This window comes from Pseudomonadota bacterium (assembly GCA_027624955.1).
Taxonomy (GTDB): domain Bacteria; phylum Pseudomonadota; class Alphaproteobacteria; order UBA828; family UBA828; genus PTKB01.
Map to the genome: position 1 here is coordinate 115,344 of JAQBTG010000001.1, position 55,215 is coordinate 170,558.

Consider the following 55,215-nt stretch of genomic DNA (forward strand, 5'->3'; position numbering starts at 1 on the left):
CCAATACGGCCGTCTTTCAGGGCCAGATCGATACTGACGAAGATGGCTATATTATCACCCATGCCGACAGTACCGCCACCAACGTCGCCGGTGTGTTTGCCGCCGGCGACGTGCAAGACAAAACCTTCCGCCAGGCGGTAACGGCGGCGGGGACAGGGTGCATGGCGGCGCTGGAGGCTGAAAAATTTATCGCCGAGATGGGCGCCGGAGTTGCCGCCGCTGCGGAATAAGCATCGGCTCGGCTAGCTGCTTGCCACGTTCCCGCTTTGGAGGTCCGCATGGACTGGGACAAACTGAGGGTCTTTCACGCCGTTGCCGAAGCGGGCAGTTTCACCCGTGCCGGCGACCTTCTGCATCTCAGCCAGTCTGCCGTCAGCCGTCAAGTAGCTGCGTTGGAGCGAAGTCTCTCCGTGGTGCTCTTTCATCGCCATTCGCGCGGCCTCCTCCTCACCGAACAGGGCGAGACGCTCTACGCCACGACGCGCGACGTGTACGCTAAGCTGGCCATGACGGAAGCTAATTTGAGCGGTGGGCGTGATCGGCCCGAGGGGCCGCTCACTATTACCACCACCAACGCTTTCGGCACGATTTGGCTGACCCCGCGACTGCGTGCGTTCAACCAGCTGTATCCCGGCATTGATTTGAAACTCAAGACCTCGGACGATGCGCTCGATCTCGCCATGCGCGAAGCCGATGTTGCAATCCGCATGGGCACCCCAACGCAGCCGGATCTCATTCAGCGACATTTAATGACGGTGCATTCGCATATTTACGCGGCGCCGAGCTATCTGGAAGAGTTCGGGCCTATCGAAAGCGCCGATGATCTGTTGAACCAGCGCCTCATTGTCTATGGCAAGGGTCCGCTCAGCGATATCGCCAGTCCAAATTGGTTGCTGCGGCGCAGCGGCGAGGCTGAATCGCGCCACCGGGTGGTACTTGAGGCCAATAATATCTATTGCATTCTTCGGGCCGTGGAAAGTGGTCTCGGGATATCGGCGCTGCCCGATTATGTCGCCCGCGAGCGACCTAATATCCGCCAGATTCTACCCGAATTGCAGGGTCCTTCGTTTGATGCCTATCTCGTCTATGCGGAGGAGCTGCGCCACACCAAACGCATCGGCGTGTTCCGCAATTTTCTTTTGGATCAAATCGCAGCGTGGAAATATTGACAATATCTGCCGAATTGATATGCGTATAGCGCATGGCAGAATTGTGATAACAGACCTACCACGCGGGAAAAGGCAGCATTATATGCTGCATTGCAACATGCTGATGCGCCATTAATACCTCCCGGCGCAAGGCATTTAGTACCGCGCGGTTCGGCCACATATAGCCGGAGCGCGTGGGCTTCTGGACCACGGTTCGGAAGTTGGATCTTCGGATCCAAAACGGACGATCCCATCGTTCGTTTTTACGTCTCCCAGACGTGAAGCCTCCCTGTTTAACTGGCCGGACCCTCTTGGGTCCGGCCTTTTTTTTATATGCCGATTGCCTGAATTAACGTTGCAGTTCCACGGCGATAAGGCGGGGAAGTTGATTCATGTTCACAAAGATCTTCGCACTTGCAATAGAGTGGGTGTGATCACGAATCTCGACCGCCTCCGCATGAGGCGCATATCGAAATACCCGCATCTCCGCCGCCAGCGCGGCATTCACGCCATGCAAGCTGTCTTCGATGACGATGCATTTCGCCGGCAAAAAATTCATTTCGCGCGCGGCGAAGAGAAAAAGATCTGGATGCGGCTTGGGGCGCCCGGCGGCGCTGGCGGTATAGAGCCGTCCTTTAAAAAAAGAAATTAGGCCGACCGCCTCAAGGCTGAGTGCGACCGTCTCCGGCTCGCCGTTGGAGGCGACGCAGAGGCCGCCGACATTCTCATTCAACTGAATTTGTTCGATCGCCTCGCCTACGCCGGCAATTGCCGCCAGGTCGCGGCGCATCTCGATATGAAGTTGGTCGAGAAAGCTCTTTGTGAACCCGGCCTCTACCGGGTGGCCGAGGCGCGCTGTGACAATCTCGATCACCATTTCCATGGAGCAGCCGAGAAAGACCTCGGCGGCTTCGTCGTTTTCCATGGCGAGGCCCAGGCCGCGTATTGCCTCCGCCAGTACCCGGGCGGCGAGCGGCTCACTGTTCACCAGCACGCCGTCGCAATCGAATATGATCAGGGTATCGTCCACACGGCGAACTTATCTCATCACCGCCAGCGGGCTCAATTCGTCTCTTTTTTTTCGGCCGCCGCCTCAAATATAGAGCGGTTCCTTTTCCAGCCCCGTGTAGAGATCGGCGACGAATTCGGCGTAGCCGTTAAAGAGCTGGGTGGGCCGGCGCTCGACGCCCTCCGGACCAAAGAATTTCTCCGTGGCCTGCGACCATCTCGGATGCGATACCTCGGGATTTACGTTGGCCCAGAAGCCATACTCGCTTGCCTGTATCTCCTCCCAGAAGGACACCGGGCGTTCCTCGGAGAATGTCAGGCGGACCAGCCCTTTGACCTGCTTGAAGCCATATTTCCACGGCGTCGCCAGACGCAACGGCGCGCCGTTCTGCTTCGGGATAGGCTTGCCGTAATAGCCGGTGGCGATAAAAGCGAGCTCGTTCACCGCTTCGGCTATCGTAAGGCCATCGATATAAGGCCAGGGATACCAGAATTGTTTTTGCCCGCGCGCCACTTCCGGCATCTCGAAGGTCTGCATGACAACATATTTTGCTGAGCCCAGCGGGCGCGCCATGTCCACCAAAGCCTTCAGCGGGAAGCCCGAATAGGGCACCGCGATTGACCAGGCTTCGACGCAGCGGTGGCGGTAGAGCCTCTCTTCGAGCGGCATTTTTGCCAACAGATCGTCGATGTCGATCGTCATTTCCTTCTCAACCAGGCCGTCCAACTTGATCGTCCATGGCCGGATGGGCAGCTCCTGAGCGAGTTGGAAAATCTCCTTCTGCGAGCCGAACTCATAGTAATTATTGTAATGGGCGGCGAATTTCTCCGGCGTCAGCGGGCGGTCAAGTTTGAAGGCGTCATTCGAAGCCACCGGATAGAGACCAGCGCTCGGATCGTCTTCGCCCGATTCCTCATGCGATGCTAGCGCCGCACCCGGCAGCGCCCCGGCAGTCACCGCGCCAGCGGCAACCGCACCGCCGATCGCGCCCATACCTTTGAGTACCGCACGGCGGTTCCAAAACATCGATTCCGGCGTCGCGGCGCTCTCGGGAATTTCCCAACCGCGTTTTTTCCTAATCAACATCGCCCGCTCCCTGCTTTCTGCCACTCTGTTCTAAATTGAAATAGGATGTGCGGCCAAGCGCGGCAAGTAACGCCTGTGTGATGCGTGTGTGACGGTGCGGCTGCCTAGCGCAATGAAGCGGCGGCGCGTTGGATGCGTTCGCACGCATCGGACAGCACCTCGGTCGCGGTGGCGTAGGAGATGCGAAAGAACGGGTCGAGGCCGAACGCGGCGCCATGCACCACGGCAACGCCTTCGCCGTCCAGCAGATAGGCGGAAAAATCTTCCGAGTTTTCTATAATTTTGCCGTCGGGCGTCTTTTTGCCGATCAGCCCGGCACAGCTCGGATACACATAAAACGCGCCTTCCGGCCGGTGGCAAGTGATGCCGGCTGCCTGGTTCAGCATGCTGACCACCAGATCGCGGCGCTCGCGGAACGTTTTGTTGCGCTCGCCAATCGAGCCTTGCGGCCCGTCGAGCGCTTCGATTGCGGCGATCTGACTGATTGACGACGGATTCGAGGTCGATTGCGATTGCATTTTGGCCATCGCCTTGATCAGCGCCGCATTGCCGCCGGCAAAACCGATCCGCCAGCCGGTCATGGCATAACCCTTGGAGACGCCGTTCATGGTTAGCGTGCGGTCATAAAGCTCCGGTGCAACTTGGGCCATGGTGGTGAATTCGAAGCCGTCATAAACCAGATGCTCGTAAATATCGTCGGTCAAGATGTGCACATGGCTGTGGTGCTGAAGCACTTCCGCCAGGCCGACGATCTCGGCCCGGCTATAGGCGGCGCCGGTGGGGTTGCTCGGCGAGTTGAAGATGAACCATTTGGTTTTCGGTGTAATCGCCGCTTCGAGCTCTTTCGGTTGCAACTTGAAGCCGTTCGCTTCGCTGGCCGGCGCGATCACGGGCGTGCCCTCGGCAAGCAGCACCATGTCTGGATAGGAGACCCAATAAGGCGCCGGGATCACCACTTCGTCACCGGGGTCCAGCGTCGCCATCAGGGCGTTATAGAGCACCTGCTTGCCGCCCGAGCCCACATTGATTTGCTTCAGGTCATAGTCGAGCCCGTTGTCGCGTTTGAATTTGCGTGCGATCGCAGCCTTCAATTCGGGGGTCCCGTCAACGGCGGTATATTTGGTTTTGCCCTCTCGGATGGCGTCAATGCCGGCTTGTTTGACATTCTCAGGCGTGTCGAAATCGGGCTCTCCGGCGCCGAGGCCGATCACATCGCGCCCTTGGGCCTGCAGTTCGGCGGCTTTGGTACTGATCGCTATGGTAGGCGACGGTTTGATGCGGTCCAGGCGCTTGGCGATGAATGACATGGTATGGGGTGTTCCGAAATTCACTATGAGATGATCCGTTAAACTATTCCGCTGCCGATCACCCGGCAAGTGAACAAGCACGAAAATGAGACACCGCGTCGGTGTGCCTTAATCCATTAATCGGACTGCGCCAATATTTCGGCTAAACGCTCGAGCGAGATGCCGCCGACATGTTTTTCACCATTGATGAAAAACGTAGGTGTTGCGTCGACGCCGAGCTTCTCTTTAGCGAATTCGAAGCTCCCGATCACCTGCTTCTCCAGCACGCCTTCTTCCACGCATTGCTTCAATTCCGCCCGCGTGACGCCCGCCGTCTCGACGATCTCGGCAATCGCCAGCAGCGATGGCTCCGCCGCGCTCCATTGGCGAATGTTGGCGAACAGCGCATCCTGCACCGCGAGATATCGCTCCGGCCCGGCGCATTGGGCAAGCACCGCCGCCTCCACCGCTGCCCAGGACAGCGGGAAATCGCGGAGCACAAAGCGCACCTGGCCGCTGTCGATATATTTTGCCTTCAGCGCTGGAAATACCTGCTTGTGGAACGCCGCGCAGTGCGAACAGTTGAGAGAATAATACTCTATCATGGTGACCGGCGCGCTCGCTTGCCCGAAAACCATGTCGCCGGGCCGCGCGTCCAAATTTTTGGCCGCTACAGGCCGCAGAATGGCTGCGGCGAGAAATAAAAGGAGAGGGGCGGCCAGTACGATTTGGCGGATGGAAAGCGGCATGCGGGATCGTTCCTGTTTCTGAAAAGGCCGTTTTCATTCAGCTTGAATGGGAATCTCGAGGCGTGTGATCTTGTCACTCTGGCGCGTGATCTCTTTCAGCATATTGGTGAGCCCGTCCGACAATTTATCGAACGGAATATTTCCCTCCAACTTGTCATTGTTGATGATGAACGTCGGTGTTGCCTTAACGCCGAGCACCTCGCGCGCGAATTTCTGGCTTTCGAACACTTGCTGCTCCAGCACTCGCTCATCCAGGCAGGCCTTGAACGCGGCTTCGGGAACGCCCTGCGCCGCGCCGATTTTGCTCACCGCTTTGAGGGTCTCTTCCGCCTTGCTCCACTGTTCACCGGATCTAAGCAACGCCTCCTGCACATCAAAATAGCGCTCCGGCGGCGCGCAATGGGTCATGATCGCTGCTTTCAGCGCCGCCCAGGACAGCGGAAAATCGCGGAACACAAAGCGCACTTTGCCGGTATCGATAAATTCCGTTTTTAGCTTGGGAAAAACGTCGGCGTGGAATGCCGCGCAGTGCGCGCAATCGAGCGAATAATATTCGATCATCACAATCGGTGCCGTGCTGCGCCCCAGCCCCCGATCGCCAGCCCGCTCTGCCAAATGCTCGCCGGCTCCCGCCGGAACCGCTAGCCCAGCAAGCAGCAAGAGCACCACCATCGCCACCGCCAGAAACCCTGGCCTAATGGGCAAACCAACGAATCTTGATGTGAGCAATGGCATAACGGTGGTGTTCCGTAATTACAAATGGGCGGCGCCGCAAGCCTAGTGCCTTTCGCGCGAAGGATTCAAGCGAACATACCTAGCACCGGCATATGCTATGCTGCGCCCGATGAAATTCAACGCCGAGCAACCCATATATCTAGGGCTGCCGCGGCCTAAGCCACAACCTCAGTTCGGGCCTTCGTAAGGAGTCAAAACCATTCCCGCCAACCCCTCACTGCATCCTTCGGGCGACCCCACCGGCCATCTTGTGGGGCCGAACAAGAATCCGCTGCCGGATGGTGGGTCTGGGCAGTCGTTCGAATTGGTGTCCGATTATAGTCCGGCTGGCGATCAGCCGCAGGCGATCGCAGAATTGCTCGCCGGCTTGGGCGAAGGTGAGCGTGATCAGGTGCTGTTGGGCGTCACCGGCTCGGGCAAGACCTACACCATGGCGCATGTGATTCGCGAATTGGCGCGCCCGACCCTGGTGCTGGCGCCCAACAAGACCCTGGCGGCCCAACTTTACGGCGAGATGCGGAGCTTCTTCCCCAACAATGCGGTCGAGTATTTCGTCTCCTATTACGATTATTATCAGCCCGAGGCCTATGTGGCGCGGACCGATACCTATATTGAGAAAGACGCCTCGATCAATGAGCAGATCGACCGCATGCGCCACTCAGCCACACGCTCGCTTTTGGAGCGCCGAGATGTTGTGATCGTCGCATCCGTCTCGTGCATCTACGGCATCGGCTCGCCCGAGACCTATTCGGCGATGACGCTCTATCTCGATAAGAAAACCTCGATCGATCAGCGCGCGCTGTTAAAAAAGCTCGTCGAGTTGCAATACCGGCGCAACAACCAGTCGCTCGAGCGTGGTGATTTCCGCGTCCGCGGTGACGTCGTCGAGATTTTCCCCGCTCATTCGGAAGACCGCGCTTGGCGCATCTCCATGTTCGGCGAGGATATCGAGGAGATCGTCGAGTTCGATCCTCTCACCGGGCACAAAACCGCTCAGCTCGAACAGATCCGCGTCTATCCGAACAGCCATTACGTAACGCCGCGCCCGACCATCAATCAGGCGATCAAGAGCATCCGCACCGAGCTGGCCGCGCGCCTTGAGGAATTCCACGCCACCGGCCAATTGCTTGCCGCCGAGCGGCTGGAACAACGCACTCTGTTTGACCTTGAGATGATGGAGGCGAGCGGAAGCTGTGCCGGCATCGAGAATTATTCACGTTATCTCACGGGGCGGAATGCCGGCGAGCCGCCGCCAACGCTGTTCGAATATTTGCCCGAAAACGCGCTCTTGGTGGTCGATGAAAGCCATGTCACCGTGCCGCAGTTGAACGGCATGTACCGCGGCGATTTCAAGCGCAAATCGACACTCGCCGATTTCGGCTTCCGCTTGCCATCTTGCCTCGACAATCGCCCGCTCAAATTCGAGGAGTGGGAGGCCATGCGCCCGCAAACTGTTTTCGTTTCGGCGACTCCCGGGCCGTGGGAGATGGAACGCACTGCCGGCGTCTTCGTCGAACAGCTGATCCGCCCGACGGGCCTGATCGATCCGGTCTGCCTGATCCGTCCGGTCGAGACTCAGGTCGACGACCTGATGGCCGAATGTCGCGATTGCGTGACCAAGGGCCTGCGTGTTCTGGTGACGACGCTCACCAAACGCATGGCGGAGGATCTCACCGAATATCTGCATGAGGCAGACATCCGCGTGCGCTATCTCCATTCCGACATCGACACGCTGGAGCGCATCGAAATCATCCGCGATCTCCGCCTCGGCGCTTTCGACGTGCTGGTCGGCATCAATCTGTTGCGCGAGGGCCTGGATATTCCCGAATGCGGCCTGGTGGCGATCCTCGACGCCGACAAGGAAGGCTTCCTGCGCTCGCGCACCGCGCTCATTCAGACCATCGGCCGCGCCGCGCGCAATATCGACGGGCGCGTCATTCTCTATGCCGACAAGATGACCAACTCGCTGACATTGGCAATCGAGGAGACCGATCGCCGGCGGGCGAAACAGCAGGAATTCAATGTCGCCAACGGCATCACACCCGAGAGCGTGCGCACGAATATCGGTGATATTATGGACGGTATTTACGAAAAGGATTATGTCACCGTCGAAACCGGCGACGAGGAAACCCGCCATCTCATCGGCAACAATCTCACAGCCTATCTCAAGGATCTGGAAAAACGCATGAAAGAGGCGGCGGGCGAACTCGAATTCGAGGAAGCGGCGCGCCTTCGGGACGAAATCCACCGCCTACAGGAAACCGATCTCGGCCTCGCCACCAAGCGCGGCGCGGCGGGCGATAGTGGCCAGCGCCGGCCCAGCCGCAGCCATGGCGGCGCCCCCGGCACCCGCGCCACCGGCAAGAAAAACAAATTCACCCGCAAACCCAAGCGCGGCAGCATTCGCTAGGACCAGCCGATCATAAGAATCATCCGCTGAATATTCGTTCAAGCACGGCGGGCTCGCGCTTGGCGGAACGCAACAAGACGGGCTCATCGCATTCCGCTATCAGTGAATCCTGCTTAAAGGTTAGTAGCATGCCGCAATAATTTCTGTGTTTTCGAAGGCTTCCCAGGCAGTAATTTTGCCGCGCTTTATGGTGAAGGCCCAGGCCAGGGTGACGTTCCAGCGTTTGCCTTTGGGCTTCGAGCTGGCGATTTCTTGGCCCGTGACGACAATACGCGCACCTTCGCCGATATACTCCTTGAATTCCTGCTTGCCGAAATCGACCGCCTGGGCGATGCGCTTGAGATAGATTCTCTGGCGTGCGGCACCTTTCCAGCGCCCGGCCCAGGGCAATTTTTTTGAGCCCGGTAAGATCCACACGCAGTCCTTGGATTGCAGTGCCGTGAGTGTCTCGAGATCGCCGACCTGAAGCGCGCTCAGCCATTTGCGCAAAATTCGCTTATTGTCCACCACCGCCATTTCGCTTCCCCCTATGCTCAATTCGGTTGAATACGCTAGGCAGGGAGCCGAATGTGGTCAAGCGGTGCAATCTTTGTGCTGCGGCGGGCCCGCAACTTGAGGCACAATGAACCGAGGACAGCGTTGCAGTTGAAAGAGTTCCCGACCCCTTGAGCGAAACGGCCAACTCCGGCGGCAAGCCGAAACCAGCTCTGTCGCGTGTCGCCAGCGCGCTGCGCCGTCACTCGCTGTTCGCGCCGGCCCTCTCTTTAGTATTTTTAGTGCTCGGCACGTTGCGCGATCTGGTGCCGATCATCGCTGTTATCGCAGTCTTCCAGCTTGCTGTCCTGCAGCAGCCGTTTCCCAATCTCGTCGAAATATTGATCGGCCTGATGTTTGTCATGTTGGGCCTAGCGCTATTCGTCAAGGGCTTGGAAATGGGTTTGTTTCCCCTCGGCGAAGGTCTGGCGCAGGATTTCGCCCGCAAGGGCAGCCTGTTCTGGCTGTTGTTGTTTTCCTTTGCGCTCGGTTTCGGCACCACAGTGGCCGAGCCAGCCCTTGTTGCAGTCGCGGCGGAGGCGGCGCGTACGGCGGCGGAAGGCGGCGTAATCGAGCTCGGCGCGGACGCCATCGACGCCTTCGCCCTTGGCTTGCGCTATACGGTCGCAGTTTCCGTCGGCGTAGGTGTCACCGTTGGCGTGCTGCGCATCCTCAAAGGTTGGCCGGTGCATTGGCTGATCATTGGCGGCTATCTTCTGGCCGTGGCGCTGTCGTTCTTTGCGCCCGAAGAAATTATCGGCATCGCCTTCGATTTGGGCGGTGTGACTACCTCCACCATCACCGTGCCGCTGCTGACAGCACTCGGCGTCGGTCTGTCGACTATGATCCGCGGGCGCAATCCGCTGATCGACGGCTTCGGCTTGATCGCCTTCGCCTGCCTGACGCCAATCCTCTTCGTGCTGGTTTTCGGCATGCTGATGTAGGGGGCGGGGATGGGCATATTCGATAATATCGGCTCGGTTATTCTGTCCACTCTGCGCGATCTTGCGCCTCTGGTCGGGCTGATCCTATTTTTTCAGATTGTCGTGATCCGCAAGCGCCTGGCCAATTGGCGCCGGGTCGGCATCGGCTTCATCTATGTCGTCATTGGTCTGTCGCTATTCTTGATCGGCCTGCAGTCGGCGCTGTTTCCGCTCGGCGAGACAATGGCGCGCCAGCTTACCGATCCCAAGTTTCTTGGCCTTGTCGAAGGCGTGGCCGGCGCCTGGTACGACTATTTCTGGGTTTATATTTTCGCCGTTGCCATCGGCTTCGGCACCACCGTCGCCGAGCCGGCTCTGATCGCGGTCGCCGCAAAGGCGGGCTCGGTTTCCGGCGGCACCATCAATCCCTGGGGCCTGCGCCTCGCTGTGGCGCTCGGCGTTTCCGTCGGCGTCACGCTCGGCACCTTTCGCATTGTCACCGGCATTCCGCTCCATTGGTTCATCATGGCCGGCTACGCCATCGTCATTGTGCAAACTTTCTTCGCCTCCCGCTCGATCATTCCACTGGCCTATGATTCGGGCGGCGTCACAACTTCCACCGTAACCGTGCCCCTGGTGGCGGCGCTGGGCCTCGGCCTTGCCGCCAACGTGCCGGGGCGCAGCCCGCTAATCGACGGTTTTGGCCTGATCGCCTTAGCCAGCGTATTTCCGATCATTGCTGTGCTTGGTTATGCCCAGCTCACCGCCCGTTTTACACGCAAGCGTAAATCCGGCGATTCGACGAAAAGGACGTAGCATGAAATTCAAACTTGTCGTGGCACTTGTCGACGATAGCGAAACCGATGCCGTGCTCGAATGCGGCCGGCGTGCCGGCGCCACCGGCGCCACCATCATCACCAGTTGCCGGGGTGAAGGCCTACAGCCCGAGAAGACATTTCTAGGCTTGAGCCTGACCGGCCAACGCGACATTCTGCTGTTCGTCGTTGAGGAACATCGCAGCCGGGCGATCCTCGAAGAAATCGCCACCGTCGGCGCCTTCGATAAAAGATCCGGCAGTGGCATCGCGATTCAGATCGATATTGAGGATGCGGTGGGCCTGTCGCACCAAATTGCAGAAATTCAACACAAGATCGAGGACGAGATATGAGCGAGAGAAAGCATATTCAGGTGCGGGAGGTCATGACGCCGATGCCGGTGCCAGTTGATGGATTGGCCACCGTGCGCGAGGCGCTCAACCGCATGCGCGAGGCCAATGTGCGCTCGCTCGTGGTTGAACGCCGGCGTCCCGGCGACGAATTCGGCATCGTCGTGGTGTCAGATATCGCCAACAAGGTAATCGCGAACAACCGCTCGCTTGACCGCACCAATGTATACGAGATCATGTCCAAGCCAGTGCTCACTGTGGACGCCGTGATGGAGATCAAATACGCGATTCGCTTGCTCTCGAAATTCGGACTGTCGCGGAGCCTCGTGGTCGATCACAACAAGGCGGTGGGTTTCGTCACCCTCAACGACATGGTGTTTCGCTATACCGATATTATGGACGCGCCGCACAGCGACGCGGTGTCCTGAGCGCCATGGCGCCAGCTTTTCCGGAGCCCCGCGCCGCGCTCGTGACCGGCGCCGGACAGCGCATCGGCCGCGCTATCGCTATTGGCCTCGGCGCGGCCGGATGGTCGGTTGCGGTGCACTACCGCGATTCTGCAGATAATGCCGCGGAGACGGTGGAGCGGATCGAAGCCGGAGGTGGCAAAGCGCTGGCTCTCGCCGCCGACCTCAGCAATGAGCGCGAAACCATGGCCTTGGCGAGCGCCGCCGCCGGTGCGCTCGGGCCGCTCGGCTGCCTCGTGAACAATGCCTCGCTGTTCGAATATGACAATGCCGAAAGCGTCACACGTGAGAGCTGGGACGCGCATATGTCGGTAAATCTGCGGGCGCCGTTCCTCCTCGCCCAGGCCTTTGCTGCCGGCCTGCCGTCGGGCGCGGCCGGCGCGATTATTAACATCCTCGACCAACGGGTATGGAATCTGACCCCCCATTTCGTCTCCTATACGCTCAGCAAGTCGGGCCTCTGGACGTTGACCCAAACCCTGGCCCTGGGGCTCGCGCCGCATATCCGGGTGAACGCTATCGGTCCTGGCCCGGTTCTGCCGAGCGCCCGTCAAACCGCCGAGCAATTTCGCGCCCAGGCCGAGAAAACGCCGCTCGGTCATGGCGCCGAACCAGGAGAAATATCGGACGCCGTACTCTTTATCCTTGCCGCACCGGCGTTGACCGGGCAAATGATGGCGCTCGACGGCGGCCAGCATTTAGGTTGGAGCATGCCGTCCGATCGCAAGGTGGAGGAATAGCGCTGCCGTGAACGAACCGACCCCCCTGAGGCCGCTCTCCCGGACCGGCGCCGAGCCGTCCTATCGGCGCGTTTTCGTACGCGATCTGGTTTTACCCTGTGCGATCGGCGTCTATGCCCACGAACATGACGCGCCCCAGCGCGTACGCATCAATGTCGAGCTGATGGTGCGCGAGGAAGCGCGTAATCTGCAGGACCGTATCGAAAATGTGGTGAGCTACGAGCATATCGTCGAGGGCGTGCGCACGATCACCGGTGAGAGCCACGTCAATTTAGTGGAAACCCTAGCAGAACGCATCGCCGGCCTGTGCTTGGCGGATGAGCGTGTGGCGCGTGTGCGGGTCGGCGTCGAGAAGCTCGATATCTACCAAGAGGCAGTCAGCGTCGGCGTCGAAATCGAGCGCGTGCGGGGAGACCCTTAACCGGATTGACCGGCCTGGCGGATAATTCGCGGCGCTTAAGTATGGGCATTTGTGCACAACGCGAATTCACTGCGCGCTCACCATTTCGTGATCACGCACTTTCCCTGGCCTCGATAGCGGACCGAAAATTCCAAAATTAAGTTATTTGTTATCAATTATATAAGATGAGTTTGGACATCCGGACCCGATCCTCTTCAGCAGCACTTTGCGGCGGGTTCACGGATGATAAGAGATTCCTCGGGCACTTTCCAACAGACTTATCCACAAGCCGCCGTGCAGGATTCGGCACGTCGCCGCGCGGCGCTTGTTTCCACCGCGCCCCGCTGCAAACAGAAATCTTGATGCACATCATGGTGCAGAATCCGGGCGCGCCTAACATCGGCTGGAGAATGATTCGCCGCGCCGAGGGGAGTTCGCGCCATGGCATATAAGACAATTCTTGTTCATCTTGATGGCACAGAGTGTGACGACATGGCGCTTGGCCTCGCTTTGCAACTGGCCGCCCAGGAGCAGGCCCATCTGACGGCGCTTCAGGTCATTCATCCGTTTTCTCCCGGTCTTGGTGTGTTCGGCGACGCCGCCGCGGGCGTGATCGCCGAAATCGAGCGTAACTATCAGGACGCTGCGCGAGCCGCCGCGGACGCTTCGTTGCAAGCGGCCGAACAACGCGCACAAAAAGCCGGCGTTCCTTTCGAATTGCGCCTGGAAGTGGGCTTGGCGGGCGAGATCGTACCGGTTCACGCGCGCTATGCGGATCTGACAATCACAGGCCAGATCGATCCGGGCCGCGAGGATGCGCCGCGCCACCGTGGGCTGGCGATTCAGCTGGTGATGGATTCCGGCCGCCCGACACTGGTCGTTCCCTATGCCGGAAAGTTTGCCACCCTGGGCAAACGCATTCTGGTCGCTTGGAACGGAAGCCGTGAGGCCGCGCGCGCCGTACATGATGCGATGCCATTCCTAAGGCGAGCGGACTTGGTCTCGGTGTTGAGCATCAATCCGAGCCAGTCGGACCACATCGCTGGTTTCGATATTTCCAATCAAATTGCTCGGCACGGCGGCAAAGCAGAGGCGGTACGGATCGTATCCGGCGACGTATCGGTTGGCGATTTGCTGCTCTCTGAAGCGGCCGATTTGGACGCTGACATGATTGTCATGGGCGCTTATGGCCACTCGCGTCTGCGCGAGTTCATTCTGGGCGGCGCGTCGCGGCATATTCTCGAATGCATGACCGTTCCGGTCTTCATGTCGCACTGACAGGAGCTCTCAACGGCGCTCCGACGCATCTCCGGAGGCGACGGCATACATTTTGTGCGGTGTCCCTCCCAATTGACGCTAAATAGGGATTTGGCAGTGAATTCTGTTCACATCGTAATCGTAAAGCCGCCGATGTCTTGATTCCTAACTCGAGAAATCAAAGAATTTCTGAGAAATCGATAAATAGTTGATAAGGTCATTTATTTTCAATCTGTTACAGATATTGCACAAAAAATGTGCAGAGAGTATTAAGACATTGGATTGGCACGGAACCCTGTCATACATGAGCTTTCATACACATGGTTATCCACAGATTTAGGGGATAGCGCCGGATCGACTTGGCGGCGCCGGCCAAGTTTCCATCCCAACCAATTGAATAGATGGCGTTTGCCGGTCGGCAGGGGACTATCTTTGTGTTTGGTTAACGGCAAAACCTTGCCTGGTGCGAGTCTCGCTGGTCGGCTCGCGCGGCGGATTGGAATTTCCGGCGACGAACCGATATAGAGAACTGAGACAAGCACGGGTATTTCGCCGATGACAATTTCGCTCGCGGCAGGCCTTGAGACCTTGCGCAAGGCGGTCGCCATCATGCCGCAGAGCCCCGGCGTCTACCGCATGTTGGATGCGGCAGGCGACCCACTTTACGTGGGCAAGGCAAAGAATCTCAAGAAGCGCGTCACCAGTTACACCAATACGGCGGCGCTGTCCGTGCGGCTGCAACGCATGGTGGCTGGCACCGTCAGCGTCGAGGTCGTGACGACCAAAAGCGAGGTCGAGGCCTTGTTGCTTGAAAGCAATCTCATCAAGCGCCTCAAGCCGCACTACAACATCGTCCTCAGGGACGACAAATCCTTCCCCTATATCCTGATCACCGGCGGCCACCCCTATCCGCGCATCACCAAATATCGTGGCGCAAAAAAAGCGGCAGGAGAATATTTTGGTCCCTTCGCCTCAGCCGGTGCGGTCAATCAAACGGTCAACGCGCTGCATCGCGCCTTTCCGCTGCGCTCCTGTTCCGATTCGATATTCGCCAGCCGTACACGCCCCTGCCTGCAGCACCAGATCAAGCGTTGCGCTGCGCCCTGTGTCGGGCGTATCAGCGAGACCGCCTATGCCACTCTGGTTGATGAAGCGCGCGATTTCCTTTCCGGGCGCAGCCAGCACATTAAGTCGCGGCTGACCGAACGCATGACTGCGGCCAGCGACGCCCTCGAATTCGAGACCGCCGCCGCCTATCGAGACCGTATCCGGGCGCTTGCCCATATCCAGGCGCGACAGGGCATCAACTTGCACGGCCTGCAGGATGCTGACGTGGCGGCGGTGCATCAAAGCGGCGGGCAATCCTGCGTGCAGGTATTCTTCTTCCGGAGCGGTCAGAATTACGGCAATCGGGCCTATTATCCGCGCCACCAGAAAGAGATCGGCGCCGCCGAAGTGCTGGGTGCCTTCATCGGTCAATTCTATAGCAATCGTTCGGCACCGCCGCTGGTGCTGGTCAATCACGAAATCGAGGAACGCGAGCTGATCGAGGAGGCTTTATCGTTGAAGGCCCCGCGGCGCGTCCATATTCATCGCCCCATTCGCGGCGACAAGTCCAACATGGTCGTCGATGCCGAGAGAAATGCGCGCGAGGCATTAGCCCGGCGTTTCTCCGAAAGTGCGGCGCAGAGAAAAATGCTGGAAGGTTTGGCTGACAGGCTGGCGTTGGACGGCGTGCCTGAGCGCATTGAGGTTTATGACAACTCTCATATTTCGGGCACCGACGCGGTCGGTGCGATGATTGCCGCCGGGCCTGAAGGATTCCTAAAAAAGGCATATCGCAAGTTCAATATCCGTAGCGACGCGATCCCCGAGGCCGAAGGCGGCATCACCGCCGGCGATGATTACGGCATGATGCGCGAAGTGCTGTCGCGCCGCTTTTCGCGCCTGCTGAAGGAAGACCCCGAGCGCGCCCATGGCGTCTGGCCGGATCTGGTGCTGATCGACGGCGGCGCCGGGCAGCTCAGTGCCGCTTTGGAAATATTTGCCGAGCTCGACGTCGGCGATGTCGCCCTCGCAGCAGTCGCTAAGGGACCCGACAGAAACGCCGGACTGGAGCGTATCTTCCTGCCCGAGCGCCAGCCCATATCGTTGGAGCGGCGCGATCCGGTGCTCTATTTCATCCAGCGCCTGCGCGATGAAGCGCACCGTTTCGCCATCGGCACGCACCGCGCACGCCGTGCACGCAATGTGTCGCGCTCTCAGCTCGATGGCATTCAGGGCGTCGGCCCCAGCCGCAAGAAGGCACTGCTACACCATTTCGGCTCTTCGCGCGGGGTGTCGCAGGCGGGACTGTCCGATCTCGAGCAAGTGCACGGCATTTCAAGTGCGCTCGCGCGTTCGATCTTCGATCATTTCCACGCCGAGTCCTGAGCGTGATAGAGTTCCGGCGAGCCAAAGTCACACGATCATGACAAATTTGCCAAATCTCCTCACTGTGGGCCGGGTCGCCCTAATACCACCCTTTGTAGGCCTATTTTATGTGCCTGGCGAGGTCGCGGTATGGGCAGTATTTGCGCTCTTTATCGCCGCCGCAGTCAGCGATTTTTTCGATGGCTGGTTGGCGCGACGTTTCGGCCAGACTAGCGAATTCGGCCGTATCTTCGATCCCATCGCCGATAAGTTGATCGTCGCCGCCGCGCTGATCATGCTGGTCGCGTCCGAACGTGCGGCGGCCATTCCGGTGGTAGCGATTCTATGTCGCGAATTGCTGATATCGGGGGTGCGCGAAGGTTTGGCGGGGCGTGCCGCCCTGCCGGTCAGCCGTCTCGGAAAATGGAAAACCGCGGCCCAAATGGCGGCCATCGCGCTGCTGTTGATGGCGCCGGGCTTGGTATCGCTCAGCGCGCCGCTCCAATTGGCCGGCGAAGCGGCTCTCTGGCTCGCCGCGCTGTTGAGTTGGCTGAGCGCCATTTTATATTTTCGCGCCGTTCTGCGCCAAGGAACGACACCGATGCGGCCCAGCGCGTGAGGCGCGATATGCAGGTTTTCGGCATCGCCGGATGGAGCGGTAGCGGCAAGACGACGCTGCTGCGCCGATTGCTGCCCGAGCTCGCGGCGCGCGGCCTAGTGGTGGCGACAATGAAATACACCCACCACCAGTTCGATCTGTTCGCCCCCGGCCATGATGTCTCCGCATGGCGCGATGCCGGCGCGAATGAAGTATTATACGTCTCCGACCGGCGGTGGGCACTGGTGCATGAATTGCAGGGCGAGCCCGAGCCGTCGTTAGAAGAGTTGTATGAACAATTCTCGGATGTTGATCTGCTTCTGATCGAGGGTTTCAAACGCCATGACCACGCCAAGTTGGAGGTCTATCGGGCTGAAACGGGGTTGCCGTTGCTCGCCGCCGAAGATGATTGGGTGGTCGCCGTAGCGAGTGATAGCGGCAGGCCCGAGGGGCTGCTTGAGAAGGGTGATATCCTAGTATTGGATTTGAATGATATTCCGGCGATCGCCGATTTCGTCATGGCGCATTGCCAATTGATAAGGCGCCAACCGGATACTTACAAACTGCGGCATGAACCTGTGGAGCGGCGCTGATGGCGCAGTTAAGCGATGATTGTTTTGCTTTTGGCGGCGAGCTGATGCCGGCTACAGAGGCTTTGGCGCGCCTTGCCGAAACCACCGATACCGTCGCCACGCCGGAGGAAGTAAGCCTGCACCAAGCGCATGGCCGTATTTTGGCGCGCGATGTTCTTTCCGCCCGCGATGTGCCGCCGCATGACAATGCCGCGGTCGATGGCTGGGCGGTGTTCTTTGACGACCTCAACCCGGAGGGGGAAACCAGCCTGTCGTGGAGTGAGCGCATTCCCGCCGGCCGGCCGCTCGGCCATGCGGCGCGGCGCGGCGTTGCCTTGCGGGTCTTTACCGGCGCGCCGATGCCGGGCGGCGAAGATGGCGCGTCCGGCCCGGATACGGTGTTGATGCAGGAGGATTGCCGCGAAGTAGACGGCGTTGTGGTCATCCCGCCCGGCATCAAACTGGGCGCCAACCGACGCTTCGCTGGCGAGGATATCAAAAACGGCGCCGTCATCCTGTCTGCCGGGCGGCGCCTCAAACCACAGGATATAGGCCTCGCCGCTTCGGTCGGCCTTACCACCCTCTGGGTCTACCAGCCGCTCAAGGTCGCGGTTTTTTCGAGCGGCGATGAAGTATTCGAGCCCGGTGCGGCGCTGCCACCGGGCGGCATATATGATTCCAACCGCTTCATGGTCATCGCGCTATTGGAAACGCTGGGCTGCGATGTCGATGATCTCGGTATTCTTCCCGATCGACTCGCTGCGGTGCGCCAAGCGCTCGACAAGGCGTCCGGCTCGCATGATGTGCTGATCACGTCCGGCGGCGTATCGACTGGCGAGGAGGATCACATCAAGGCGGCGGTCGAGGCGCTCGGCAATCTGCATTTTTGGCGTCTCGCAATCCGCCCAGGCCGGCCAATCGCGCTCGGGCAAGTTGGCCGGGTACCGTTTGTCGGGCTGCCGGGCAATCCAGTGGCGGTATTGGTGACCTTTCTACGTTTCGCGCGGCCGCTTCTGCTTCGCCTCTCGGGCGCCGCGGAAGTCGAGCCGCATCACTACCCTGTGCGCGCAGATTTCGATTACAAAAAGAAGAAGGGCCGGCGCGAATGGCTGCGCGCGCGCCTGCGCACGCTTGACGATGGCAGCCTGGCGGCGGAGAAATACGATCGGGGTGGCGCTGGAATCCTGTCTTCTGCGGTGTTCGCCGACGGGCTAATCGAATTGCCCGAAGATGTGACCCAGGTGGAACGCGGCATGACAGTAGATTTTCTGCCGTTCAACGAAATGATGCGCTGAGGACATGCCGTGAAATTGCTCTATTTTGCCTGGCTCAAACAGAAGATCGGCCTCGGTGAGGAGGACGTTTCCCTGCCCGAAGATATCGCCACGATTGCTGGGCTCGTCGAGTGGCTTAAAACCCGCGGCCCCGGCTACAGTGAGGCGCTGGCCGATCTTTCCGCGGTGCGCTTTGCCGTCAATCAGGATTTCGCCAAGCTGGACCATCCACTCGCCGAGGGCGATGAAGTCGCGTTCTTCCCCCCCGTAACGGGCGGTTGAGGGTAAGCGATGATCCGCGTACAGCGCGAAGATTTCGATGTCGGCGCTGAGATGGCGGCGATGAGCGGAAAAAATGTCGGCGCCCTCGCGTCGTTCACCGGCTTGGTGCGGGGATCGGATGGCGGTGCCGCCATCGGCGCCATGACGCTTGAGCATTACCCCGGCATGACCGAGAAAAAGTTGGCCGAAATTGAGGCCGAAGCGCGCCAGCGCTGGCCGCTTGAAGACTGCCTGGTCATTCACCGTTACGGCCGACTTGAGCCCGGCGAGCGCATCGTTCTGGTGATCACCGCATCCTCGCACCGCAAGGCGGCCCTGGAATCCTGCGCTTTTCTCATCGATTGGCTAAAAACCAGCGCGCCGTTCTGGAAGTTGGAGGAGCGCGATGCCGGCGAAGAGTGGGTCGAGGCGTGTGCCTCGGACGATCAGGCCGCGCAAAAATGGACGGCAACCGAGAAATAGTCCACGCCGTCGGCGCGGCTCAGCCGTCTTTGCGCACTTCCGCGTCGTAATCTGCCATCAATTGACGGGTGATTGGCCCAACCTGGTAATTATGCTGGTCGATTTCGCCGACCGCCGTGACCTCGGCGGCGGTGCCGGTGAGGAATACTTCGTCTGTATGGGCGAGTTCTTCCGGCATGATCACGCGTTCCACCACCTCATAGCCGCGCTTGCGCGCGAGGTCCATGACGGTGCGGCGCGTAATGCCGTCGAGAAAACAGTCAGGCGTCGGCGTGTGCAGCACGCCATTTTGGGCGAGGAAGATATTGGCGCCAGTGGCTTCAGCGATTTGCCCGCGCCAATCCAGCATCAAGGCGTCATCATAGCCTTCGGGCTCGACCGCATGGCGGGATAGCGTGCAGATCATGTAGAGCCCCGCCGCTTTTGCTTTGACCGGTGCGGTATCGGGCGAGGGGCGGCGCCATTTCGAAGTCTTCATGCGGATGCCGCGCTCACGCTTCTCGTCGCCGAACAGATTTGGCCAGGGCCAAGTGGCGATCGCCACATGGGTCTTGGCTACTTGCGCTGAGACGCCCATCATCTCGGCGCCGCGCCATGCCACCGGGCGGATATAGCCGTCGACGATGCCCTGTGCAGATATTACCTCGTTGCAGGCGGCATTGATCTGGTCCGCCGTAAAGGGAATTGTCATGTCGAGCAGTGACGCTGATTCGAACAGCCGCTCAGTATGTTCCTGCAATTTAAAGATGCGTCGCGAATAGGCACGCTCGCCCTCGAACACGCAGCTGGCATAGTGCAACGCATGGCTGAGCACGTGGAGATTGGCGTCACGCCATGGCACCATTTTGCCGTCAAGCCATATCACGCCGTCCCGGTCGTCAAAAGGTATCATGTCGGCCATTTGCGCTCGTTCTCCCGCTCCAAACCGCCTTGCCCCGTCGAAAAGCGGTTGCGTTCTCTATCACCACACTGCATATAAGTCAACATGACTGACTTAAAATCGGGGCCCAACCCCCTTTTCCTTCGTCACGACCAGCTCCACCAGGGAATCGAGCTGCTGTTTTACGCCTATCGCGATTTTACGGCGGAATGCGATGCCATCCTGGCGACCTATGGGTTTGGCAGAGCGCATCACCGAGTGATCTATTTTGTCGCCCGCAGCCCAGCGATTTCAGTGGCCGAGTTGCTGGCCATTCTGCGTATCACCAAACAAAGCCTGTCGCGCGTTCTCAGCCAATTGGTCAAAGAAGGTTTCGTTTCGGTGCAGAAGGCGCAGGCCGACAGACGGCGGCGTTTATTGCAGCTCACCGACAAGGGGTTGGAATTGGAACGTCGCCTGTCGGAAGTTCAGCGCGCCCGTATTGGTGCAGCTTACCGTTCCGCCGGCGGCGACGCCGTGGAAGGTTACCGCAAGGTGTTGCTCGGCATCATCGATAAGGCTGATCGCCAGCGCTTCGAGGATTAGCGCTCCTCCTGCCACGAGCGCTTTGCCCAATCGGGGCGTCGTTGGCATATACTAGCATTATGAACCAGGATCAGGCGCGCCAGAGATCGCATTCGGCGCCGGCGCTCGACGCCGATGCGCCGCATATCATGGTGGTCGATGACGACGACCGTTTGCGCAAACTGCTCAGACGCTATCTCAGCGAGAATGGCTATCGCGTCACCACGGCGCAGACCGCGGCAGAGGCTGAATCGAAGCTGCGCGGCCTCGCATTCGACCTTCTGGTAGTCGACGTGATGATGCCGGGCGAGAGCGGTGTGGAGTTGACCCGCCGTCTGCGCGAGCGCCTCTCGGTGCCGATCCTGTTGCTCACCGCAATGGGTGAGGCAGAGGACCGCATCTCTGGGCTGGAGAGCGGCGCCGATGATTATTTGACCAAACCCTTCGAGCCGCGCGAGTTGTTGCTGCGTATTGCGACGATCTTGCGCCGTACCCGGGCGGTGCCGCCGCCCGCTATCGAGACACCCGTGAGCATTGGCGGCTTTGAATTTCATCCGGCGCGCGCCGAGTTGGCGCGCGATGGCGAGAGTGTGCGTCTAACCCATACCGAGTCCCAATTGCTGACGCTGTTCGTGAGCCAGCTCGGCGTCACTTTCAGCCGCGAGCAGCTGTGCCGGCATTGCGGCATCGACGCTGGCGGCCGCGCGATCGATGTGCAAATTGCCCGTCTCCGTCGCAAGATCGAATCGGATCCGAGCGCGCCACGCCATCTCCTGACGGTATGGGGCGAGGGTTACACCTTGCGCCCGCTCTAGAAATTCGCCATGGCGGCCGCTCATGTAAGTTTGCTGAGACGCCTCACGCCCAAGGGCTTGTTCTGGCGCTCCCTGTTAATCCTGTTGATCCCCTTGGTGCTGCTGCAAGGCGTGGTCGCCTACATCTTTTTCGAACGCCATTGGGATACGGTCAGCCGGCGGCTGGCCTTGGGTCTGACCGGCGACATCATCTACGTCATGCGGACCATACAGAAATATCCCGAAGATGAGTTTCGTGAATGGACGCTGCGCGCGGCCTATCGCGAAATGCAAATAAATGCCGTCTTCCAACCGGGCGTCAAATTGCCTGCGGCGGCGCCCAAGCTAAGCAGAAATGCGGATCGCATGCTGCAACATGCGCTGTCCGAGCGGCTCGTTATACCTTTTCACATCGATACACGGCGGGACGACGACAACATCTCGGTCCGCATCGAATTGCAGGAAGGCGTGTTAAACATCCTCACGCCGCGTAAACGCATGTTCTCCACCACAATTTATATTTTCGTGTTGTGGATGGTCGGCACGGCACTGGTGGTCACTGCAATCGCGATTTTTTTCCTGCGCAACCAAATTCAGCCGATCCGGCGCCTGGCGGCGGCGGCGGAGGCGTTTGGCAAGGGCCGCACCGAGGTTGAGTTCAAGCCCGCCGGCGCGACCGAAGTTCGCCAAGCCGCGGCGGCGTTCATCGATATGCGCGGGCGCATCGCGCGCCATATCGATCAGCGAACGGAAATGCTGGCCGGTGTCTCTCACGATCTCAGGACACCGCTCACTCGCATCAAGCTGCAGCTCGCAATGCTGGGCGAGACCCTGCCGGAGGCGCGGGCCGACGTGTTGGAGGTTGAAGCCGACATCGCCGAAATGGAGAAAATGATCGACGAATATTTGGCGTTTACGCGTGGTCAGGGTGCCGAGGCGCCGGTGCCTGTCGATCTTTCGGCGCTGATTGGCGAAGTCGCCGAGGGCGCGCGGCGGAACGGCGCCGCGTTGACGCTTGATGCTGGGCGGGCGCTGACCCTGCCTCTCCGGCCGAACGCCATCAAGCGCTGTCTGACCAATTTGGTGGATAATGCGGTGCGCTATGGCGAGCATACTCACGTCAAGGCGCGCCTCACAGGGGGCAGTGTTGAGGTGACCGTCGAGGATGACGGCCCGGGAATTCCTCCTGAAAGCATCGATGATGTATTCAAGCCATTCTTCCGCCTAGATGATTCGCGCAGTCCCAATTACGCCGGGGCCGGTCTTGGTCTCGCCATCGCGCGCGATGTCGCGCGCGGCCATGGCGGCGATATCACTTTGGAGGCAGCAAGCTCGGGCGGCCTACGCGCAGTGCTGCGCTTACCCGTCTAGTACAGACGCGCGCCGTTAGAAACCGGACGCTCCGCCGCAATCAACACGACCTCGCCGGTTGCTCCGGGAAAGCCAAGCACCAGGACCTCCGACATGAAAGTGCCAATTTGTTTGGGCGGAAAATTGACTACGGCGGCAATTTGCCTGCCAACCAGGTCTTCGCATCGGTAATTTTCAGTTACTTGCGCCGATGTCTTGCGTTCGCCGATATTGGGGCCGAAATCGATCCATAATTTGTAGGCCGGGACGCGCGCCTCGTTATAGGGCTCGGCGCGCAGGATTGTGCCGGCGCGAATATCGACCTTGAGAAAATTCTCGAATGAAAGCGGCGTCTCAGCCAGCGCCGGCCTCTACGGGTCCGGAGGGCTCGTCTGTACCGGTTTCGCTGTCCGGCGATTCGGACGCGCGGCGTCCGCGCCGGCGCAGAAATCCTAACAGCCGATCCGCCCGGTTTAGCTGTCGGTCGAGAGATGCCATGGTGCGCGACATGTCCTCGCTGTCATCGTTGAACCAAGTTCGCAACACAGCGAGATAGATCAGCGCCAAACCCTTGATGCGAAGCTGCCCGCGCACGCCTGAATAAGGAATATTCGCGGCCTCCATCATCCAGCGCATCGAGCGGTATAGGCTCAACGGCCCGCGCGCCAGTGTTTCCACATCCGACGTCGACGCCCGTAAGATCGAGCGCACAGCCGCCTTGTGCGGATTCATTGCATCGAAGCGCTTCATCAACACGTCGAACAGCCGCTCCCGGCTCGATTTATCGGCTAATTCCGGGTCGATATCGTTCAGCACGGCTTCATCCACACGTGTCGTATAGGCTGCGACAATCGCTGTCTTCGAGGGATAGGTGCCGTGTAAGGCGGCCAAAGAGAGACCGGCTGCCGCGGCTATATCGTTCAGGCTCGTCTGCGCCCAGCCCTTGATAGCCGCCAATTCGAGCGCATTGTCGACGATCAGGCGGGGATAATCCGTTTTCCTGGGCATCTCGTCGGTACCGCCATTATTTCTGGGTTGTCGTAGCTGCTCGTCATTATGTAGGCACACCTCTGGCGCGGGTCAATTCGTCGAATGCGATTTATCCCGCGAGCGCCTTCGAGCGGTCGGTTGCGGCCAGGACAGCGCGCTTCATCAGGCGGCCAAGGCCGTCCTCGGCCATCAACACCTCCAGCGCCGCAGCCGTGGTGCCGCCCGGGCTGGTGACGTTGACCCGCAGTTGGTCCGGCGCGTCCTCGGAACGGCTAGCTAATTCGCCGGCGCCGCGCACTGTCGCGCGCGCCAGACGCATGGCGAGATCGGCGCTAAGCCCTGCTTCCATCCCGGCGGCGGCGAGCGTTTCGATCAATAGGAAGACATAAGCGGGGCCGCTGCCCGAGACCGCCGTGACCGGGTCCATCAGACCCTCTTCAGAGACCCAGGCTACCTCGCCGACGGCTTCGAGCAACTTCTGGCAGCGGGCTTTTTGGCCGTCGCTGGTTCGCCCATTGGCGCAGGCGACCGTTATGCCGAGGCCGATCGCCGCGGGCGTATTCGGCATGGCGCGAACCACTGGTACAGCGCCGAGATGAGTTTCGAATAGCGATATCGTGCAGCCCGCAGCGATTGAGAGAAAAACCGTCTCGCCGCCGGCAAGCCGCATATAGTTCGGCACGACATCGTTCATGATTTGCGGTTTGACCGCGAAGATGACCGTCTCTGCCGCGCCCGGCAGTTCGGCCGCCGCCGCAACGATCTTTACGCCGAGCCCCGCTAAACGCTTGGCCGCGCTGGCTTCCGGCTCGACAACACAAATTTCTGCCGCGTTGACGCCGCTTTCAAGCCAGCCTGTGAGCAGCGCACTGCCCATTTTGCCGCCGCCGGCCAACACGATGCCGCGGGACGGTATCGCCGGCATCAGGCTTCGCCGGCGGTCTCGAAGAGGGCGGCATCGAGCGCATCGCGGGGCGATTTGCCGGCCCAAATGACGTGCTGGAAGGCCGGGTAAAAACGATTGCATTCCTGCAAGGCGATGCCCAGCATATCTTCAATCTGCCCTTCCGTCGGATGTGGCGCGCCTCTGAAAATGAAAGTATGGCGCCACGTTGGCCGTTTCTCATCCTGCCGGAGGTCGAAATGGCCGAGCCACATATGCTCATTGATCAGCGCCAGCAGGCCGTGGATATCCACCAGCCGCTCGTCGGGTACCTTCATGTCATAGCCGCAACGGAATTCTAGCGCATCAACGTCGGAGCTATAGGCGAACCACATCTCGTAGGCGCACCAGGGGCCGGCATAGTGCGCTGCAAGCAATTCCTCTTCGTTGAAGCGCTCGAAGGGAATATCCGCAGCGCCCGCCACCCGCTCGACAATGTCGAGCGGATTGTTGTCGAGAAAATCTACCGAACTTAGGATTGTCGACATGTGCGTGTCCGTTTGGCGGTTCTCAATAATTCACGACCGCGCGGTCACACTCACCAGTAATCTATATATTGTGGTACGTGGCCGCACGTGCCCAAATTGTATTGTGTCATACAATAGGCTGTGTAGAGGCCAAATTAAAGCGCAAAATCTAGTAGGTTCGGTCGAACTATCCGCTTTCCTCGGCGAGCCGTGAAGGATGGCTATTTTGCGCCATTTTTCGCTTTCAACGCCTGCTCCAATTGCTCGACACGAAGGTTAAGCGCTTCCTGCTCTGCGCGCGCTTTCGCCGCCATTTCCTTGACCGCGTCAAATTCATCGCGGCTGACCATGTCCATGCCGTCCAATATTTTTTCGAACTGGCGTCTCAGAAGAGTTTCGAATTCGCCTTTGACGCCGCCAGCGGCGCCCATAGCGGTGCCGGCGACCCGCGCTAAATCGTCCAGTATTCGGTTATTCGTCTGCATTTCGTACTCCATGCGGCGGGATTCACTTATAATACAGCCTGTTGGCGGTAGCGCCTGTATAATTCACCTTCAGCGCGCCTTGCCGGTGGCGTGGCAGGAGCAATATAAGGTGCGGTCGACCGCACTGTCCGCAACCTTGGCGAAAAAAAGCGAATGATATTAGTGACAGGCGGCGCCGGATTCATCGGCTCAAATCTAGTCGCAGGACTGGAGGAGAGCGGCGCTGGCCCGATCGCCGTATGCGATAGGACTGACGCCGGCGATGGCGGGCGCAATACCGCCAAGCGTCAACTCGCAGCATATGTCGAGCCCGAGGCGCTGTTCTCTTTTTTGGAAGCGCATCGCAGCGAAATGCGGGCGGTCTTCCATATGGGCGCCACGTCATCGACGATGGAAACCGATGCCGGCCTGTTCGCGCGCAACAATTACCGCCTCAGCCTGGATTTGTGGCACTGGTGCGCGGGCGCAGATGTACGTTTTATCTATGCCTCCTCGGCGGCAACCTATGGCGATGGCGCGATGGGCTTCGACGATGACGGCTCTGTCCGCGCGTTGGCGGTGCTGCGTCCCCTCAATCTCTATGGCCGCAGCAAGCATCTGTTTGACCGGCGCGTGGCCGCGCTGATTGCCAGTGGCGCGGAGCGGCCGCCGCAATGGGCGGGGCTCAAGTTTTTCAACGTGTTCGGGCCCAACGAATATCACAAAGGCAATCAGAAAAGCGTCGTCGCCACCGCTTATCCCGCTGCCGCTCAGGGGCAGCCGGTGCGTCTGTTTAAATCGTATCACTCCAATTACGCCGATGGCGGGCAGCTGCGCGATTTCATCTGGGTTGGAGATTGTGTGGCCGTCATGCTGTGGTTGCTGGCACATGAAGAGGTAAATGGTCTCTTTAATGTTGGGACCGGCCAGGCGCGCAGTTTTGATGATTTGGCGAAAGCCCTGTTCGGCGCGCTGGAACGTGAACCCGAGATTGAATATATCGACATGCCGGAAGCTATTCGCGAGCGCTATCAATATTTTACCGAGGCACGCATGGCGCGATTGCACGCCGCCGGGTATGCGCAGCCCTTCACCTCTCTGGAGGACGGTGTCAGCAGCTATGTGTGCGATTACCTAAACCAAAAGGACCCTTACCGATGAGCTTCGCGCTGGCGTTTCCCAATTTGGACCCGGTCATCGTCAGTTTCGGCCCGGTCGCAATCCGCTGGTACGCTCTGGCTTACGTGCTCGGGCTGGTGATTGGCTGGCGCTACATCCGCTATCTCGTCAAGGGAACCGTGCCGGGGCTCGATCGTCGCGCCGTCGATGATTTCCTGGTGTGGTGTACGATCGGTGTCATCGTTGGCGGGCGTCTTGGCTATGTCATCTTCTATCAACCGAGCTATTTCATCGCCCATCCTGGGCAAATACCGGTCGTCTGGCAGGGCGGCATGTCCTTTCATGGCGGCATGTTGGGCGTGATCGGCGCGCTGTTTCTCTTTGCCCGGATGCGGAAACTAAATGTGCTTTCAGTGGCTGACGCCGCCGCCTGCGCCGTTCCCATCGGGCTTTTCTTTGGGCGCATCGCTAATTTTGTTAACGGCGAGCTTTACGGCCGGCCGAGCGACGTGTCCTGGGCGATGGTGTTCCCCGGCGGCGGCCCGGCGGCGCGCCATCCCAGCCAACTTTATGAGGCCTTTCTCGAAGGGCTGGTCGTGTTCACCGTTCTGGCGCTGTCGGCTTTTGTGTTGCGCGCCGGCCAGCGCCCGGGCCTGCTCACCGGAATATTCCTGATCGGTTATGGCCTGTCGCGCATCGTGGTCGAACTGTTCCGCGAGCCAGATATATTCCTCGGATATATCCTTGGCGGCATCACCATGGGCCAAATCTTGTCGCTGCCGATGTTGGCGATCGGGCACTATTTGGCGCTCCGCACAAGGCCGTGGCGGCCGCTGGCAGCGGGGGGCTGAGCCCTGACTCCACTCGCGAAGCGCCTCAAGCAGATAATCTCCGAGAGCGGGCCGATAACGATGTCGCGGTACATGGAGATATGCCTGAGCGATCCGGAGCATGGCTACTACCGTCGCCGCGAGCCGATTGGCGCCGCCGGAGATTTTATCACTGCGCCTGAAGTGAGCCAGATGTTCGGCGAATTGATCGGCCTTTGGTGTGCCGTTACTTGGCGCCAGATGGGCGCGCCGAGCCGCATCAATCTGGTCGAACTCGGGCCGGGCCGCGGCTCCTTGATGCAGGATGCGCTGCGCGCCGTCCGTGCCGAGCCGGAGTTTTGCCGGGCTTTCTCGCTCCATCTCGTCGAAACCGGCGACCGCCTCCGCGACGCGCAGCGCCAACGCCTGGTCGGCGCCCCGGCAGCATGGCATTTGTCGCTCGACACTGTTCCGCCCGGTCCGCTGTTGCTGATCGCCAATGAATTTTTTGATGCCCTGCCTGTTCATCAATATGAAATGACCGCCGAGGGTTGGCGCGAACGTCTTGTGACGTTCCGCGATGGAGCCTGCCGTTTGCAATTGGCGGCGCTACCTTGCGCGTTGAACAGGCTGGGAAAATCCGGTGACGTGTTCGAACAGGCGCCAGCGCGCAACACTTACATGGCCGATATCGCGGCGCGCCTGGAACGTTATGGCGGCGCCGCGCTGATTATCGACTACGGTCATGGCGAGAGCGCCAATGGCGATACATTGCAGGCGGTACGCGCCCACCGGGCACAATCGATATTCGCCGAGCCGGGTCTCGCCGATTTGACCTCGCATGTGGATTTCGAGGCGCTCGGTCGTGCCGCGTCGGGGGTTTCGTTGCACGGACCGGTACGCCAGTGCGAATTCCTGCAACGGCTTGGCATCGAGGCGCGGGCCGCCACGTTGCAGCGCTCGGCCACCCCAGAACAGGGGCATGAAATCGCCACGGCGCTGCACCGATTGCTCGACACGCGGCAAATGGGAGATTTGTTCAAGGTCCTGGCGGTAACCCAAACGGATGCTCCTGTGCCTGCCGGTCTAGAGCGCTCGGCGGCCGCACTTCGCGTGTCGCCTGGTGGTACCGGCACATGGTGAGTGCACTCGAACATGACGCGCTGGCGGCGTCTGGTGCCGTACGACATGGGTTTTTTACGCGCGCCGGCGGCGTCAGCAGCGGTCTTTATGCGTCGCTTAATTGCGGCTATGGCTCGAACGACGATCCCGAGGCGGTGCGCGAAAACAGGGCGCGGGCGGCGACGGCGTTCGGATTCTCTGCCGGTGATCTCTGTACTCCCTATCAGATACATAGCGATCAGGTGGTGGCGGTTGAAAAGGCGTGGTCACATGCTGATGCGCCGCGCGCAGACGCATTGGTCAGCAATAGGCCTGGCGTCGTGCTCGGCATTTTGACTGCCGATTGCGCCCCGGTCCTGCTGGCAGATAGCGACCACCGCGTAATCGGCGCGCTGCACGCCGGGTGGCGCGGCGCGCTTGGCGGCATTCTCGAGGCCGGTGTCGCCGCGATGTGCCGGCTGGGCGCGCACGCCGCCACGATCCACGCCGTGATCGGCCCCACCATCGGCCCCGAATCCTATGAAGTCGGGCCAGGTTTTCCGGCGCCGTTTTTGGCGCAACACCCCGGCGCGCACGAATTTTTTCGCCCCGCCGCACGCGATGGGCATTATCTGTTCGACTTGCCCGGCTATGTGGCGCGCCGCCTCAGCGCCCTCAGTCTCGGCGAAGTCGCTCAGCTAAAGCGCGATACCTATGCCGAGGATGCGCAATTTTTTAGCTATCGGCGCAACAGCCAGCACGGCGAGAGCGATTATGGCCGCCTTCTTGCGGCGATCGCGCTGGCGGACTGACGCGCATGCCGCACATGATCCTGTTTAGTGCTTTTCTCTTCATCGGGCTCATGGCGGGCTGTGTGTTCATGTAACCGCTGCCATTTATGAAGCGTTCTGCTCAATTATTGACGATCCTGCTGTGCGCTGTTGTGCTCGCCGCCTGCGGCGACTTGCCACGACCGTTTCAGCCGGTTGATAAGGCATCACCGGAAGCCCTGGAAGAGGCTTTCGGCCCGCGCGCTGGGGTGTTCGTCGAGCCGATTCCGGGGATGCCGGAGGCTGATTCGGCGCGCTTGTCCGGAGATTTGGTGCTGGCGTTGCGGGCGCTCGACGTGGCGGCCGGGCGGCACGCCAGTAACCGCGCCAGTTACCGTATTTCGGCCGAGCCCGGTACAGCTGGGGCGATGCGTTGGTCACTTGCTGAGCCAAGCGGCAAAGTAATTTTCCGCTTCGACGACCACGGAGACGCCGACCGTGCTGCGATCGTGGCCCAGAGCTTCGCTGCAATTCTCAATCCGGCCCCGCCAGCGCCGGCCAGCGCTGGACTAAGCCTGGCCGTACAGCCTGTTGACGGAGCGCCCGGCGACGGCCGCCAGGCACTGACCCAAGCTATGCGTCAGGCGTTGGTCCAGTCCGGGTTCATATCCGCCGAATCGCTTGAGAACGCGTCCTTCATCGTGCTCGGCAGCGTCTATGTTGCGGAAGCGCCCGATTCGCACCTTCATCAATCGATCACCGTCGATTGGGCGGTCCTTACCGCGGATGGCGTGCGCATTGGCACGGTCAGTCAGAGCAATGTCTTGCCACTGGGCGCGCTCGATGGAGGGTGGGGCGAAATTGCGCGGGTTGTGGCCGAAAATGGCGCGCAGGGGATTGTTGCCATGTTGGCGCGCGTCGGCGCGCTCGAATAAGTCGGCAAGAGAGCGTAAATTATTGCCGCCAAGGGCGTTTACAGTACCAAACCGTCTTGATACATTCCGCCGCGCCGATTGGGCAACTCCATGCGTAAATTTTTAAAGAACCGTCGGCCACATGAAGATCGACCGGACCGTGGCCGTTAGTGGAGAGTAATATCAATGAAGCTCCTCGCCGGAAATAGTAACCGGCCTCTCGCCGAAGCGATTGCCGCTTCGCTCAATATTCCGTTGACCAAAGCCACTGTCCGGCGCTTTTCGGACAATGAGATTTTCGTCGAGATACACGAGAATGTGCGCGGCGAGGATGTCTTTGTCATTCAATCGACCTCGTCGCCGGCCAACGACAATATGATGGAGTTGCTGGTCTGCCTGGACGCGCTCAAACGCTCTTCGGCACGGCGCATCACCGCAGTATTGCCATATTTCGGATATGCCAGGCAGGACCGTAAATCGGCGCCGCGGACGCCGATCTCGGCCAAGCTTGTAGCAAACCTTATTACTGCCGCGGGCGCCAACCGGGTGCTCACCCTCGATCTGCATGCTGGACAGATTCAAGGCTTTTTCGATATTCCGGTTGATAATCTCTATGCCGCCGGGGAAATAATTAGCGATATCGAGCGTAATTTCCCGAATGGGAATTTGATGGTCGTCTCGCCTGATGTCGGCGGTGTCGTGCGGGCGCGGGCGATCGCAAGTCGGCTCGAAGCGGATCTCGCCATCGTTGACAAGCGGCGAGAAAAAGCCGGCGTGTCGGAAGTGATGAATATCATCGGCGATGTCGAAGGGCGGCAATGCATATTGGTCGATGATATCGTCGATTCGGCGGGGACTTTGTGCAACGCCGCCGCCGCTTTAAAAGAGGCCGGCGCCAGCGAAGTTCATGCCTATGTGAGCCATGCCGTTTTGTCCGGTGGCGCGGTGGCGCGGGTATCCACCTCTGACCTCAAATCCCTTGTGGTGACCGATACGATCGCTATGACCGAGGCCATGCGGGTTTCGGAAAGCATCAAGATTTTATCCATTGCGAAACTCATGGCGGAAGCAATCCGGCGAATTAGTGCGGAAAGCTCCGTCTCAAGCCTGTTCAATTGAGCGTCCCTCCTGTTGGCGGGAGGCGCAGAACAGCGAACGTGTAAGGAAAAGACAATGAGTGATATTAGTTCGATCAGCGCCAAGGCGCGTGAATTGACCGGCAAGGGTCCGGCGCGGAGATTGCGCGTCGATGGCCGCATGCCCGCCATCGTTTATGGCGGCGTGGGAGAACCGGTGCAGCTGTCCCTGAATCTCGCCGAGTTCGGCAAGGAATTTCGCCGCCCCGGGTTTTTTACCCGTCTCTTTGATCTCAATGTCGATGACGATACCTTGCGCGTCCTGCCGCGTGATGTGCAGCTTCATCCGGTGACGGATGCGCCGCTGCATGCGGATTTTCTGCGTTATGTAAAAGGTGCCCAGATCGCCGTGTTCGTCGGCGTCAGGTTCGAGGGACAGGAAGAGTGTGAGGGTCTGAAACGCGGCGGCGTGATCAACATCGTGCGCCATGAGATCGAGCTTCTGTGCCCGGTCGAATCCATTCCGGATACCCTCGTCGCCGATATCTCTGCCCTCCAAATTGGCGATAGCCTGCATATCAGCGCTATCGAACTGCCGGAAGGCGTCACGACGACCATTACCGACCGCGATTTTACCGTCGCCACTATCGCCGCGCCGACAGTCCATGTGGAAGAAGAGGTGGGCGAAGGTGAAGAGGATGAAGAAGGCGTAGAGGGCGCAGAAGGCGCGGCGGCCGAAGAAGGCGGTGGCGGCGAAGCACAAAAGGATGATTCGGAGGGCTCGGACTCCTAGCCGCGGGGCGTCCAGTCCGCGTACGGACGGCGTAAAATATTATGTATGTTTTTGCCGGGCTCGGAAATCCGGGCGCCCGATATGCCAAAAACAGACACAATATCGGTTATCTGGTGGCCGACGAGATTGCTCGCCGCTATGGCTTCGTTGGCTTTCGCAGCCGCAGCCGTCTGTCCGCGGATATCTCCGAAGGCCGCGTCGGTGATGCCCGTGTCGTGCTCGTCAAAGCAACCACATTCATGAATGAATCCGGGCAGGCGCTTGGCGCCATTTTGCGCTATTACAAAATCGAACCGTCCGAACTATTCGTTTTCTATGACGAGCTGGATCTCGCTCCCGGCAAGCTGCGCGTGAAATTCGGCGGCGGCAGCGCCGGTCACAACGGCATCAAAAGTCTGGGCGCCCATATTGGCGCGGATTATTGGCGGGTGCGAATGGGCATCGGCCATCCTGGTGACAAGGACCAGGTGTCGGACTACGTGCTGAGCGATTTTTCCAAGGCTGACAGAGAATGGGTGACGAAGCTGGTCGATGCGACCGCGCAATCGGCGCCGCTTTTGCTGCTTGATGACAAGAATGATTTCATGACCCGCGTCGCATTATTGGCGCCGCCACCACGCCCGGTGCAACACGAAACTAGCAAAGAAGAAGAGCGTCAAGATGGGATTTAGATGCGGCATCGTCGGCCTGCCCAATGTCGGCAAATCGACCTTGTTTAACGCCCTCACCAGCGCGGCGTTGGCGGATACTGGAAATTATCCTTTTTGTACGGTGGAGCCCAATGTCGGACGCGTGCCGGTGCCGGATCGAGAGCTTGAAACCATTGCCGGCATCGCCAAATCGGCGCGTATCGTTGCCACCATGCTTGAGGTGGTAGATATCGCAGGTCTGGTGCGTGGCGCCAGTGGGGGCGAGGGGCTGGGCAATAAATTTCTTGCGCAAATCCGCGAAGTTGACGCCATCCTCCATATGGTGCGCTGCTTCGAGGACGATCAAATCAGTCATGTAGAAGGTCTGATCGATCCACTTCGCGACATAGAATTGATCGAAACCGAGTTGATGCTGGCCGATCTAGAGAGTCTTGAGCGCCAACTAGACGGCGTGATCAAGCGCGCCCGCGGGGCCGACAAAGAAGCCAAGGCGCTGCAACCGCTCATCGAAAGGGCGTTGGAAGTTCTGCGCAACGGGAAGCCCGTACGCACCGTCGATCTGACCGAAGATGAGCACCAGTTGCTGAAGATGCTGCATTTGTTGACCGCCAAACCTGTGCTCTATGTCTGCAATGTGGACGAGCCGCACGCGCGTGACGGCAATGCTCTGAGCGACGCGGTGGCTCAGCGGGCGGCGGGTGAGGGCGCGGAGGCTGTTGTGGTTTCGGCCGCCATCGAATCAGAAATTGCGGCACTCGGCGACGCCGAAGAAAAACGTGCTTTTCTCGAGGATCTCGGTCTCGAAACCGCGGGTCTGGAGCGCGTCATCCATGCTGGCCACCACCTGCTTGGACTGATCCGGTTCCTGACCGCTGGGCCGAAGGAAGCACGTGCCTGGACTCTGCGCAAGGGTGCGACCGCTCGCGAGGCGGCAGGCAATATTCACAGTGACATGGCCCGCGGGTTCATCTGCGCTGAAACGATCTCCTTTGAAGATTTCGTTGCCAGCGGCGGTGAGATCGGGGCGAAATCGACCGGCAAGATGCGCCAAGAGGGGGCCGACTATACGGTCAAGGATGGCGACGTGATCCTGTTTCGCTTCAACGTATGAAATCTGCTATTGAGCTGTGAAGCGCCAGTAAAGGGAGATGCCAGGATGGGACAACATATTGTTTTGACTGCGGACGACGGTCACAGCTTGGACGCCTATCGCGCTGCGCCGGATGGCGCGGCCAAAGCCGGGCTGCTGGTGATTCAGGAAATTTTCGGCGTCAACATACATATTCGGGAGCTGTGCGATGCTTTCGCGGCGGACGGTTATCTCGCCATCGCACCGGCTATGTTCGACCGTACGCAGCGTCGGGTCGATTTGGGTTATACCGCCGAGACCGTCGCCGCGGGCCGCGCGCTAAAGGATGGCGCCGGCTGGGACCATCCCATAGCCGATATGCGGGCGGGGCTGGTCGCATTGCGCGAGGCCGTTGGGGCGGCTGGAAAAGTCGGTGTGGTCGGCTATTGCTGGGGCGGCTCGCTCGCTTGGCTCGCCGCTTGCCGCCTTGAGAGCGATTGCGCGGTCGGCTATTACGGCGGCCAGATTGGACAGTTCCTGGAGGAGCAGCCGCGCTCACCGACGATTCTGCATTTCGGAAGCGAGGATGCCGGCATTCCGATGCCGACGGTCGAGGGCATCCGAAGCGCCCATCCGGAAGTGGATATTCACATCTATGAGGGCGCCGGTCATGGTTTCAACTGCGACCAGCGCGCCGATTATAATCCGGCGGCATTCGCCTTGGCGCGCGAGCGCACAATGGCACATTTTGCCGCGCATCTGGGCTAAGCGGCGATGACCGATGAAGTTCGCCCGGTGCGCCTGGGCGTTATCGGCGGCAGTGGTCTCTATCAGATCGATGGGCTCAAGGATGCCGAATGGGTCAGCGTCGCCTCGCCGTTCGGCGAGCCATCCGATCAAGTTCTGCTCGGCAACCTCGAGGGCCTGGACGTCGCCTTTCTACCGCGCCATGGGCGCGGCCACCGCATCCCGCCCGGCGAGATCAACTTCCGCGCCAATATCGATGTGCTCAAGCGCTGCGGCGTCACGGATATCGTCTCGCTGAGCGCGGTCGGCTCGTTGCGCGAAGATTTGGCGCCGGGTGATTTCGTCGTTGTCGACCAGTTCATCGACCGCACCTTCGCCCGCGTCAAAAGCTTTTTTGGCGCTGGGCTCGTCGCCCATGTATCCATGGCGCACCCGGTTTGCGGCCGTATCGGCGCGAATCTCATGCAGGCGTCGGCGAAAATATCCGGCATCCGTGCCGTGCGGGGCGGGACTTATATCGTCATGGAGGGGCCGCAGTTCTCCTCCCTGGCCGAATCCGAGCTTTACCGCAGCTGGGGTTGCGACGTGATCGGCATGACCAACATGCCCGAGGCCAAACTCGCGCGCGAGGCCGAGATTTGTTACGCCACCGTGGCCATGGTCACGGATTATGATTGCTGGCACGAAGATCATGACAATGTGTCGGTGGAGGCGGTGATCCAAGTGGTCGGCGAAAATGCCGCCCATGCGCGCGCCCTGGTCACCGCTCTGGCGGCCGGTATCGATCCGCAGCGGGCGGCCTGTGGCGACGGCTGCGACCGGGCGTTGGACAATGCGGTCATGACCGCGCCGGATGCGCGCGATGCGGCGCTGGTCACCAAGCTCGATGCCGTGGCCGGGCGGGTGTTGACGTCCTAGCCGGAACGATCGAATTGGCGTCGTGCGTAACGGCGCGGCGCAATGCTCGGCGGCCCCGCCATAAAGTTCTTGAAAATCAGGGCAACAGATTCTATATTTCGAAACATGTCGAATTATCAAACTAATGACGCTGAAGAGCTGGCCGAACTGTTCAAGGCTCTGTCCAACCCGCACCGCTTGAAGATTTTTGTCAATTTGGCGCGCTGTTGCCGGCCCGGACAGGCGTGCGCGCCGAACATGCGCGCCTGCGTTGGCGAGTTGGGCGACGGCCTGGAGTTGGCGCCCTCGACGGTGTCGCATCACCTGAAAGAGCTGCGCCGTGCCGGGCTCATCCATATGAAGCGGGCCGGGCAGCATGTCGAATGCTGGGCCGATCCGGAAGCGCTAGCGCGCCTCGGCGATTTCTTTAGTTTCGCCGGCGGCGACGTGCCGCCGCAGCTCGCGGCGTTTGCTGCGGCACAGAAATTGACCAAGGGAGAACAAAAATGACCAACCTCAAATCAAACGACGAAATCCGCAATTCCGTTCGCACCGCCTATGCCGCGGTTGCCGAGACTGCGAGTGACTGCTGTGGCCCCAGTTCGAGCCCCGGCACCAGCACCAGCCCCAGTGCCAACTCTGGCCCGGGCGCCGCGGCGCGCCTCTCCTGTTGCCCGGTGCCCGGCGAGAGTGCGCCGACCGACGGCCGCGTGCTCGGCTATGGTGAAGATGAGCTGGCGGCGGTGCCCGAAGGCAGCAATCTTGGCCTCGGCTGCGGCAATCCGACCGCTATCGCCGAGTTGGCCGAGGGCGAAACCGTTTTGGATCTAGGCTCTGGTGCTGGCTTCGATTGTTTCCTCGCGGCGACCAAAGTCGGCCCGTCGGGCCGAGTCATCGGCGTCGATATGACTCCGGAAATGCTGCAAAAGGCGCGTGCCAACGCGCAAAAATCAGGTGCGCAAAATGTCGAGTTTCGGCTCGGCGAGATTGAGCATCTGCCGCTCGCCGACGCCTCGGTCGATGTAATTATTTCCAACTGCGTCATCAATCTCGCGCCCGATAAGAACGCGGTCTTCCGCGATGCCTATCGCGTGCTGCGTCCCGGCGGGCGGATGTGTATTTCCGATATTGTTGCCACCGAAGAATTGCCTGACGATTTGAAAAACGACATGGGCATGGTTTCGAGCTGCATCGGCGGCGCGGTTCATGTCGATGCGCTGGTGGCCGGATTGACAGCTGCCGGGTTCGATGTCCCCACGATCGACGTCAATGAGCAGAGCCGGGAATTCATCGCCGATTGGGCGCCCGGCCGCGGCATCGAAACCTACATCGCCTCCGCCACCATCCGCGCGGTTAAGCGCTGAGGGCAAGCGCTAGCTTTTCAGACAGCTCCGGCAGAACGCGTTGCGTAAAGCGCGGCGCGTTCTGAAAGCGCGACCGCACGCCCGAGTTAATACGAGGTAGCCAAGGGAGCGGACGCGATCGCCCGGCGTCTGAGGCATCAAATACAACGGGTCATGCTTATGACCCGTTGGTACTAGTGTAGCTTGGCCCAGATGCGGCGCTTGATGATGTAAATCAATGCCGTGAAGATGGCGATGAAGATCAGGACCTTGAGCCCCGTCTTCTTGCGGATCTCCATCTCCGGCTCCGCCGTCCAGGCGAGAAAGACGGAGACGTCATGCGACAACTGCGCAATCGACGTTTCGGTGCCATCGGCATATTCCACCGCTTCGTCGTAAAGTGGCGCCGGCATGGCGATCTGATTACCGCGGAAATAGTGATTGTAGCTCATGCCCTCGACCAGCTCGAAGCCCTCTGGCGCTTCATCTTCGTAGCCAGTAAGCAGGCCGTAGAGATAATCGATGCCGCCATCGCGCGCTTTGACCATCAAGGACAGGTCCGGCGGTAGCGCACCGCCGTTAGAAGCGCGGGCGGCTTGCGGATTGGCGAACGGGGCGGGGAAATAATCGGACGCGCGTGCCGGGCGCATGAACATCTCGCCCTCGTTGTCCGGGCCATCCTCGACTTCATATTCCGCCGCGATGGCTTTGATCTGCTCTTCGCTGAAACCGATCTCCGCCAAATTGCGGAAGGCGATAAATTCAAGCGAATGGCAGCTTGCACAGACTTCCTGGAAAACTTGGAAGCCGCGGTGCAGCTCATCCCGATCGAAGGTGCCGAACACGCCGGTATGCTTCCACTCATGATCCGGCAACTCCGGCGTGTCGCCCGAAGCATGAGCCACATGGCTATACCCGACGCCGGTGAACATCAGCCCAAGCGCCGCGGCCATGGCAAACAGCCGGGCCCGCATCACGGATTCCCCGCGGTGCTGGTCTCGCCCGGTGTGCCCGATGCGCCGTCGCCGCCGCCTTTCTTAGCCAACACCGCCTGATGGATGCTTTCCGGCAGCGGTCTGGTGCGCTCGAATTTGCCGAGCAGCGGCAGGATGATCAGGAAATGGGCGAAATAATAAACCGTGCAGATGCGGCCAATGAGGATGAACGACCCTTCCGGTGGATTGGCGCCGACCCAGCCGAGAACGAGACAGTCAGCGAGGAAAATCCAGAAGAACTGTTTGTAAATCGGGCGGAACCGCGCGCTCCGCACCTTGCAGGTGTCGAGCCAGGGCAGCACGAACAGGATGGCGATTGACGCCACCATGGCGATCACGCCGCCGAGCTTGTCCGGGACCGCACGTAAAATCGCGTAATACGGCAGGAAGTACCATTCCGGCACGATGTGCGGCGGCGTTACCAGCGGATCGGCCTTGATATAGTTGATCGATTCGCCGAGGTAATTCGGCAGATAAAAGACAAAGATCGCCAGCACGAACAGCATCACACCGAGGCCCACCATGTCCTTGATGGTGTAATAGGGGCTGAACGGAATGGTGTCCTTCGGGCTCTTGATGTCGATGCCGAGCGGGTTGTTCGATTTGCGGTGATGCAGCGCCCACAGATGCAAGAACACCACGGCGCAGAGCACGAACGGCAACAGATAATGCAGCGAATAGAAGCGATTCAGGGTCGGGTTGTCGACCGAGAAGCCGCCCCACAGCCAGGTCACCAGGGTCTCGCCGATCCACGGAATAGCGGACACCAGATTGGTGATCACCGTCGCCGCCCAGAAGCTCATCTGTCCCCATGGCAACACGTAACCCATGAAGGACGAGCCCATCATCAGGAACAGAATGAGGACACCCATCCACCACAATATTTCGCGCGGCGATTTATAGGAGCCGTAATAGAAGCCCCGGAATATATGGATGTAGACCACGACAAAGAACATCGACGCGCCGTTGGCATGGAGATAGCGCATCATCCAGCCCCACTCGACGTCGCGCATAATATGCTCGGTCGAGTTGAACGCATAGTCGACATGGGCGGTGAAATGCATGGCGAGTATCACGCCGGTGACGATCTGTATCACCAGCATAATTCCGGCGAGAGAGCCGAAATTCCACCAGTAATTCAGGTTGCGCGGTGCCGGATAGACAACCAGATGTTCATGCGACCAGCTGAAGATCGGCAGGCGATAGTCGATCCACTGAACGATTCTATAGCGGTGAAGAGGTGTCGTCATAATTGCCGCGCTCCGCTTCAGCCGATCTTGACGAGCGTGTCGTCAAGAAATTCATATTCGGGTACCGCGAGATTGTTGGGCGCCGGTCCCTGGCGGATACGCCCAGACGTATCGTAATGCGAGCCATGGCATGGACAAAACCAGCCGCCGAAATCGCCGCGCGGATCGCCCACTTTGTTGCCGAGCGGGATGCAGCCGAGATGGGTGCAGACGCCGACTAGAATCAGCCATTCGGCTTTCTGTACCCGCGCTTCGTCGCTCTGCGAGTCACTTAGATCATCCAATGACACGGCCCGCGCCGCATCGATTTCCTCTTGCGTGCGGCGGCGGATGAAAACCGGCTTGCCGCGCCACTTTACAGTGACCGACTGGCCGACCTCGATGGCGGAAATATCCACTTCCGTCGACGACAGAGCCAAAACATCGGCCGACGGGTTCATCGTCTCGATCAGTGGCCATACCACGCCGATCGCCGCGATCGCACCCATAGCGCCCGCTGCCAAAATCAAAAAGTCGCGCCGGGTTTCTTCACCCTGCGGGCTCGTCTGGTCGCTTTCAGACGCGGTGTCTGTCATTATCCAACCCTTCAGTCCCGCGGCCAACCTGGCCGATAGAGCACAATATAGTGCGGAAAATCCGTTCGGGGCATGCGGCCTACAGCCGCAGCCGAACGGAGGCGTAACACGGGCGAAAGCGAAGGGCAAGAACCTATGAACAGCCCACTGGATAGGCGGTGCGACAGAAAGCCGGGCGCTATTCCACCACGCGCGGACGAGGCGCATCTAGCGCGATGAAAATCGCACTCTATCAACCCGATATCGCGGCCAATGTGGGCGCCGTGCTCCGCCTCGGCGCCTGCCTCGGCGTCACCGTCGAGGTCATTGAGCCGTGCGGTTTCCCTTTCGATATGCGTCTCATCCGCCGCGTCGCGCTCGATTACATCGACCACGTGGAGCTCTACCGTCACGCTTCCTGGGCAGCGTTTCAGGCCGCGCCAGATCGCCGCGCGAACCGGCTTGTCCTGCTCTCGACCAAGGCCGCCATACGGTACGAGAATTTTGCCTTCCAGCCCGGTGATACGCTCTTGTTCGGACGCGAGAGCGCCGGCGTGCCGCCCGATGTGAGCGCGGCCGCTGATGCGGCAGTGCGCGTCCCAATGGCACCGAACCTGCGATCTCTTAATATCGCCAGCGCCTGCGCCATGGTATTGGGAGAAGCGTTGCGCCAAACGGACCTGCTACCCACCGAATTGCCATCCACCGAACGGCTGACCGGAGACTGACATGAGCGATAGAACGCCACCGCAATTGCCGCCCGGCCCGTCGAGCGAAGCGGAGAAGAGCCAGGCAGTGGCGTGGTTCGAAGAATTACGCGATCAAATTTGCGCGGTTTTCGAGGGCTTGGAAGATGTGTTTGAAGGTTCAAGCGAGCCACCGGGCCGCTTTGAACGCCGGCCATGGCAGCGCGGTGAAGGCGGCGGCGGCGTGATGTCGACCATGCATGGCCGCGTGTTCGAAAAAGTCGGCGTCAATGTCTCGACCGTGCACGGCGCTTTTCCCGCCGATTTTGCGGCCAAAGTGCCGGGCGCGACGGATGATCCGCGCTTCTGGGCGAGCGGCGTTTCCCTGGTTGCTCATATGTGTTCGCCGCATGTGCCTGCCGTGCATATGAATACGCGCCATATCGTCACGACTACGCGCTGGTTCGGTGGCGGCACCGATCTGACGCCGATGATCGCCAATGATATGGACAACGCAATGTTTCACGGTGCCTTGAAAGAGGCGTGCGACGACCATGACCCCGACTATTATCCGCGCTTCAAGGAATGGTGCGACGAGTATTTCTTCCTGCCGCATCGGGGTGAGCCGCGCGGCGTCGGCGGCATTTTTTTTGACTATCTCAACAGCGGCGACTGGCAGGCGGATTTTGATTTTACCCAAGATGTCGGGCGCGCCTTTTTGGATATCTATCCCGCACTGGTCCGCCATCACATGCAGGAGCCGTGGAACGCGGCAGAGCGCGAGCAACAACTCATCAAGCGTGGGCGCTATGTCGAATTCAATCTGCTGTATGACCGCGGCACCCAGTTCGGTCTCAAGACCGGCGGCAATGTGGAGGCAATCCTGATGTCGTTGCCACCGCTGGCGAAGTGGCCGTAATGAAGCTCTTCGGGTAGACTCGTAAATACTATGGATCGGTTTCGAGTGGGAATGATGACATGCAAAAAGCAGTAACCGGCGCGGCAGTCGCCGTTTTAGCGCTCGTTTTATTTTGGAGCGCCGCACCGGGTGCGAAGGCGGCCGAGCAACTTTCCATCGAAGCCTTTTACGGTAATTTTCAAGGCTCGGGGATCGCGCGCACCGACACCAGCGATTATTTCGGCCTGACGCTGCGCGATTTCGATGTCACGATTCGTCCCGAAGGCACCGGCATATCGATTTCCTGGACCACGGTGCTGCGCCAGGGCGGCGATCCCGACAATCCAGATGTACGGCGAAAGTCAAACAATCTGACATTCGTGCCGAGTGATTTACCGGGCGTTTATCGCACCACCAATTCCGGCGATGCGTTGGCCGGTCAGCCGCTCACCTGGGCCTATGTCGAGGGCTATACCCTCATCGTTCATTCTCTCGTCGTGCTCGATACCGGCGACTACGTCATGCAGACCTACAGGCGCAAGCTTTCCGATATGGGCATGGCGTTGGAATTCATCAGCGTTAAAAACGGCGAGACCGCGCGCCATGTCGAAGGCCGGCTGACCAAACGCACCAACTAAGCCGGGCGCGCCGCCGCAACTGCGTGCAGCTTTTCGAGGCATTCGCCGCGCGCCGGCACGAAATCCTCATCGATCCACCATTTTTCGATGGTCCTTAATATCTCACCGACATCGGGGCCGGCCGGGATGCCGAGCGCCAACGCATCGGCTCCTTTCACCGGCAAGGTGACCGGCTGCCAGTGCTTGGCATCTTCGATCATCGTCCTAAATCCATCGCCGTCGCCGGGCCGCCCGGACCAGGCCAACAGCAGCCAATCGATCACCCGTTCGGTGCCGTGCGCGTAAAGCTCCCGGCGTAGTCCGCGTTGATTCGGATCGGCGGCTATCGCGCTAGGCGGCGACAACAGCGCGGCGAGGCGCTTATGGTTGCCGTTCGAGAGGTGCCAGCGTTGCGCCAAATTGTGCGCCGTTGCCGCACTGGCGGAGGGGCGCATCAGTGCCGCGAGGCGGCGCAGCGGATCGGTCTCGGCATCGATCTCCAGCAGCCCGCGCAAGAATTTCGTATCGCCCGCGTCCGGCACCACTTCCGCCAACACGCCGCTCGCCGCCATCATCTCGATCACCGGCGCTGGGTCTGGCGCGGCCAGCAGTTTCAGCATTTCATGCTGGATGCGCTCGCCCGAAAGCTTGCGCAGCGACGTCGCCCACGCCGCGCTGGCCGCCAAGCCCACGCCGTCGGGCGCGCCCTTACCGTACCACGCATGAAAGCGGAAAAACCTCAATAGACGAAGATGATCCTCCTCGATGCGCTGCGCGGCGTCGCCGACGAAGCGCACGCGCCCAGCATTGAGGTCCTTGACGCCGTTCCACGGGTCGTAGAGTTCGCCCTCAGGCGTGCAGGTCAGCGCGTTCATGGTGAAGTCGCGCCGCGCCGCGTCTTCCTGCCAGTCATCGGTAAAGGCGACATCGGCATGGCGGCCATGAGTTTTGACATCGATGCGGAGCGTGGTGATCTCGAAATGGCGTCCCTCGACGACGGCCGTAACCGTGCCGTGCGCCAAACCGGTCGGGATATTTTTGATTGCGGCGCGGTCGAGAAGGGCCATGACCTGTTGCGGCGGGTCTGGCGTGGCGATGTCGATATCGCTCTCGGCGTTGTCGGCGCTGCGGGCGAGGAGCGCGTCGCGCACGCAGCCGCCGACGAAGCGAATTTCCTGACCATCTGCGCGGAGCGCATCCACGACCTTGCGCGTTGGCGCCGCGCGCATCCAGTCTGATGGTTCGATCTGGCTGGCGGGCTTCACGCTTCGGCGCTCCTTATTTACTGATCTCGCTCAGCGCTATTCAACCGTAGCCGGCACCACCTGGCCATTTTCCATATGCGGCGGTACATAGGTGCCGCCGCGGTCGTCGCCGGAACTCATGCTGAGCACGATAAGGCTCGCCGCCATTAGAGCAATGCCGATACCGAGCAGCCACGGCCACGGCAATTCGCGCAACATCTTGGCGGTATCGCTCTTGCTCAGCCGGACTTTGCGCGCGATCACCAGATACGTCATGAACAGCACCGCCGGCGCCGCCAGAAGAATAATGTGAAAGAGCACAGTGCGCAGCATTCAGTCGCTCAACGTGTCGCGCAAGTTAGCCAAAATAGACGCCGTGGCGCCCCAGATGCGATAGTCGCCGTAAGGCAACACATAATAGCTCCGGTCAATATTTTTAACGCGCATATGTTCCCGGTGGTAATTTCCCCGCCCCATCACAATGTCGAGCGGCACTTCGAAGATTTCCGCCACCTCGCGTTCGTCGCGGACAAAGCGCTGCGCCGGGTCGACAAATCCAACCACCGGTGTGATCCGGTAGCCGGTCCCGACGACATAGTTCGCCAAACGCCCGAGAATTTCAACGTGAGTTGGTGCAAGGCCAACTTCTTCCTCCGCTTCGCGCAGAGCTGTGCGCATCGGCGCGCCGTCCTCTTGTTCGACGCGCCCACCGGGAAAGCTGATCTGGCCGCCATGTGCACTCAAGGATTCCGTGCGCCGGGTGAGGAGCACCGTCATGCCCGCGCTGCGCTCAATCAATGCGACCAGGACGGCGGCGGGCGTGAGCGGTTCGGTGAGGCCGAATATTTCTACTGCATTGCCGTCGTCGCGGTAGGACCCCGGCACGTTGGAATTCGGCTCCAGCTCGGCGAGCGCCGTGACCTCGCTCCAGGCCTGGCCGGCATCGCCGGCGGTGCGCGCCTTTAATTGGGCGCGGATGACATCGCGCATCAGTCGGTTTCTGCCGGCGCCGTGGCGAAAGCAAAAAAGGCGCCAGCGCTCCACACGCCGAACTGATCTTCGCCGTCTCGTTGCTCGGTCACGCCGAGCGCCACAAGCTCGTAATAGACGGCTCGGATGACGAGGGCGCTGAGGCCACCGTCAAGACAGAGATAGGGCGCCGGTTCGCCGCTCGGGCGCGCTCGAAAAGTCAGAGGATGTGCGCTGTCAGCCATGATCTCGGCATCGATGTTGGTGCGAAATGTCAGGCATTGATCGCGCCCCGCACCGGTGGCCTGCATTTCCACCGCGACAAACGGCGCATCGTCGACGCGGATGCGGGCGCGTTCGACCGGTGTCGCCAGCCAATAATCGCCGGCTTCATCGCGCTCAAGGACGCTGGCGAACAGTTTGACGAGGTTCTTGCGGCCGATCGGCCCGCCTTCATGAAACCATGTGCCGTCCGCGGCGATGCGAATATCGATATCACCGCAGAATAGTGCGGGGTCCAATTTCATCGCACCTTGTCTGGGCTCGGCCATGCTTCGCTCCGCTATGTCATCACCTTCCGCCGCGCGGGGCGGTCGCCTTATCCGATCAGTTCGTCGATCAGCCGGTTGACTTCGGAAGCCGCCTCCATCTGCACCATATGGCCCTGGCCCGTCATCATTTCGACGCGCACATTGGCGGGCAAACCTTCGGCATGGCTCGCCGGCACGATTTGGTCGCCTGCGCCCCAGATGGCCATGACAGGAACGGCGAGATCGCCGATCTGGTCACGCAGCACCAACGCTTGGTTGCCGCCTGGCGCAAACGCGGCGTTGATCGCTTCGAGCGCCGCTTGCACGCCGTCGATGCGCTTAAAAGAGAGGAGATCATTTATCAACTGGCGCGTCACCAACGTTGGATCGCTGAACAGTTTCTCAACATGCGGCTTCAGGTCTTTGCGCCGCTCGGCGGAGATAAAGCCGGCAAGATAGTCGCCGTTGATCTCGCTGCCGAGGCCGGCACTGCCGATCAGGGTCAGCGAAGAAATTTTTTCCGGATGGTCGAGGGCGAGCTTGAGGGATATCGCACCGCCCAGCGAATGGCCGACCAAATGCGCCGTGTCGATGCCGAGCGCCGTCATGAAGCCATGAACGATCGCCGCCAATTCGGCCACACCGCCACCGCCGACATCTTTCGCCGACACACCGTGTCCCGGCAGGTCGAGCGCGTAAACCGCGCGCTTGGCCGCCAGAGCTTCATGGTTAAACAGCCAATTGTTAAGGTCGCCACCAAACCCATGCACCAGTATGACCGGCACGCCGCCTTCACCGCGCAGCAGATAGCGGATTGCGCGCCCGCCGACGTCGACCGTTTCCGTGGCCGCGCCCTCATCTACTTCGTCATCGGCGGGGGGCACGTAATTGGCCTGGAATTCGGTAATAAAGGCATCGATATCCGCGTCCGTGACGTCGGCATCGGCGAGCACGCCGAGCAGGGCGCCAACTGATAAGGTTTGCCCTTCTTCGGCCACACGGCGCCGCAGGATGCCGCTTTCGGACACTTCGACGGCGCTCGATATCTTCTCGGTTTCGACGTCCATCACTTCGTCGCCGGACGATATTTCGTCGCCTACATCCATCAGCCAGGCCGCAACGGTACCCTCCTTCATGGAGAGCCCCCATTTCGGCATGCAAATGGCGCGGATCGAATCGCTCATCCGTTTTTCCCCATCACCGTAAGAACCGCCTGTTGAACCTTCGCCGCATCCGGAATGTAGCTGTCCTCCAGATTGTCCGCGAAGGGCACCGGTACATGCGGCGCGGTGACCATGCGGATCGGCGCTTTCAAGGAACTGAAGGCCTCCTGGCAGACCAATGCGGACACGTCGGTAGCAATGCTACAGCGCGGATTAGCCTCGTCTAGTACCACCAGACGCCCGGTATTCTCGACGCTCTCAATAATGGTGTCCATATCCATTGGCGAGGTCGTGCGCAGATCGACGATCTCACAACTGATGCCGTCCTTGGCGAGAGTCGTGGCCGCTTCCGCCGCCACATGCACCATCCGGCCCAGGGTAACGATGGTAACGTCATCGCCCTCGCGAGTGATGTTCGCTTCGCCGAAGGGGATGGTATAGGACTCTTCCGGCACATCGCCTTCCAAGGTGTAGAGCGCCTTATGCTCGCAGAAGATCACCGGGTCATTGTCGCGGATCGCCTGGATCAACAGGCCCTTGGCGTCGTACGGGGTCGACGGCGTCACCACTTTCAGCCCGGGAATATGGGTGAAGATGGGATAGAGGCACTGCGAATGCTGAGCCGCGGCACGAAAGCCGGCGCCATACATCGTGCGGATCACCACCGGCGTTTCGGCTTTGCCGCCGAACATATAGCGGAATTTGGCGGCTTGATTGAAGATCTGGTCGAAGCAGACGCCCATGAAATCGATGAACATCAGCTCGGCTACCGGCCTTAAGCCAGCCGTCGCAGCGCCTACCGCGGCGCCGATAAATGCGGATTCGGTGATCGGCGTGTCCATCACCCGGTCGCCAAACTTGCCGTAGAGGCCCTTGGTGACACCGAGGACGCCGCCCCAGGCATCGTCCTCGCCCGGCGCGCCGGCGCCGCCGGCTACGTCCTCGCCCATGACGATGACAGTTTCGTCGCGCTCCATTTCTTGAGCAAGCGCTTCGCCAATGGCTTGTTGGTACGTGATTGTGCGTGCCATGAGTTTGTTCTCCTCGCTCAGTACGAAATATAAACGTCGGTCATAAGCTCAGATGCCGGCGGTTTCGGTGCGGCCTTCGCGCGAACGACAGAATTTTCAATGATTTCAGCGACGTCGGCGTCGATGGCGTCAAGATCACTGTTCTCAAGCAATTTTGCCGATGTGACCTTTGCGCGGAACTTATCGAGACAATCCTTCGTGGCGCGGATGTTTTTTACTTCATCCTTGCCGCGATAGGTCTGGGCGTCGCCTTCGAAATGTCCGTAATAGCGGTTGATCTTAACTTCGATCAACGTCGGCGCCGAATCCTCTCGGGCGCGCCGAACGGCTTCACCGGCAGCTTCGTAAACGGCGAAAAAATCATGGCCGTCCACTACGACCCCCGGCATGTTGAACGCGCTCGCGCGGTCGGCCGCGTCATCACAGGACACCGAATATTTTGATGACGTCGCCTCGGCGTAGCCGTTATTTTCGACCACGAAAATGCAGGGCAGGTTCCACACGGACGCCAGATTGAGGCTTTCCATCGTGGTGCCCTGGTTGGACGCGCCGTCGCCAAAAAAGGCGATTGCAACGCCACCGGTCTTGAGCTTCTTGGCCGCCAGTGCAGCGCCGCAAACCAGCGGCGGGCCGCCCCCGACAATGCCATTGGCGCCCATCATGCCCTTGCTGAGATCGGCAATGTGCATGGAACCGCCCTTGCCACCGCAAAGACCCGTCGCTTTGCCATAAATCTCGGCCATCATGGCATCGACATCGCAGCCTTTGCCGATCGAGTGGCCGTGGCCTCTATGATTGCTGGCAATCTTGTCGCGTTCATCCAAATGCATGCAGAATCCCGTCGCGCTGGCTTCTTCTCCGGCATAGAGATGCACGAACCCGGGGATTTCGCCGGTGGCGAATTCCACATGCAGACGTTCTTCGAATTCGCGGATGGTTTTCATCATCCGGTAGGCCCTAAGCAAATCGTCTTTGCTGAGTTGCATGCTTAATCTCCCCGTAGTTTGGCATGGCGCGAGGTTTCGTCCATGCGCGTCATTAATCCATTTTGTGCGGCATACATCATGACTCCTGGAATGTCGAGCGTCAGCGGCCCGTTCCATTCCAGCCGCACGGCCAATCGGTCGCCCGGCGAAAACTCTATCTCTCTCTCGCCATCGAGCGCAACGACCCCACGCGACGCCCTCAACGGGACCGCTTCGCCGGGCCGCATTTCGTGGACTGCCTCGATGCCGATATCCACCATTAGACCTGGCGCGAGCGGCGCAGAGACGGTCATAGCGCCAGCGCCCGGTTCGGCCAAATTCAGCCACAGGCCGGCGTCCGCGCTGCGCGCCACGGGGCGCAAGAGCCCGCCAACAGAAGACAGGCCGATAGCGTCGGCCTCTGCAAATGACAGAAACAGTTGGTCGAGGCCCTCGGCGCTCCATAGGGCGCGTGAGCCGACCCAAAGCGTTGTACTGGTGCAGAGATCGACCAGCGCCATGTCGCGCTCGGTGCCGTTGACGTCGATCCGTAGGACCTTGTTGCGGGTGGCCGCATGGGCGGCGGGAATTTGCCCGGTCGCAACTAGTCCGGCGGCGAGCCCGGCGATGGTGGCTTCGCGCATCGCTGGAAAGACGTTGTTGGTGCCGGTGGAGAGAGCAGTTATCGGGATATCCCCGGCTTTGGCGGCGACCAGGCGATGGGTGCCGTCGCCGCCGAGCACGATGATGCCGCCGACGCCGCGTTCCACCATCAATTCCACGGCGGCCAGCGTGTCCGCCGCGCTATCCTCAATCGGCATGTCGAGAAATTCCACGCGTGGCCAGACCTGGCCGGCAGGCGGAGACGTTTCCAAAGCATGGCGGATACGGTCGGCGATGCCGGTCCTGTCGGGCATCATATAGACGAGTCCCACCCCCAGCCCGCCGAGAGACGAAAACAGGCGAGTGACCATGTTGCGTTTTTCGGCGATGGGAAACACTGAAGCCTGCGCCACAAGGCGGCGGATATCTCGTCCCGCCGCGGGATTGGCCAGAATGCCCACCGAGGCTGTGTGATCGTCCAAGCTCATTTTAATTCGTTTTTGCGGTTCGAATGCTTAATTGGCGGAAATGACAGCGCCACCGAGGGGCCGCACTATGCCCTATCGTGCCGCGTTCGCCCAGTGCTTCTTTGTTCAATTTGGTCAATGCTGACCGGCCCGGCGCGATAGTGTAATAAAGCCGCCTATGGAAAGATTACAGCCAAATAATGTGCGCGTGTACGGCGTGTTGCTGCGCGCCGGAAAGGTGCTGATGGCGGCCGAGAAGGTCGGCGGCCGCGACGTGCTTAAATTTCCCGGTGGCGCTGTCGAGGCCGGCGAGACGCCAGAAATGGCGCTCAAGCGTGAATTCCTGGAGGAAGGAAACCTCGCGGTGACCCCGGCTTATCTGCTACATGTTCCCGGTACTTTGTTCAGCCCCTGGACTCACGGCGAGTACACACCCATTTATTACCTGGTGCAGGGAAAAGGTGTGCCGCAGACGCCGGACCACGAAACCGTCGAGTTGATATTCATGAAACCCAAGCAAGCGATTGAGAGCGGCCTGATGGCCGCGCCCGAAATTATCGCTCTCAACCGAGCGCTCAACGGTGGATCGGAATTATGAGCATGCCTAATTTGGCGCTTACCCGCCTGGTTGCTGCTACGGCGTTGGCCGCGATGGCCGCGCTGGCGCCGCTTGGCGCACCGCCCGCGCTGGCCCAACAAACAGCCGCAGTTGACGTCGATGAAGTACGGATAGAGCCCTTGTCTCAGACCGTACCGGTAATTGGGCGGCTAGTGGCGCGGCAATCCGGCATCGTCGCGGCGCGGATTGGCGGCCCGGTCGCCGATATGCGCGTCTCGGTTGGCGATCGCGTCAAGAAAGGCGAAATACTCGCCGTTTTGGACACCGCGCGCTTGCGGCGCCAACGCGCGCTGCTTGCCGCCGAAGTCGCCGAAACCGTAGCTCAGATCGATTTGGCTGACTCCCTGCTGGTTTTGCGCCAACAGGAAATGGCGCGGCTCGACGGCTTGAAAAGCTCAGCTGCCTTTTCCAAGGGCCGCCACGAAGATATGCGCCAGCAGGTCGTCGTCGAGCAATCTTCGGTGGGTGCGGCGTTGGCCCGCAAAGAGCGAGCGGAAGCCAATCTGGCCCTGGCCGAGATCGATTTATACTATGCCGAGGTGCGCGCGCCCTATGACGGTGTCGTCACCCTCGAGCATACCGAGACCGGCTCCTGGGTGACCAATGGTGGTCCGGTGGTGTCGATGGTCGGCGACCGTCAGTTGGAAATCGAAGCCGACGTTCCGGCAACCCGCATCCCGGCCCTCGAATCCGGGCTGGTCGTGTCGATTGCGCTTGATGATGGCTCGCTGCATCAGGCTGTGGTGCGTGCCGTCGTTCCGGAGGAGAATCCCTTGACGCGCACGCGCCAGGTGCGTTTTACGCCCGACATCGAAATGACGGACCGGACCCTCGCGGTCAACGAGTCCGTAGTGTTACAAGTGCCGGCCGGGCGTTACCGTGAAGTTGTCACGGTCCACAAGGACGCGCTGATCACGCGCCAGGGGCAGACATTCGTTTACATCGCAGCAGAAGGTAAAGCGAACATCCGCCCGGTTGAGATCGGCACCGCCGTGGGCGGGCGCTTTGAAATCATCAGCGGTGTCGTATCGGGCGAACTTGCGGTTATCCGCGGGAATGAGCGGCTGCGGCCCGGCCAGGATGTCACTGTCGCCGGCGCGGACGCCGGCGCGTCGTAAATGAACCTCATCCGCCTGTCGATCGCGCGGCCGATCGCCATCATCGCGGCGGTGCTGATGATTCTCCTGTTTGGCCTCGTCGCCCTTCAAACAATCCCCATTCAGCTGACGCCCGACGTGCGCAAGCCGGTGCTTACCATCACCACAAACTGGGTGGGCGCGTCGCCGGCCGAGGTCGAGCGCGAAGTGACCAACCGCCAGGAGGAGGTCTTGAAGGGCCTCGAAGGCCTGTCCCGCATGGTCAGTCAGTCGCAGGACAATAGTTCCGAGATCACGCTGGAATTCAATGTCGGCCACAATATGGACCGGGCGCTGCTGCTGGTGGCCAACAGTCTCGACCGCGTCGACGGCTATCCGGAGGAAACCGACGAGCCGACGATCCGCGCCGCCAGTGCTGAGGATTCGGCCATCGCCTGGTTCATCATTCAGCGTCGCGAAGGCAACGTCCGCCCGATGCACGAATATGGCGATTTTATCGAAGATACCATCAAGGAACGCCTCGAGCGCGTGCCCGGCGTCGCCCGGGTCAACATGTTTGGCGGCTCGGAGCGTGAATTGCGCGTGACGGTGGACCCTAAAAAGATGGCCCGCTACGGCCTCACCGTACCCGATGTTGTGACTGCGCTGCGGGGCGCCAATACCTCGATCTCTGCCGGTGACATCACCGAAGGCAAGCGCCGTTATATCGTGCGCACCGATTCCGAGCTGAAAACGCCGGATCGCGTGCGCGCCGTCTTGTTGCGCAGCTCCGCGGACCTCGCTACTGGCCGTTTGGCGCGCGTGACGCTCGGCGATATCGGCGATGTGCGTTTCGGATATAAAGATCCCGTCGCCCGCATCCGCACGCTCGGCGAACCGGCCATGGCGGTCAACGCTATCCGCGAAACCGGCGCCAATGTGATGGTGACCATGGAGGGCGTCCGCCAGGCGGTGCGCGAACTCAACGAAACGGCAATGCCGGATGCATTGCTCACGCTTGAGCATGTCTATGACGAGACGGTCTATATCGATTCGGCCATCGAGTTGGTGCAGCAGAATATTTGGATGGGCGGCACCCTTGCGATCATCGTCCTGATGCTGTTTCTGCGCTCTTTTGGCGCGACCGTCATCATCGCGATCGCCATTCCGGTGTCGGTGGTGGGTTCGTTTGTCGCGATGGCGCTGTTGGGTCGCTCGATCAATGTGGTTTCCCTGGCCGGCTTCGCCTTCGCCGTCGGCATGGTGGTCGATGCCGCGATCGTTGTGCTGGAAAACATCTACCGGCTACGTCAGCAGGGCATGTCGCGGGTCGAGGCCGCTTATGAAGGTGCGCGCCAGGTGTGGGGCGCGGTGTTCGTCTCGGCGCTGACAACGGTTTTGGTTTTCGTTCCGATCCTAGTCATGCAGTTGGAAGCTGGGCAATTGTTCCGCGATATCGCGGTTGCCATTTCAGTCTCGGTCCTGTTGTCCCTCTTGGTTGCGATCACCCTTATTCCATCATTGGCGAGCCGCATCCTGAGCCGCTCGCGCGGCGCGGCGGGCGATGCTTTAGACACTCCGCGCAGAATTTCGATCCCGGTCGTGGATCAATTCGCGCGTGGCTTCGTCGCCCTGGTGATGGGCTTTACCAAATGGGTCGTGCGCGGGCGCGTGCGTGCCATTCTGGTGGTGGTGCTGGTATCTGGCAGCGCCTTATTTGTCGCCTGGCAGCTTTTGCCGAAGCTCGATTATCTGCCGGAGGGCAACCGCAATCTGGTGTTCGGCGTGGTGGTGCCGCCACCCGGCTATAATCTCGATACCACCAGCGGCATCGCCGAGCGCATCGAAAACGCAGTGCGCCCCTTGTGGGCAACCGAAACCGGCCCCGTATCCGAGCCCGGCGGGCCGCCCAAAATGGAGCGTTTCTTTTTTGTCACGTTGCGCTCGCGCGCCTTTGTCGGCGCGGTGTCGATGGAGCCGCAGCGCGCCGGAGAGTTGATCGATCCCATTCGTATTCCAGTGTTCAAAGAGCCCGGGACCTTCGGCTTCGTCAGCCAGACCAGTCTGTTCGGCCGCACCATCGGCGGCGGCCGCAAGATCGATCTCGACATCTCCGGCCCCGATCTGGAGACCGTTCTCGAGGTGGCCGTGAACGCGGTGGGGCGGCTGTTCGCGGTGATGCCTTATTCCGAAGGCAACCAGATGCGCCCGGTGCCCGGGCTGGAAATGGGCGCGCCGGAAGTGCGCATCACGCCGAACCAGGTTTTGCTCGGCGACAATGGCCTGAATGCGCTCGAACTCGGCCTCACGGTAGATGCCTTCAATGACGGTCTTCGGGTCGATGAAATCACCATCGGCGGCGAGCGTTTTGATCTGATGCTAACTGGCCCTAAGCGCGGGGTCGGACAGACCCAGGACATCGAGTCACTGCCCGTGGTCACGCGCGACGGCACCATCCTGCCGGTCGGCGCGCTGGCCGATATTCTGGTCACCGAAGGGCCGAGCCTGATCCGCCATGTTGAACGTGAGCGCACGGTCACCCTGGAAATCCGCCCCGCTGCGTCGGTGCCGCTCGAAGTGGCGATGCAGACGCTGGAGGAAAGCGTCATCGGTGCGCTGACGGCTGAAGGCCTGCCGCCTGGTATCTCCATGAATCTCTCTGGGACGGCGGATCAATTGACCAAAACCTGGGACGCCATGGTGCTCAACTTGGCGCTCGCTATTGTCATTGTCTATCTGATCATGGCCGTGCTGTTCGAGAGCTTCGTCTACCCTTTCATCATCATGCTGTCGGTGCCGACCGCGGCGGCAGGCGGCGTGCTCGGCTTGATCCTGTTCAATCTCGACCGCTTCCAGCCGCTCGACATGTTGACGGTGCTGGGCTTTGTCATCTTAATCGGCATCGTCGTCAATAATGCGATTCTATTGGTCCATCAGACCCTGCATCACATGCGCGCCGACGATATGGAAGTGCAAGAAGCCATTATCGAAGCGACGCGCAACCGCATCCGGCCGATTTTCATGTCGACCGTCACTAGTGTCGTCGGCATGTTGCCGCTGGTGCTGTTCCCCGGCGCCGGCTCCGAGCTATACCGCGGCCTCGGTTCGGTCGTGGTCGGTGGCCTCGCGCTCTCCGCCATCCTGACGCTTTTGATCGTCCCGCCGATGATGACCGTCCTCGCCCGTAAACCGCGTAAGAAAGCGAGCGACATGCCAGCGCCTGTGCAAGCAGCCAAGGCCGGCGCTGATTAACACCCAACTTGATTGGGCGCTCTCTCCCAAGCAAGCCATAGCGCTGCAAAAAGAGCTGGCGGCCAATGTCGAGTTGAGTGACCGGTTCTCGCCCGGTGGACGGCGTACACTCAAGTATATCGCCGGGCTCGATGTCGCGTTCGAGGATGGCGGCAAGATCACGCGTGGCGCGGTAGTGGTTCTGCGCTTGAAGGACCTCGTCCCGGTCGCCAGCGCCTTGGCGCGCCGCCCCACGGTGTTTCCATATATCCCCGGCCTGTTGTCGTTCCGCGAGGTGCCGGTTCTCTTGGATGCTTTAGCGATGCTCGACATCGCGCCCGATATCCTGATGTGCGACGGCCACGGCATCGCTCATCCGCGCCGCTTCGGCATCGCCTGCCATCTCGGCTTGTTGACGGACCTGCCCGCAATCGGTGTCGGCAAGTCCCGTCTCACCGGCAGCCATGAAGAGCCCGGCCCTGACAAAGGCGATTGGACCCCGCTCGTCGCAAAACCGAAAGGCGGCGCATCCAAGGGCGGCGAGCGCGCGACGCGCCTCGGCAACGTCCTCCGCACCCGTTCCGGCGTCAAACCGGTCTACGTCTCGACCGGCCACCGGGTGAATTTAAGTACCGCTCTGGCAATTACGCTCCGCTGCACCACGCGCTACCGCCTGCCGGAGCCGGTGCGCTTGGCAGATAAGCTGTCGAAGGCGCGTTAGGGTGAGCGCGCTGTGCGCGCGCTTTGCTCGCCCTTTCTCCCCAACCCCTCTTCCCCGCTGGGGAAGAAGGGCTTATCAGGCGAAGCGGGTGTGGCGGCGGGGAGCTATTGGGGAATGGCTGCCCTTTGTGGAAGCCTTTAGAACCATGTGCATTGCGCCTGAGCCCGATTTCAGGCGCTTGCTAGAGGATATCCGAGACCTTCAGATTGCTGCCTGACGGGATATCAATTACCGTTTAGTGGATGGTTGACGCGCATGGCGAATCAAGTGTATAGTGATCGCTAAACAGGAAACGGAGACAGGAGCCATGACCAACGGGAGGGAGAAGTTCGGGGCGTTTATTCGCC

General features: G+C 60.2%; 62 protein-coding genes (1 of these 62 cut by a window edge). 39 read left to right on the forward strand and 23 right to left on the reverse strand.

Annotated features, from left to right (window positions below):
- Together trxB and O3A94_00565 are read left to right on the forward strand one after the other, a co-directional pair.
- Nucleotides 1–230: the 3' end of a thioredoxin-disulfide reductase gene (gene trxB / locus O3A94_00560; GenBank protein MDA1354739.1), read on the forward strand. 739 nt of this gene lie to the left of the window's left edge; 230 of the gene's 969 nt are visible here — the last part of the coding sequence; its start codon lies off the left edge, out of view; it ends in the stop codon at nt 228–230.
- Nucleotides 231–278: 48 nt separating this feature from the next.
- On the forward strand, nt 279–1,169 hold the full coding sequence (locus O3A94_00565; GenBank protein MDA1354740.1) for a LysR family transcriptional regulator: 891 nt from the start codon (nt 279–281) through the stop codon (nt 1,167–1,169).
- A gap of 328 nt (nt 1,170–1,497) precedes the next feature.
- On the opposite strand, the gene O3A94_00570 is transcribed toward O3A94_00565, so the two are convergent.
- The 5 genes from O3A94_00570 to O3A94_00590 form a co-directional block, all read right to left on the reverse strand.
- Nucleotides 1,498–2,178, reverse strand: a complete 681-nt coding sequence (locus O3A94_00570) for an HAD family hydrolase (protein ID MDA1354741.1) — start codon at nt 2,176–2,178, stop codon at nt 1,498–1,500.
- A 63-nt stretch (nt 2,179–2,241) separates the two neighbouring features.
- Entirely contained in the window at nt 2,242–3,243 is a 1,002-nt protein-coding gene (gene msrP / locus O3A94_00575; protein MDA1354742.1) for a protein-methionine-sulfoxide reductase catalytic subunit MsrP, read from the reverse strand.
- Between the two features lie 104 nt (nt 3,244–3,347).
- A complete protein-coding gene (locus tag O3A94_00580) occupies nt 3,348–4,550 on the reverse strand; it encodes a pyridoxal phosphate-dependent aminotransferase (protein ID MDA1354743.1) in 1,203 nt (400 codons plus the stop codon).
- A 116-nt stretch (nt 4,551–4,666) separates the two neighbouring features.
- Nucleotides 4,667–5,278 carry a DsbA family protein gene (locus O3A94_00585; GenBank protein ID MDA1354744.1) on the reverse strand — a complete coding sequence of 204 codons (612 nt, stop codon included), beginning with the start codon at nt 5,276–5,278 and terminating at the stop codon, nt 4,667–4,669.
- Nucleotides 5,279–5,311: 33 nt separating this feature from the next.
- Nucleotides 5,312–5,983 (reverse strand): DsbA family protein, encoded by a 672-nt coding sequence (locus tag O3A94_00590; protein ID MDA1354745.1) that lies wholly within the window; start codon nt 5,981–5,983, stop codon nt 5,312–5,314.
- A gap of 280 nt (nt 5,984–6,263) precedes the next feature.
- Here O3A94_00590 and uvrB point away from each other — a divergent pair, with 280 nt between their 5' ends.
- Nucleotides 6,264–8,423 carry an excinuclease ABC subunit UvrB gene (uvrB, locus tag O3A94_00595; GenBank protein MDA1354746.1) on the forward strand — a complete coding sequence of 720 codons (2,160 nt, stop codon included), beginning with the start codon at nt 6,264–6,266 and terminating at the stop codon, nt 8,421–8,423.
- A 120-nt stretch (nt 8,424–8,543) separates the two neighbouring features.
- On the opposite strand, the gene O3A94_00600 is transcribed toward uvrB, so the two are convergent.
- Complete coding sequence (locus O3A94_00600) at nt 8,544–8,939, reverse strand: nuclear transport factor 2 family protein (protein ID MDA1354747.1); 396 nt, start codon at nt 8,937–8,939, stop codon at nt 8,544–8,546.
- A 227-nt stretch (nt 8,940–9,166) separates the two neighbouring features.
- Here O3A94_00600 and O3A94_00605 point away from each other — a divergent pair, with 227 nt between their 5' ends.
- The 13 genes from O3A94_00605 (at nt 9,167) to O3A94_00665 (ending at nt 19,509) form a co-directional block, all read left to right on the forward strand.
- The gene (locus tag O3A94_00605; GenBank protein ID MDA1354748.1) at nt 9,167–9,901 is read left to right on the forward strand and encodes a DUF1538 domain-containing protein; all 735 of its coding nucleotides are present in this window, start codon (nt 9,167–9,169) and stop codon (nt 9,899–9,901) included.
- Nucleotides 9,902–9,910: 9 nt separating this feature from the next.
- The gene (locus O3A94_00610; protein ID MDA1354749.1) at nt 9,911–10,696 is read left to right on the forward strand and encodes a DUF1538 domain-containing protein; all 786 of its coding nucleotides are present in this window, start codon (nt 9,911–9,913) and stop codon (nt 10,694–10,696) included.
- Nucleotide 10,697: 1 nt separating this feature from the next.
- Nucleotides 10,698–11,048, forward strand: coding sequence for a P-II family nitrogen regulator (locus tag O3A94_00615; GenBank protein MDA1354750.1), 351 nt, complete (start codon nt 10,698–10,700; stop codon nt 11,046–11,048).
- On the forward strand, nt 11,045–11,473 hold the full coding sequence (locus O3A94_00620) for a CBS domain-containing protein (GenBank protein ID MDA1354751.1): 429 nt from the start codon (nt 11,045–11,047) through the stop codon (nt 11,471–11,473). The genes O3A94_00615 and O3A94_00620 overlap by 4 nt, the downstream gene beginning before the upstream one ends.
- 5 nt (nt 11,474–11,478) lie before the next feature.
- Nucleotides 11,479–12,252 carry an SDR family oxidoreductase gene (locus O3A94_00625; protein MDA1354752.1) on the forward strand — a complete coding sequence of 258 codons (774 nt, stop codon included), beginning with the start codon at nt 11,479–11,481 and terminating at the stop codon, nt 12,250–12,252.
- Between the two features lie 7 nt (nt 12,253–12,259).
- Complete coding sequence (folB, locus tag O3A94_00630) at nt 12,260–12,673, forward strand: dihydroneopterin aldolase (protein MDA1354753.1); 414 nt, start codon at nt 12,260–12,262, stop codon at nt 12,671–12,673.
- Between the two features lie 420 nt (nt 12,674–13,093).
- Entirely contained in the window at nt 13,094–13,930 is an 837-nt protein-coding gene (locus tag O3A94_00635) for a universal stress protein (GenBank protein ID MDA1354754.1), read from the forward strand.
- A 534-nt stretch (nt 13,931–14,464) separates the two neighbouring features.
- Entirely contained in the window at nt 14,465–16,342 is a 1,878-nt protein-coding gene (gene uvrC, locus O3A94_00640; GenBank protein MDA1354755.1) for an excinuclease ABC subunit UvrC, read from the forward strand.
- A 37-nt stretch (nt 16,343–16,379) separates the two neighbouring features.
- Nucleotides 16,380–16,940, forward strand: a complete 561-nt coding sequence (gene pgsA / locus O3A94_00645) for a CDP-diacylglycerol--glycerol-3-phosphate 3-phosphatidyltransferase (GenBank protein MDA1354756.1) — start codon at nt 16,380–16,382, stop codon at nt 16,938–16,940.
- Between the two features lie 8 nt (nt 16,941–16,948).
- Nucleotides 16,949–17,512 (forward strand): molybdopterin-guanine dinucleotide biosynthesis protein B, encoded by a 564-nt coding sequence (gene mobB, locus O3A94_00650; protein MDA1354757.1) that lies wholly within the window; start codon nt 16,949–16,951, stop codon nt 17,510–17,512.
- Nucleotides 17,512–18,786 (forward strand): molybdopterin molybdotransferase MoeA, encoded by a 1,275-nt coding sequence (locus O3A94_00655; GenBank protein ID MDA1354758.1) that lies wholly within the window; start codon nt 17,512–17,514, stop codon nt 18,784–18,786. The genes mobB and O3A94_00655 overlap by 1 nt, the downstream gene beginning before the upstream one ends.
- A 9-nt stretch (nt 18,787–18,795) precedes the next feature.
- Nucleotides 18,796–19,047, forward strand: a complete 252-nt coding sequence (gene moaD / locus O3A94_00660) for a molybdopterin converting factor subunit 1 (protein MDA1354759.1) — start codon at nt 18,796–18,798, stop codon at nt 19,045–19,047.
- 9 nt (nt 19,048–19,056) lie between these two features.
- Nucleotides 19,057–19,509, forward strand: a complete 453-nt coding sequence (locus O3A94_00665; protein ID MDA1354760.1) for a molybdenum cofactor biosynthesis protein MoaE — start codon at nt 19,057–19,059, stop codon at nt 19,507–19,509.
- A gap of 19 nt (nt 19,510–19,528) precedes the next feature.
- On the opposite strand, the gene O3A94_00670 is transcribed toward O3A94_00665, so the two are convergent.
- Nucleotides 19,529–20,410 (reverse strand): branched-chain amino acid aminotransferase, encoded by an 882-nt coding sequence (locus O3A94_00670; GenBank protein ID MDA1354761.1) that lies wholly within the window; start codon nt 20,408–20,410, stop codon nt 19,529–19,531.
- An 84-nt stretch (nt 20,411–20,494) separates the two neighbouring features.
- Between O3A94_00670 and O3A94_00675 the strand changes: the two genes are divergently transcribed.
- From O3A94_00675 to O3A94_00685, 3 genes are read left to right on the forward strand one after another with little or no spacing between them, the layout of a single operon-like run.
- Nucleotides 20,495–20,974 carry a MarR family transcriptional regulator gene (locus tag O3A94_00675; GenBank protein ID MDA1354762.1) on the forward strand — a complete coding sequence of 160 codons (480 nt, stop codon included), beginning with the start codon at nt 20,495–20,497 and terminating at the stop codon, nt 20,972–20,974.
- A 59-nt stretch (nt 20,975–21,033) separates the two neighbouring features.
- Nucleotides 21,034–21,768: a response regulator transcription factor gene (locus O3A94_00680; GenBank protein MDA1354763.1), complete on the forward strand. Its 735-nt coding sequence runs from the start codon at nt 21,034–21,036 to the stop codon at nt 21,766–21,768.
- Nucleotides 21,769–21,777: 9 nt separating this feature from the next.
- A complete protein-coding gene (locus O3A94_00685) occupies nt 21,778–23,118 on the forward strand; it encodes an ATP-binding protein (GenBank protein MDA1354764.1) in 1,341 nt (446 codons plus the stop codon).
- Here O3A94_00685 and O3A94_00690 read toward each other — a convergent pair.
- The 5 genes from O3A94_00690 to O3A94_00710 all read right to left on the reverse strand — a co-directional run bounded on the left by O3A94_00690 (nt 23,115) and on the right by O3A94_00710 (nt 25,982).
- On the reverse strand, nt 23,115–23,459 hold the full coding sequence (locus O3A94_00690) for a tRNA-binding protein (protein MDA1354765.1): 345 nt from the start codon (nt 23,457–23,459) through the stop codon (nt 23,115–23,117). The genes O3A94_00685 and O3A94_00690 overlap by 4 nt on opposite strands.
- Complete coding sequence (locus O3A94_00695; GenBank protein MDA1354766.1) at nt 23,452–24,105, reverse strand: TetR family transcriptional regulator; 654 nt, start codon at nt 24,103–24,105, stop codon at nt 23,452–23,454. The genes O3A94_00690 and O3A94_00695 overlap by 8 nt, the downstream gene beginning before the upstream one ends.
- A 91-nt stretch (nt 24,106–24,196) precedes the next feature.
- Nucleotides 24,197–25,012, reverse strand: a complete 816-nt coding sequence (gene proC, locus O3A94_00700) for a pyrroline-5-carboxylate reductase (GenBank protein ID MDA1354767.1) — start codon at nt 25,010–25,012, stop codon at nt 24,197–24,199.
- A complete protein-coding gene (locus tag O3A94_00705; protein ID MDA1354768.1) occupies nt 25,012–25,518 on the reverse strand; it encodes a YbjN domain-containing protein in 507 nt (168 codons plus the stop codon). The genes proC and O3A94_00705 overlap by 1 nt, the downstream gene beginning before the upstream one ends.
- A gap of 200 nt (nt 25,519–25,718) precedes the next feature.
- Nucleotides 25,719–25,982: an accessory factor UbiK family protein gene (locus O3A94_00710; protein ID MDA1354769.1), complete on the reverse strand. Its 264-nt coding sequence runs from the start codon at nt 25,980–25,982 to the stop codon at nt 25,719–25,721.
- A gap of 153 nt (nt 25,983–26,135) precedes the next feature.
- Between O3A94_00710 and rfaD the strand changes: the two genes are divergently transcribed.
- The 13 genes from rfaD (at nt 26,136) to O3A94_00775 (ending at nt 37,270) form a co-directional block, all read left to right on the forward strand.
- Entirely contained in the window at nt 26,136–27,122 is a 987-nt protein-coding gene (gene rfaD, locus O3A94_00715) for an ADP-glyceromanno-heptose 6-epimerase (GenBank protein MDA1354770.1), read from the forward strand.
- A complete protein-coding gene (lgt, locus tag O3A94_00720; GenBank protein ID MDA1354771.1) occupies nt 27,119–27,931 on the forward strand; it encodes a prolipoprotein diacylglyceryl transferase in 813 nt (270 codons plus the stop codon). The genes rfaD and lgt overlap by 4 nt, the downstream gene beginning before the upstream one ends.
- A gap of 60 nt (nt 27,932–27,991) precedes the next feature.
- On the forward strand, nt 27,992–29,032 hold the full coding sequence (locus O3A94_00725) for an SAM-dependent methyltransferase (protein MDA1354772.1): 1,041 nt from the start codon (nt 27,992–27,994) through the stop codon (nt 29,030–29,032).
- On the forward strand, nt 29,026–29,802 hold the full coding sequence (gene pgeF / locus O3A94_00730) for a peptidoglycan editing factor PgeF (protein MDA1354773.1): 777 nt from the start codon (nt 29,026–29,028) through the stop codon (nt 29,800–29,802). Before O3A94_00725 ends, pgeF begins: the two co-directional genes overlap by 7 nt.
- 86 nt (nt 29,803–29,888) lie before the next feature.
- On the forward strand, nt 29,889–30,695 hold the full coding sequence (locus O3A94_00735; protein MDA1354774.1) for a hypothetical protein: 807 nt from the start codon (nt 29,889–29,891) through the stop codon (nt 30,693–30,695).
- Between the two features lie 165 nt (nt 30,696–30,860).
- Complete coding sequence (locus O3A94_00740) at nt 30,861–31,793, forward strand: ribose-phosphate pyrophosphokinase (protein MDA1354775.1); 933 nt, start codon at nt 30,861–30,863, stop codon at nt 31,791–31,793.
- Between the two features lie 54 nt (nt 31,794–31,847).
- The gene (locus O3A94_00745; GenBank protein MDA1354776.1) at nt 31,848–32,543 is read left to right on the forward strand and encodes a 50S ribosomal protein L25/general stress protein Ctc; all 696 of its coding nucleotides are present in this window, start codon (nt 31,848–31,850) and stop codon (nt 32,541–32,543) included.
- Nucleotides 32,544–32,584: 41 nt separating this feature from the next.
- Nucleotides 32,585–33,214, forward strand: coding sequence for an aminoacyl-tRNA hydrolase (gene pth, locus O3A94_00750; protein MDA1354777.1), 630 nt, complete (start codon nt 32,585–32,587; stop codon nt 33,212–33,214).
- Nucleotides 33,204–34,304 (forward strand): redox-regulated ATPase YchF, encoded by a 1,101-nt coding sequence (gene ychF / locus O3A94_00755; GenBank protein ID MDA1354778.1) that lies wholly within the window; start codon nt 33,204–33,206, stop codon nt 34,302–34,304. Before pth ends, ychF begins: the two co-directional genes overlap by 11 nt.
- Nucleotides 34,305–34,349: 45 nt before the next feature.
- Nucleotides 34,350–35,030 (forward strand): dienelactone hydrolase family protein, encoded by a 681-nt coding sequence (locus tag O3A94_00760; protein MDA1354779.1) that lies wholly within the window; start codon nt 34,350–34,352, stop codon nt 35,028–35,030.
- A gap of 6 nt (nt 35,031–35,036) precedes the next feature.
- Nucleotides 35,037–35,927, forward strand: a complete 891-nt coding sequence (locus O3A94_00765) for an S-methyl-5'-thioadenosine phosphorylase (GenBank protein MDA1354780.1) — start codon at nt 35,037–35,039, stop codon at nt 35,925–35,927.
- Nucleotides 35,928–36,032: 105 nt separating this feature from the next.
- The gene (locus O3A94_00770) at nt 36,033–36,416 is read left to right on the forward strand and encodes a metalloregulator ArsR/SmtB family transcription factor (GenBank protein ID MDA1354781.1); all 384 of its coding nucleotides are present in this window, start codon (nt 36,033–36,035) and stop codon (nt 36,414–36,416) included.
- Nucleotides 36,413–37,270: an arsenite methyltransferase gene (locus tag O3A94_00775; GenBank protein MDA1354782.1), complete on the forward strand. Its 858-nt coding sequence runs from the start codon at nt 36,413–36,415 to the stop codon at nt 37,268–37,270. The genes O3A94_00770 and O3A94_00775 overlap by 4 nt, the downstream gene beginning before the upstream one ends.
- 173 nt (nt 37,271–37,443) lie before the next feature.
- Here the strand turns inward: O3A94_00775 and O3A94_00780 are convergent, their stop codons facing one another.
- From O3A94_00780 to petA, 3 genes are read right to left on the reverse strand one after another with little or no spacing between them, the layout of a single operon-like run.
- Entirely contained in the window at nt 37,444–38,223 is a 780-nt protein-coding gene (locus tag O3A94_00780) for a cytochrome c1 (GenBank protein MDA1354783.1), read from the reverse strand.
- The gene (locus O3A94_00785) at nt 38,223–39,494 is read right to left on the reverse strand and encodes a cytochrome b/b6 (GenBank protein MDA1354784.1); all 1,272 of its coding nucleotides are present in this window, start codon (nt 39,492–39,494) and stop codon (nt 38,223–38,225) included. Before O3A94_00785 ends, O3A94_00780 begins: the two co-directional genes overlap by 1 nt.
- A 17-nt stretch (nt 39,495–39,511) precedes the next feature.
- Nucleotides 39,512–40,069 (reverse strand): ubiquinol-cytochrome c reductase iron-sulfur subunit, encoded by a 558-nt coding sequence (gene petA / locus O3A94_00790; GenBank protein ID MDA1354785.1) that lies wholly within the window; start codon nt 40,067–40,069, stop codon nt 39,512–39,514.
- Nucleotides 40,070–40,284: 215 nt separating this feature from the next.
- On the opposite strand from petA, the gene O3A94_00795 reads away from it, so the two are divergent.
- The 3 genes from O3A94_00795 to O3A94_00805 are packed head-to-tail and all read left to right on the forward strand — an operon-like array spanning nt 40,285 to nt 42,270.
- A complete protein-coding gene (locus tag O3A94_00795; protein MDA1354786.1) occupies nt 40,285–40,776 on the forward strand; it encodes a tRNA (cytidine(34)-2'-O)-methyltransferase in 492 nt (163 codons plus the stop codon).
- 1 nt (nt 40,777) lies between these two features.
- The gene (gene hemF / locus O3A94_00800) at nt 40,778–41,653 is read left to right on the forward strand and encodes an oxygen-dependent coproporphyrinogen oxidase (GenBank protein MDA1354787.1); all 876 of its coding nucleotides are present in this window, start codon (nt 40,778–40,780) and stop codon (nt 41,651–41,653) included.
- Nucleotides 41,654–41,712: 59 nt separating this feature from the next.
- Entirely contained in the window at nt 41,713–42,270 is a 558-nt protein-coding gene (locus tag O3A94_00805; GenBank protein ID MDA1354788.1) for a hypothetical protein, read from the forward strand.
- Here O3A94_00805 and O3A94_00810 read toward each other — a convergent pair.
- The 8 genes from O3A94_00810 to O3A94_00845 are packed head-to-tail and all read right to left on the reverse strand — an operon-like array spanning nt 42,267 to nt 49,242.
- A complete protein-coding gene (locus O3A94_00810; GenBank protein ID MDA1354789.1) occupies nt 42,267–43,514 on the reverse strand; it encodes a CCA tRNA nucleotidyltransferase in 1,248 nt (415 codons plus the stop codon). The two genes, O3A94_00805 and O3A94_00810, sit on opposite strands and share 4 nt — an antisense overlap.
- 36 nt (nt 43,515–43,550) lie before the next feature.
- Entirely contained in the window at nt 43,551–43,826 is a 276-nt protein-coding gene (locus O3A94_00815; protein MDA1354790.1) for a DUF6111 family protein, read from the reverse strand.
- A complete protein-coding gene (locus O3A94_00820; GenBank protein MDA1354791.1) occupies nt 43,827–44,483 on the reverse strand; it encodes a CoA pyrophosphatase in 657 nt (218 codons plus the stop codon).
- The gene (locus O3A94_00825) at nt 44,483–45,013 is read right to left on the reverse strand and encodes a DUF1285 domain-containing protein (GenBank protein MDA1354792.1); all 531 of its coding nucleotides are present in this window, start codon (nt 45,011–45,013) and stop codon (nt 44,483–44,485) included. The genes O3A94_00820 and O3A94_00825 overlap by 1 nt, the downstream gene beginning before the upstream one ends.
- Nucleotides 45,014–45,060: 47 nt before the next feature.
- Nucleotides 45,061–46,176 carry an acetoin dehydrogenase dihydrolipoyllysine-residue acetyltransferase subunit gene (locus O3A94_00830; protein MDA1354793.1) on the reverse strand — a complete coding sequence of 372 codons (1,116 nt, stop codon included), beginning with the start codon at nt 46,174–46,176 and terminating at the stop codon, nt 45,061–45,063.
- Nucleotides 46,173–47,186, reverse strand: a complete 1,014-nt coding sequence (locus O3A94_00835; protein MDA1354794.1) for an alpha-ketoacid dehydrogenase subunit beta — start codon at nt 47,184–47,186, stop codon at nt 46,173–46,175. Before O3A94_00835 ends, O3A94_00830 begins: the two co-directional genes overlap by 4 nt.
- Nucleotides 47,187–47,203: 17 nt before the next feature.
- Nucleotides 47,204–48,172, reverse strand: coding sequence for a thiamine pyrophosphate-dependent dehydrogenase E1 component subunit alpha (locus O3A94_00840; GenBank protein ID MDA1354795.1), 969 nt, complete (start codon nt 48,170–48,172; stop codon nt 47,204–47,206).
- 2 nt (nt 48,173–48,174) lie between these two features.
- Nucleotides 48,175–49,242, reverse strand: a complete 1,068-nt coding sequence (locus O3A94_00845) for an NAD(+)/NADH kinase (protein MDA1354796.1) — start codon at nt 49,240–49,242, stop codon at nt 48,175–48,177.
- Between the two features lie 157 nt (nt 49,243–49,399).
- Between O3A94_00845 and O3A94_00850 the strand changes: the two genes are divergently transcribed.
- The 4 genes from O3A94_00850 to nfi are packed head-to-tail and all read left to right on the forward strand — an operon-like array spanning nt 49,400 to nt 54,868.
- Nucleotides 49,400–49,819: an NUDIX hydrolase gene (locus tag O3A94_00850; protein MDA1354797.1), complete on the forward strand. Its 420-nt coding sequence runs from the start codon at nt 49,400–49,402 to the stop codon at nt 49,817–49,819.
- The gene (locus O3A94_00855) at nt 49,816–50,958 is read left to right on the forward strand and encodes an efflux RND transporter periplasmic adaptor subunit (protein ID MDA1354798.1); all 1,143 of its coding nucleotides are present in this window, start codon (nt 49,816–49,818) and stop codon (nt 50,956–50,958) included. Before O3A94_00850 ends, O3A94_00855 begins: the two co-directional genes overlap by 4 nt.
- Nucleotides 50,959–54,168 (forward strand): efflux RND transporter permease subunit, encoded by a 3,210-nt coding sequence (locus O3A94_00860; protein MDA1354799.1) that lies wholly within the window; start codon nt 50,959–50,961, stop codon nt 54,166–54,168.
- Nucleotides 54,161–54,868: a deoxyribonuclease V gene (nfi, locus tag O3A94_00865; GenBank protein ID MDA1354800.1), complete on the forward strand. Its 708-nt coding sequence runs from the start codon at nt 54,161–54,163 to the stop codon at nt 54,866–54,868. The genes O3A94_00860 and nfi overlap by 8 nt, the downstream gene beginning before the upstream one ends.
- Nucleotides 54,869–55,215 lie beyond the last annotated feature (347 nt).

What these genes read in the sequence shown, in the direction of transcription:
- O3A94_00795 (MDA1354786.1), top strand. Translation starts at nt 40,285, where the DNA reads ATGAAAATCGCACTCTATCAACCCGATATCGCGGCCAATGTGGGCGCC.
- O3A94_00580 (MDA1354743.1), bottom strand. Translation starts at nt 4,550, where the DNA reads ATGTCATTCATCGCCAAGCGCCTGGACCGCATCAAACCGTCGCCTACC.
- pth (MDA1354777.1), top strand. Translation starts at nt 32,585, where the DNA reads ATGTATGTTTTTGCCGGGCTCGGAAATCCGGGCGCCCGATATGCCAAA.
- O3A94_00710 (MDA1354769.1), bottom strand. Translation starts at nt 25,982, where the DNA reads ATGCAGACGAATAACCGAATACTGGACGATTTAGCGCGGGTCGCCGGC.
- ychF (MDA1354778.1), top strand. Translation starts at nt 33,204, where the DNA reads ATGGGATTTAGATGCGGCATCGTCGGCCTGCCCAATGTCGGCAAATCG.
- O3A94_00615 (MDA1354750.1), top strand. Translation starts at nt 10,698, where the DNA reads ATGAAATTCAAACTTGTCGTGGCACTTGTCGACGATAGCGAAACCGAT.
- rfaD (MDA1354770.1), top strand. Translation starts at nt 26,136, where the DNA reads ATGATATTAGTGACAGGCGGCGCCGGATTCATCGGCTCAAATCTAGTC.
- O3A94_00760 (MDA1354779.1), top strand. Translation starts at nt 34,350, where the DNA reads ATGGGACAACATATTGTTTTGACTGCGGACGACGGTCACAGCTTGGAC.
- O3A94_00850 (MDA1354797.1), top strand. Translation starts at nt 49,400, where the DNA reads ATGGAAAGATTACAGCCAAATAATGTGCGCGTGTACGGCGTGTTGCTG.
- O3A94_00685 (MDA1354764.1), top strand. Translation starts at nt 21,778, where the DNA reads ATGGCGGCCGCTCATGTAAGTTTGCTGAGACGCCTCACGCCCAAGGGC.
- hemF (MDA1354787.1), top strand. Translation starts at nt 40,778, where the DNA reads ATGAGCGATAGAACGCCACCGCAATTGCCGCCCGGCCCGTCGAGCGAA.
- O3A94_00785 (MDA1354784.1), bottom strand. Translation starts at nt 39,494, where the DNA reads ATGACGACACCTCTTCACCGCTATAGAATCGTTCAGTGGATCGACTAT.
- O3A94_00765 (MDA1354780.1), top strand. Translation starts at nt 35,037, where the DNA reads ATGACCGATGAAGTTCGCCCGGTGCGCCTGGGCGTTATCGGCGGCAGT.
- pgeF (MDA1354773.1), top strand. Translation starts at nt 29,026, where the DNA reads ATGGTGAGTGCACTCGAACATGACGCGCTGGCGGCGTCTGGTGCCGTA.
- O3A94_00665 (MDA1354760.1), top strand. Translation starts at nt 19,057, where the DNA reads ATGATCCGCGTACAGCGCGAAGATTTCGATGTCGGCGCTGAGATGGCG.
- O3A94_00585 (MDA1354744.1), bottom strand. Translation starts at nt 5,278, where the DNA reads ATGCCGCTTTCCATCCGCCAAATCGTACTGGCCGCCCCTCTCCTTTTA.
- O3A94_00610 (MDA1354749.1), top strand. Translation starts at nt 9,911, where the DNA reads ATGGGCATATTCGATAATATCGGCTCGGTTATTCTGTCCACTCTGCGC.
- pgsA (MDA1354756.1), top strand. Translation starts at nt 16,380, where the DNA reads ATGACAAATTTGCCAAATCTCCTCACTGTGGGCCGGGTCGCCCTAATA.
- lgt (MDA1354771.1), top strand. Translation starts at nt 27,119, where the DNA reads ATGAGCTTCGCGCTGGCGTTTCCCAATTTGGACCCGGTCATCGTCAGT.
- O3A94_00600 (MDA1354747.1), bottom strand. Translation starts at nt 8,939, where the DNA reads ATGGCGGTGGTGGACAATAAGCGAATTTTGCGCAAATGGCTGAGCGCG.
- uvrC (MDA1354755.1), top strand. Translation starts at nt 14,465, where the DNA reads ATGACAATTTCGCTCGCGGCAGGCCTTGAGACCTTGCGCAAGGCGGTC.
- petA (MDA1354785.1), bottom strand. Translation starts at nt 40,069, where the DNA reads ATGACAGACACCGCGTCTGAAAGCGACCAGACGAGCCCGCAGGGTGAA.
- O3A94_00835 (MDA1354794.1), bottom strand. Translation starts at nt 47,186, where the DNA reads ATGGCACGCACAATCACGTACCAACAAGCCATTGGCGAAGCGCTTGCT.
- O3A94_00625 (MDA1354752.1), top strand. Translation starts at nt 11,479, where the DNA reads ATGGCGCCAGCTTTTCCGGAGCCCCGCGCCGCGCTCGTGACCGGCGCC.
- O3A94_00855 (MDA1354798.1), top strand. Translation starts at nt 49,816, where the DNA reads ATGAGCATGCCTAATTTGGCGCTTACCCGCCTGGTTGCTGCTACGGCG.
- O3A94_00860 (MDA1354799.1), top strand. Translation starts at nt 50,959, where the DNA reads ATGAACCTCATCCGCCTGTCGATCGCGCGGCCGATCGCCATCATCGCG.
- O3A94_00635 (MDA1354754.1), top strand. Translation starts at nt 13,094, where the DNA reads ATGGCATATAAGACAATTCTTGTTCATCTTGATGGCACAGAGTGTGAC.
- O3A94_00705 (MDA1354768.1), bottom strand. Translation starts at nt 25,518, where the DNA reads ATGTCGACAATCCTAAGTTCGGTAGATTTTCTCGACAACAATCCGCTC.
- O3A94_00680 (MDA1354763.1), top strand. Translation starts at nt 21,034, where the DNA reads ATGAACCAGGATCAGGCGCGCCAGAGATCGCATTCGGCGCCGGCGCTC.
- proC (MDA1354767.1), bottom strand. Translation starts at nt 25,012, where the DNA reads ATGCCGGCGATACCGTCCCGCGGCATCGTGTTGGCCGGCGGCGGCAAA.
- O3A94_00845 (MDA1354796.1), bottom strand. Translation starts at nt 49,242, where the DNA reads ATGAGCTTGGACGATCACACAGCCTCGGTGGGCATTCTGGCCAATCCC.
- mobB (MDA1354757.1), top strand. Translation starts at nt 16,949, where the DNA reads ATGCAGGTTTTCGGCATCGCCGGATGGAGCGGTAGCGGCAAGACGACG.
- O3A94_00745 (MDA1354776.1), top strand. Translation starts at nt 31,848, where the DNA reads ATGAGTGATATTAGTTCGATCAGCGCCAAGGCGCGTGAATTGACCGGC.
- O3A94_00695 (MDA1354766.1), bottom strand. Translation starts at nt 24,105, where the DNA reads ATGCCCAGGAAAACGGATTATCCCCGCCTGATCGTCGACAATGCGCTC.
- O3A94_00840 (MDA1354795.1), bottom strand. Translation starts at nt 48,172, where the DNA reads ATGCAACTCAGCAAAGACGATTTGCTTAGGGCCTACCGGATGATGAAA.
- O3A94_00815 (MDA1354790.1), bottom strand. Translation starts at nt 43,826, where the DNA reads ATGCTGCGCACTGTGCTCTTTCACATTATTCTTCTGGCGGCGCCGGCG.
- O3A94_00830 (MDA1354793.1), bottom strand. Translation starts at nt 46,176, where the DNA reads ATGAGCGATTCGATCCGCGCCATTTGCATGCCGAAATGGGGGCTCTCC.
- O3A94_00740 (MDA1354775.1), top strand. Translation starts at nt 30,861, where the DNA reads ATGAAGCTCCTCGCCGGAAATAGTAACCGGCCTCTCGCCGAAGCGATT.
- O3A94_00655 (MDA1354758.1), top strand. Translation starts at nt 17,512, where the DNA reads ATGGCGCAGTTAAGCGATGATTGTTTTGCTTTTGGCGGCGAGCTGATG.
- O3A94_00805 (MDA1354788.1), top strand. Translation starts at nt 41,713, where the DNA reads ATGCAAAAAGCAGTAACCGGCGCGGCAGTCGCCGTTTTAGCGCTCGTT.
- O3A94_00820 (MDA1354791.1), bottom strand. Translation starts at nt 44,483, where the DNA reads ATGCGCGATGTCATCCGCGCCCAATTAAAGGCGCGCACCGCCGGCGAT.
- O3A94_00620 (MDA1354751.1), top strand. Translation starts at nt 11,045, where the DNA reads ATGAGCGAGAGAAAGCATATTCAGGTGCGGGAGGTCATGACGCCGATG.
- O3A94_00725 (MDA1354772.1), top strand. Translation starts at nt 27,992, where the DNA reads ATGTCGCGGTACATGGAGATATGCCTGAGCGATCCGGAGCATGGCTAC.
- O3A94_00565 (MDA1354740.1), top strand. Translation starts at nt 279, where the DNA reads ATGGACTGGGACAAACTGAGGGTCTTTCACGCCGTTGCCGAAGCGGGC.
- O3A94_00670 (MDA1354761.1), bottom strand. Translation starts at nt 20,410, where the DNA reads ATGGCCGACATGATACCTTTTGACGACCGGGACGGCGTGATATGGCTT.
- O3A94_00675 (MDA1354762.1), top strand. Translation starts at nt 20,495, where the DNA reads ATGACTGACTTAAAATCGGGGCCCAACCCCCTTTTCCTTCGTCACGAC.
- O3A94_00825 (MDA1354792.1), bottom strand. Translation starts at nt 45,013, where the DNA reads ATGGCCGAGCCCAGACAAGGTGCGATGAAATTGGACCCCGCACTATTC.
- O3A94_00770 (MDA1354781.1), top strand. Translation starts at nt 36,033, where the DNA reads ATGTCGAATTATCAAACTAATGACGCTGAAGAGCTGGCCGAACTGTTC.
- O3A94_00735 (MDA1354774.1), top strand. Translation starts at nt 29,889, where the DNA reads ATGAAGCGTTCTGCTCAATTATTGACGATCCTGCTGTGCGCTGTTGTG.
- msrP (MDA1354742.1), bottom strand. Translation starts at nt 3,243, where the DNA reads ATGTTGATTAGGAAAAAACGCGGTTGGGAAATTCCCGAGAGCGCCGCG.
- O3A94_00775 (MDA1354782.1), top strand. Translation starts at nt 36,413, where the DNA reads ATGACCAACCTCAAATCAAACGACGAAATCCGCAATTCCGTTCGCACC.
- O3A94_00780 (MDA1354783.1), bottom strand. Translation starts at nt 38,223, where the DNA reads ATGCGGGCCCGGCTGTTTGCCATGGCCGCGGCGCTTGGGCTGATGTTC.